This window comes from Bacillus sp. PK6-026 (assembly GCF_054161455.1).
The window spans coordinates 1,063,992-1,121,250 of record NZ_CP096418.1 but is presented as its reverse complement, the minus strand read 5'-3'; the positions used below and the strand labels follow the sequence as shown (position 1 = coordinate 1,121,250).

58 protein-coding genes are annotated in these 57,259 nt (G+C 47.0%); 27 read left to right on the top strand and 31 right to left on the bottom strand.

Annotated features, from left to right (window positions below; translation table 11 throughout):
- Positions 1-59: 59 nt before the first annotated feature.
- The 5 genes from M1D59_RS05665 to M1D59_RS05645 form a co-directional block, all read right to left on the bottom strand.
- Positions 60-632 (bottom strand): TetR/AcrR family transcriptional regulator, encoded by a 573-nt coding sequence (locus M1D59_RS05665; protein ID WP_195536141.1) that lies wholly within the window; start codon positions 630-632, stop codon positions 60-62.
- 196 nt (positions 633-828) lie between these two features.
- Entirely contained in the window at positions 829-2,241 is a 1,413-nt protein-coding gene (gene hemY / locus M1D59_RS05660; RefSeq protein ID WP_023856566.1) for a protoporphyrinogen oxidase, read from the bottom strand.
- 15 nt (positions 2,242-2,256) lie between these two features.
- Positions 2,257-3,195 (bottom strand): ferrochelatase, encoded by a 939-nt coding sequence (gene hemH, locus M1D59_RS05655; RefSeq protein ID WP_458117868.1) that lies wholly within the window; start codon positions 3,193-3,195, stop codon positions 2,257-2,259.
- A gap of 73 nt (positions 3,196-3,268) precedes the next feature.
- Positions 3,269-4,330 carry a uroporphyrinogen decarboxylase gene (gene hemE, locus M1D59_RS05650; RefSeq protein ID WP_023856564.1) on the bottom strand — a complete coding sequence of 354 codons (1,062 nt, stop codon included), beginning with the start codon at positions 4,328-4,330 and terminating at the stop codon, positions 3,269-3,271.
- 125 nt (positions 4,331-4,455) lie between these two features.
- Entirely contained in the window at positions 4,456-6,594 is a 2,139-nt protein-coding gene (locus M1D59_RS05645) for a transglycosylase domain-containing protein (RefSeq protein ID WP_103749061.1), read from the bottom strand.
- Between the two features lie 131 nt (positions 6,595-6,725).
- Between M1D59_RS05645 and M1D59_RS05640 the strand changes: the two genes are divergently transcribed.
- The 3 genes from M1D59_RS05640 to M1D59_RS05630 all read left to right on the top strand — a co-directional run bounded on the left by M1D59_RS05640 (position 6,726) and on the right by M1D59_RS05630 (position 10,014).
- A complete protein-coding gene (locus M1D59_RS05640; RefSeq protein ID WP_023856562.1) occupies positions 6,726-7,229 on the top strand; it encodes an antibiotic biosynthesis monooxygenase family protein in 504 nt (167 codons plus the stop codon).
- Positions 7,230-7,336: 107 nt separating this feature from the next.
- Positions 7,337-8,713, top strand: coding sequence for a membrane protein (locus M1D59_RS05635; RefSeq protein WP_023856561.1), 1,377 nt, complete (start codon positions 7,337-7,339; stop codon positions 8,711-8,713).
- 140 nt (positions 8,714-8,853) lie between these two features.
- Positions 8,854-10,014 (top strand): M20 family metallopeptidase, encoded by a 1,161-nt coding sequence (locus tag M1D59_RS05630; protein ID WP_458118040.1) that lies wholly within the window; start codon positions 8,854-8,856, stop codon positions 10,012-10,014.
- 30 nt (positions 10,015-10,044) lie between these two features.
- Here the strand turns inward: M1D59_RS05630 and M1D59_RS05625 are convergent, their stop codons facing one another.
- Genes M1D59_RS05625 through M1D59_RS05615 form a run of 3 tightly spaced genes read right to left on the bottom strand, consistent with a single transcriptional unit; the run spans position 10,045 to position 12,763 of the window.
- Positions 10,045-10,755, bottom strand: a complete 711-nt coding sequence (locus tag M1D59_RS05625) for an EcsC family protein (RefSeq protein WP_003180270.1) — start codon at positions 10,753-10,755, stop codon at positions 10,045-10,047.
- A 48-nt stretch (positions 10,756-10,803) separates the two neighbouring features.
- Entirely contained in the window at positions 10,804-12,030 is a 1,227-nt protein-coding gene (locus M1D59_RS05620) for an ABC transporter permease (RefSeq protein WP_020450803.1), read from the bottom strand.
- Positions 12,023-12,763 (bottom strand): ABC transporter ATP-binding protein, encoded by a 741-nt coding sequence (locus M1D59_RS05615; RefSeq protein ID WP_020450802.1) that lies wholly within the window; start codon positions 12,761-12,763, stop codon positions 12,023-12,025. Before M1D59_RS05615 ends, M1D59_RS05620 begins: the two co-directional genes overlap by 8 nt.
- A gap of 524 nt (positions 12,764-13,287) precedes the next feature.
- On the opposite strand from M1D59_RS05615, the gene M1D59_RS05610 reads away from it, so the two are divergent.
- The 3 genes from M1D59_RS05610 to M1D59_RS05600 all read left to right on the top strand — a co-directional run bounded on the left by M1D59_RS05610 (position 13,288) and on the right by M1D59_RS05600 (position 15,649).
- Entirely contained in the window at positions 13,288-13,707 is a 420-nt protein-coding gene (locus M1D59_RS05610) for an HIT family protein (RefSeq protein ID WP_020450801.1), read from the top strand.
- A 198-nt stretch (positions 13,708-13,905) separates the two neighbouring features.
- Positions 13,906-14,979, top strand: a complete 1,074-nt coding sequence (gene serC, locus M1D59_RS05605; RefSeq protein ID WP_458117867.1) for a 3-phosphoserine/phosphohydroxythreonine transaminase — start codon at positions 13,906-13,908, stop codon at positions 14,977-14,979.
- 142 nt (positions 14,980-15,121) lie between these two features.
- Positions 15,122-15,649 (top strand): tryptophan transporter, encoded by a 528-nt coding sequence (locus tag M1D59_RS05600; protein WP_023856557.1) that lies wholly within the window; start codon positions 15,122-15,124, stop codon positions 15,647-15,649.
- 92 nt (positions 15,650-15,741) lie between these two features.
- Here M1D59_RS05600 and M1D59_RS05595 read toward each other — a convergent pair whose 3' ends face one another.
- Positions 15,742-15,933: a hypothetical protein gene (locus M1D59_RS05595; protein ID WP_020450798.1), complete on the bottom strand. Its 192-nt coding sequence runs from the start codon at positions 15,931-15,933 to the stop codon at positions 15,742-15,744.
- Between the two features lie 161 nt (positions 15,934-16,094).
- On the opposite strand from M1D59_RS05595, the gene M1D59_RS05590 reads away from it, so the two are divergent.
- Together M1D59_RS05590 and M1D59_RS05585 are read left to right on the top strand one after the other, a co-directional pair.
- Positions 16,095-16,451: a YtxH domain-containing protein gene (locus tag M1D59_RS05590; protein WP_039072586.1), complete on the top strand. Its 357-nt coding sequence runs from the start codon at positions 16,095-16,097 to the stop codon at positions 16,449-16,451.
- Positions 16,452-16,644: 193 nt separating this feature from the next.
- The gene (locus M1D59_RS05585; protein ID WP_020450797.1) at positions 16,645-17,265 is read left to right on the top strand and encodes an HTH-type transcriptional regulator Hpr; all 621 of its coding nucleotides are present in this window, start codon (positions 16,645-16,647) and stop codon (positions 17,263-17,265) included.
- On the opposite strand, the gene M1D59_RS05580 is transcribed toward M1D59_RS05585, so the two are convergent.
- Positions 17,262-17,609: a YhaI family protein gene (locus M1D59_RS05580; RefSeq protein WP_023856555.1), complete on the bottom strand. Its 348-nt coding sequence runs from the start codon at positions 17,607-17,609 to the stop codon at positions 17,262-17,264. The two genes, M1D59_RS05585 and M1D59_RS05580, sit on opposite strands and share 4 nt — an antisense overlap.
- A 213-nt stretch (positions 17,610-17,822) precedes the next feature.
- On the opposite strand from M1D59_RS05580, the gene M1D59_RS05575 reads away from it, so the two are divergent.
- Together M1D59_RS05575 and M1D59_RS05570 are read left to right on the top strand one after the other, a co-directional pair.
- The gene (locus tag M1D59_RS05575) at positions 17,823-18,338 is read left to right on the top strand and encodes a DUF3267 domain-containing protein (protein ID WP_023856554.1); all 516 of its coding nucleotides are present in this window, start codon (positions 17,823-17,825) and stop codon (positions 18,336-18,338) included.
- A gap of 78 nt (positions 18,339-18,416) precedes the next feature.
- Entirely contained in the window at positions 18,417-18,632 is a 216-nt protein-coding gene (locus M1D59_RS05570; RefSeq protein WP_003180249.1) for a hypothetical protein, read from the top strand.
- A 54-nt stretch (positions 18,633-18,686) separates the two neighbouring features.
- Here the strand turns inward: M1D59_RS05570 and M1D59_RS05565 are convergent, their stop codons facing one another.
- Together M1D59_RS05565 and M1D59_RS05560 are read right to left on the bottom strand one after the other, a co-directional pair.
- Entirely contained in the window at positions 18,687-18,785 is a 99-nt protein-coding gene (locus M1D59_RS05565; RefSeq protein WP_020450794.1) for a YjcZ family sporulation protein, read from the bottom strand.
- 127 nt (positions 18,786-18,912) lie between these two features.
- Positions 18,913-18,999, bottom strand: a complete 87-nt coding sequence (locus M1D59_RS05560; RefSeq protein ID WP_003180245.1) for a YjcZ family sporulation protein — start codon at positions 18,997-18,999, stop codon at positions 18,913-18,915.
- A 163-nt stretch (positions 19,000-19,162) separates the two neighbouring features.
- Between M1D59_RS05560 and M1D59_RS05555 the strand changes: the two genes are divergently transcribed.
- On the top strand, positions 19,163-20,023 hold the full coding sequence (locus M1D59_RS05555; protein WP_020450793.1) for a peptidylprolyl isomerase: 861 nt from the start codon (positions 19,163-19,165) through the stop codon (positions 20,021-20,023).
- A 44-nt stretch (positions 20,024-20,067) separates the two neighbouring features.
- On the opposite strand, the gene M1D59_RS05550 is transcribed toward M1D59_RS05555, so the two are convergent.
- The 6 genes from M1D59_RS05550 to M1D59_RS05525 form a co-directional block, all read right to left on the bottom strand.
- Positions 20,068-20,301, bottom strand: a complete 234-nt coding sequence (locus M1D59_RS05550) for a sporulation YhaL family protein (RefSeq protein ID WP_020450792.1) — start codon at positions 20,299-20,301, stop codon at positions 20,068-20,070.
- A 68-nt stretch (positions 20,302-20,369) separates the two neighbouring features.
- A complete protein-coding gene (yhaM, locus tag M1D59_RS05545; protein WP_020450791.1) occupies positions 20,370-21,314 on the bottom strand; it encodes a 3'-5' exoribonuclease YhaM in 945 nt (314 codons plus the stop codon).
- Positions 21,315-21,363: 49 nt separating this feature from the next.
- Positions 21,364-24,324 carry an AAA family ATPase gene (locus tag M1D59_RS05540; protein ID WP_458117866.1) on the bottom strand — a complete coding sequence of 987 codons (2,961 nt, stop codon included), beginning with the start codon at positions 24,322-24,324 and terminating at the stop codon, positions 21,364-21,366.
- Between the two features lie 13 nt (positions 24,325-24,337).
- Positions 24,338-25,582 (bottom strand): metallophosphoesterase family protein, encoded by a 1,245-nt coding sequence (locus M1D59_RS05535; protein WP_458117865.1) that lies wholly within the window; start codon positions 25,580-25,582, stop codon positions 24,338-24,340.
- A 101-nt stretch (positions 25,583-25,683) separates the two neighbouring features.
- The gene (locus M1D59_RS05530; RefSeq protein WP_039072583.1) at positions 25,684-26,952 is read right to left on the bottom strand and encodes an ABC transporter permease; all 1,269 of its coding nucleotides are present in this window, start codon (positions 26,950-26,952) and stop codon (positions 25,684-25,686) included.
- Positions 26,945-27,841 carry an ABC transporter ATP-binding protein gene (locus M1D59_RS05525; RefSeq protein ID WP_020450787.1) on the bottom strand — a complete coding sequence of 299 codons (897 nt, stop codon included), beginning with the start codon at positions 27,839-27,841 and terminating at the stop codon, positions 26,945-26,947. Before M1D59_RS05525 ends, M1D59_RS05530 begins: the two co-directional genes overlap by 8 nt.
- 117 nt (positions 27,842-27,958) lie before the next feature.
- Between M1D59_RS05525 and M1D59_RS05520 the strand changes: the two genes are divergently transcribed.
- Positions 27,959-28,144, top strand: a complete 186-nt coding sequence (locus M1D59_RS05520) for a YhzD family protein (protein WP_458117864.1) — start codon at positions 27,959-27,961, stop codon at positions 28,142-28,144.
- A gap of 72 nt (positions 28,145-28,216) precedes the next feature.
- Here M1D59_RS05520 and M1D59_RS05515 read toward each other — a convergent pair whose 3' ends face one another.
- From M1D59_RS05515 to M1D59_RS05480, 8 genes are all read right to left on the bottom strand, one after another.
- On the bottom strand, positions 28,217-28,495 hold the full coding sequence (locus M1D59_RS05515; protein ID WP_105979107.1) for a hypothetical protein: 279 nt from the start codon (positions 28,493-28,495) through the stop codon (positions 28,217-28,219).
- A 4-nt stretch (positions 28,496-28,499) separates the two neighbouring features.
- A complete protein-coding gene (locus M1D59_RS05510; RefSeq protein ID WP_023856549.1) occupies positions 28,500-28,637 on the bottom strand; it encodes a hypothetical protein in 138 nt (45 codons plus the stop codon).
- On the bottom strand, positions 28,627-29,745 hold the full coding sequence (locus M1D59_RS05505; protein WP_026579963.1) for a Rap family tetratricopeptide repeat protein: 1,119 nt from the start codon (positions 29,743-29,745) through the stop codon (positions 28,627-28,629). Before M1D59_RS05505 ends, M1D59_RS05510 begins: the two co-directional genes overlap by 11 nt.
- Positions 29,746-29,871: 126 nt before the next feature.
- Positions 29,872-30,648: an enoyl-CoA hydratase gene (locus M1D59_RS05500; protein ID WP_020450783.1), complete on the bottom strand. Its 777-nt coding sequence runs from the start codon at positions 30,646-30,648 to the stop codon at positions 29,872-29,874.
- 135 nt (positions 30,649-30,783) lie between these two features.
- Entirely contained in the window at positions 30,784-32,301 is a 1,518-nt protein-coding gene (locus M1D59_RS05495) for a coproporphyrinogen III oxidase (protein WP_103749107.1), read from the bottom strand.
- Positions 32,302-32,444: 143 nt separating this feature from the next.
- On the bottom strand, positions 32,445-33,308 hold the full coding sequence (locus M1D59_RS05490) for a Cof-type HAD-IIB family hydrolase (RefSeq protein WP_458117863.1): 864 nt from the start codon (positions 33,306-33,308) through the stop codon (positions 32,445-32,447).
- Positions 33,309-33,755: 447 nt separating this feature from the next.
- Positions 33,756-34,109: a YlbF family regulator gene (locus tag M1D59_RS05485; RefSeq protein ID WP_016886435.1), complete on the bottom strand. Its 354-nt coding sequence runs from the start codon at positions 34,107-34,109 to the stop codon at positions 33,756-33,758.
- 122 nt (positions 34,110-34,231) lie between these two features.
- Positions 34,232-35,362 (bottom strand): DUF445 domain-containing protein, encoded by a 1,131-nt coding sequence (locus M1D59_RS05480; RefSeq protein WP_458117862.1) that lies wholly within the window; start codon positions 35,360-35,362, stop codon positions 34,232-34,234.
- A 329-nt stretch (positions 35,363-35,691) separates the two neighbouring features.
- On the opposite strand from M1D59_RS05480, the gene M1D59_RS05475 reads away from it, so the two are divergent.
- The 5 genes from M1D59_RS05475 to M1D59_RS05455 all read left to right on the top strand — a co-directional run bounded on the left by M1D59_RS05475 (position 35,692) and on the right by M1D59_RS05455 (position 40,617).
- On the top strand, positions 35,692-36,777 hold the full coding sequence (locus M1D59_RS05475) for a YheC/YheD family endospore coat-associated protein (RefSeq protein WP_020450775.1): 1,086 nt from the start codon (positions 35,692-35,694) through the stop codon (positions 36,775-36,777).
- The gene (locus M1D59_RS05470) at positions 36,774-38,132 is read left to right on the top strand and encodes a YheC/YheD family endospore coat-associated protein (protein ID WP_328031182.1); all 1,359 of its coding nucleotides are present in this window, start codon (positions 36,774-36,776) and stop codon (positions 38,130-38,132) included. Before M1D59_RS05475 ends, M1D59_RS05470 begins: the two co-directional genes overlap by 4 nt.
- A gap of 144 nt (positions 38,133-38,276) precedes the next feature.
- Complete coding sequence (locus M1D59_RS05465) at positions 38,277-38,495, top strand: YheE family protein (RefSeq protein ID WP_171866274.1); 219 nt, start codon at positions 38,277-38,279, stop codon at positions 38,493-38,495.
- An 18-nt stretch (positions 38,496-38,513) separates the two neighbouring features.
- Positions 38,514-39,395: a helix-turn-helix domain-containing protein gene (locus M1D59_RS05460; RefSeq protein WP_020450773.1), complete on the top strand. Its 882-nt coding sequence runs from the start codon at positions 38,514-38,516 to the stop codon at positions 39,393-39,395.
- 115 nt (positions 39,396-39,510) lie between these two features.
- On the top strand, positions 39,511-40,617 hold the full coding sequence (locus tag M1D59_RS05455; protein WP_023856547.1) for an ABC transporter ATP-binding protein: 1,107 nt from the start codon (positions 39,511-39,513) through the stop codon (positions 40,615-40,617).
- A gap of 50 nt (positions 40,618-40,667) precedes the next feature.
- On the opposite strand, the gene M1D59_RS05450 is transcribed toward M1D59_RS05455, so the two are convergent.
- On the bottom strand, positions 40,668-40,892 hold the full coding sequence (locus M1D59_RS05450; RefSeq protein ID WP_020450771.1) for a hypothetical protein: 225 nt from the start codon (positions 40,890-40,892) through the stop codon (positions 40,668-40,670).
- 233 nt (positions 40,893-41,125) lie between these two features.
- On the opposite strand from M1D59_RS05450, the gene M1D59_RS05445 reads away from it, so the two are divergent.
- From M1D59_RS05445 to M1D59_RS05435, 3 genes are all read left to right on the top strand, one after another.
- A complete protein-coding gene (locus M1D59_RS05445) occupies positions 41,126-41,329 on the top strand; it encodes an alpha/beta-type small acid-soluble spore protein (RefSeq protein ID WP_020450770.1) in 204 nt (67 codons plus the stop codon).
- Positions 41,330-41,499: 170 nt separating this feature from the next.
- Positions 41,500-41,643 (top strand): hypothetical protein, encoded by a 144-nt coding sequence (locus M1D59_RS05440; RefSeq protein WP_023856545.1) that lies wholly within the window; start codon positions 41,500-41,502, stop codon positions 41,641-41,643.
- A gap of 23 nt (positions 41,644-41,666) precedes the next feature.
- A complete protein-coding gene (locus M1D59_RS05435) occupies positions 41,667-42,290 on the top strand; it encodes an NAD(P)-dependent oxidoreductase (RefSeq protein ID WP_391509321.1) in 624 nt (207 codons plus the stop codon).
- A gap of 19 nt (positions 42,291-42,309) precedes the next feature.
- Here M1D59_RS05435 and M1D59_RS05430 read toward each other — a convergent pair whose 3' ends face one another.
- Together M1D59_RS05430 and M1D59_RS05425 are read right to left on the bottom strand one after the other, a co-directional pair.
- Entirely contained in the window at positions 42,310-44,328 is a 2,019-nt protein-coding gene (locus M1D59_RS05430; RefSeq protein ID WP_458117861.1) for an ABC transporter ATP-binding protein, read from the bottom strand.
- On the bottom strand, positions 44,325-46,079 hold the full coding sequence (locus M1D59_RS05425; protein ID WP_101560656.1) for an ABC transporter ATP-binding protein: 1,755 nt from the start codon (positions 46,077-46,079) through the stop codon (positions 44,325-44,327). Before M1D59_RS05425 ends, M1D59_RS05430 begins: the two co-directional genes overlap by 4 nt.
- 520 nt (positions 46,080-46,599) lie before the next feature.
- On the opposite strand from M1D59_RS05425, the gene M1D59_RS05420 reads away from it, so the two are divergent.
- The 5 genes from M1D59_RS05420 to M1D59_RS05400 all read left to right on the top strand — a co-directional run bounded on the left by M1D59_RS05420 (position 46,600) and on the right by M1D59_RS05400 (position 52,548).
- Positions 46,600-47,100 carry a universal stress protein gene (locus tag M1D59_RS05420; protein ID WP_023856540.1) on the top strand — a complete coding sequence of 167 codons (501 nt, stop codon included), beginning with the start codon at positions 46,600-46,602 and terminating at the stop codon, positions 47,098-47,100.
- 664 nt (positions 47,101-47,764) lie between these two features.
- On the top strand, positions 47,765-48,079 hold the full coding sequence (locus tag M1D59_RS05415) for a heterocycloanthracin/sonorensin family bacteriocin (RefSeq protein ID WP_080131300.1): 315 nt from the start codon (positions 47,765-47,767) through the stop codon (positions 48,077-48,079).
- 124 nt (positions 48,080-48,203) lie between these two features.
- Positions 48,204-50,060 (top strand): putative thiazole-containing bacteriocin maturation protein, encoded by a 1,857-nt coding sequence (locus tag M1D59_RS05410; RefSeq protein ID WP_458117860.1) that lies wholly within the window; start codon positions 48,204-48,206, stop codon positions 50,058-50,060.
- Positions 50,060-51,994 (top strand): TOMM precursor leader peptide-binding protein, encoded by a 1,935-nt coding sequence (locus M1D59_RS05405; protein ID WP_023856537.1) that lies wholly within the window; start codon positions 50,060-50,062, stop codon positions 51,992-51,994. The genes M1D59_RS05410 and M1D59_RS05405 overlap by 1 nt, the downstream gene beginning before the upstream one ends.
- Before the next feature lie 77 nt (positions 51,995-52,071).
- Complete coding sequence (locus M1D59_RS05400; RefSeq protein WP_023856536.1) at positions 52,072-52,548, top strand: DUF4944 domain-containing protein; 477 nt, start codon at positions 52,072-52,074, stop codon at positions 52,546-52,548.
- 15 nt (positions 52,549-52,563) lie between these two features.
- On the opposite strand, the gene M1D59_RS05395 is transcribed toward M1D59_RS05400, so the two are convergent.
- Complete coding sequence (locus M1D59_RS05395; RefSeq protein WP_458117859.1) at positions 52,564-53,544, bottom strand: aldose 1-epimerase; 981 nt, start codon at positions 53,542-53,544, stop codon at positions 52,564-52,566.
- 237 nt (positions 53,545-53,781) lie between these two features.
- Here M1D59_RS05395 and nhaC point away from each other — a divergent pair, with 237 nt between their 5' ends.
- Entirely contained in the window at positions 53,782-55,140 is a 1,359-nt protein-coding gene (nhaC, locus tag M1D59_RS05390) for a Na+/H+ antiporter NhaC (protein WP_458117858.1), read from the top strand.
- Between the two features lie 39 nt (positions 55,141-55,179).
- Here nhaC and dat read toward each other — a convergent pair whose 3' ends face one another.
- Positions 55,180-56,031 carry a D-amino-acid transaminase gene (gene dat, locus M1D59_RS05385; protein WP_161513206.1) on the bottom strand — a complete coding sequence of 284 codons (852 nt, stop codon included), beginning with the start codon at positions 56,029-56,031 and terminating at the stop codon, positions 55,180-55,182.
- Between the two features lie 293 nt (positions 56,032-56,324).
- Here dat and M1D59_RS05380 point away from each other — a divergent pair, with 293 nt between their 5' ends.
- A complete protein-coding gene (locus M1D59_RS05380) occupies positions 56,325-57,236 on the top strand; it encodes a polysaccharide deacetylase family protein (protein WP_023856532.1) in 912 nt (303 codons plus the stop codon).
- The last annotated feature ends 23 nt before the right edge of the window (positions 57,237-57,259 follow it).

Below are 57,259 nucleotides of genomic sequence, written 5' to 3'. Positions count from 1 at the left end.
CCTAGTTAGTAGCCGCTCTCTATGCGGATAAGCACCCCTTTAAACAAAGAAAGGACAATCTAACGAGATAATCCTTTTAAAATATACATTTTCAGCATCTCTGCCAACTCTTCATCTTTCAGCGGTTCATGGTTTTTTTCCCAGTCAAAGATGAGCGCGATGTAAAGCTTGAAGATGACAAACGCGTTCAGCTCGGGGTCACACGGTCTAATATCGTCATTTTTAATCGCTTCTTTAATCTTTCTCTTAATATAGCTGATGACCATGCGTTCCAGCTTTTCAATCACTTCGCGGGCCGCCGGTGTGCCGAGCTCCGCACCTTCCTGAAAGATCTTAATGGTCAGCTGGTGCTTCTTTCTGTACTCCAATATCGCCATCATCGCGCGATGGGCATTTTCGTGAAAAGGCAGCTCAGGATCAATCGCTTGATCAGCCGTTTGCTTCATCTCAATCAGAAGCGAAGAAAAAATGTCGTCGAACAGTTCCTCTTTATTCTTGAAAAAAGTATAAATCGTACCTTTGCCGACATTGGCAAGCTTCGCCACCAGATCCATCGTCGTCGCTTTGTAGCCGAATTGTGTAAACGATTTTGTCGCCGCTTCTAAAATCAGTGCTTTTCGATCTTTGCTCACGGTTTCTCACCCCGAAATTGACTATTTGAACATTTTGGTCAGTAAGTACAAAAAGTAATGTAACACACCTGAATATAAAATGCAATAATTTAAATGTTATCTTTTCCATAAACAAACTTTAAAATGATGAAAGCTGTAAAAAGAGTGAAATAAAAAAAGCCGCCGAATGGATTCGGACAGCTTTATTTGCTCTTCTTTATTCGAAAAGGTGTGAGAGCACATCGGCTACGGCCTGCTTGCCTTGGTCGATGCAATCCGGAATGCCGACCCCTTCAAAAGAGGCCCCCGTCATGAAAACGCCCGGATATGACGCCTGTAACCCTTCCCTGATCTCTTTCATTCTTTTCTTATGGCCGACATGGTATTGCGGCATCGCTTCATGCCATCTTGTGATGCAGGTCATTTCCGGCTCGCCGTCGATCTTCATAATCCGTCTTAAATCGTCGAGGACGATTTTCACCATTTCGTTATCTGACTGTTCGACAACGGACTCATCGCCGGCTTTCCCCACATAAGCTCTTAACAGAACTTTTCCTTCAGGCGTTGTGCTCGGCCATTTTTTGTTTGTCCAAGTACACGCCGTAATCGAAAAGTCGCTGTTCCTTGAAATGACAAAGCCTGTTCCTTGATGCTCCATTTGGACGGCTTCTTCCGGAAATCCGAGCGCCACATTGGCGACAGATGTTGACACCATATCTTCTAAACCCTTCAGCCAATCCGCTTTTGGAAACATCGCGGCAGCTGCTTTATGGGGAGCGGTGACCACGGCCGAATCAGCGTGAAGCACCTTGCCGTTGTCAAGCTTCATGCTGTAGCCCGAGCCCGCGCGCTCAATGCTGACGACCTTTGTGCCTTTATAAACCTTTGTGATATCGAGCTGCTTTTCCAGTTCTTCAACAATCGTCTGCAGGCCGGTTTTCACCGTCTGGAACTGGCCTTTCTTTTTGTTCGCAGGCTTTTTGGCGCTCTGGGCGCCGCGCGATTTTTTCATCCCGATGATCAAGCTTCTGTACTTCTGTTCTGTCTGGTAGAATTGCGGGAAAGTTGACATCAGACTGAGGCGGTCAATGTCCCCGGCATAAATGCCTGACAAAAGCGGTTCGATCAGGTTCTCCACCACTTCACCGCCGACGCGCCTTCTGAAAAATTCTCCGAGCGACTGGTCTTCCTGCGGCTTGCTCGCTGGAAGCAGCAAATCCATTCCGGCTCTCAACTTCCCCGGCAAGGAAAACAAGCCGGTTGTCAGAAAAGGTCCGATTTTTGTCGGCACCCCCATCACAGCTCCTTCCGGAATCGGATAGAGCGTTTCGCTGACAAGAACATAAGACTGGCCTGTCGCGTTGTTCACGAGCAAGTGCTCCAGCCCGAGATCCTTCACGAGCTGAGGTGCGCTTTGCTTCCGTTCCAAAAATGAATCCGGCCCCCGTTCAATCACATAGCCGTCTTTGTGTACCGTCTGTATCTTTCCGCCCAGTCTCGGACTTGCTTCAACAAGCGTGACTTCGGCCGGGAGATCGTTCTTTTTGATTTCCTTCTCCAAGTAGAAGGCGGCGGCCAATCCGGTAATACCGCCGCCGATGATGACAATCTGCCTGCGTTCTCCACTCATTTACAATCGCCTTCTTTACTGTTCTTTCTCCAATTGTTTTAATACAACATCTGCTAAAGCATCGATAAACTCATGTTTTGCGTTAGGCATTTCAGGTCTGTAATAGCTTGCTCCGATATCGTCTGTGACGACTTTGCATTCATAATCGTTGTCATAAAGAACTTCCAAATGGTCAGCTACGAAGCCGACGGGAGCATAAACAAAAGCGCTGTACCCTTTTTGCTCTGACAAGTCACGGGTCAAATCCTGAACATCCGGCCCAAGCCACGGATCAGGGGTGTTTCCTTCGCTTTGCCAGCCGACGGCGTAATCTTTTACACCCGCTGCTTCGGCAATCAGTTTCGCTGATTCTTTAAGCTGTTCAGGATATGGATCACCCATTTCGACGATCTTTTCAGGAAGGCTGTGCGCCGATACAATCAAGACGGCGTTATCCCTTTCTTCCGAAGGCATTTCGTCATAGGTTTTTCTCACTTGATCCGCCCAATATGCGATGAATTTCGGCTCATCATACCAGCTGTTGATCGATGTGATCGACAATCCGCCGAGCTTTTCAGCCTCGTCTTTCGCCCGCTTGTTGTACGACTGTACGCTGAAAGTGGAGAAATGGGGCGCAAGCACGATGCTGACGGCTTCTGTAATCCCGTCTTTATGCATCTCCTGAACGGCATCCTCGATGAAAGGTTCGATATGTTTGAGACCGATATATGACTTGAATACCACATCATTCTGAAGCTCGTTTAAGCGTTTTTCCAGCTGCTTCGTCTGCTCTTGCGTGATCTTTGCAAGCGGAGAAATTCCGCCGATCGCCCTATAGCGGTCTTTTAAGTCCTGAAGCATGTCAGGCTCAGGCTTCCTGCCTCTTCTGATGTGTGTATAATAACGTTCAATGTCTTCCTCTTTGTACGGCGTCCCATACGCCATAACAAGAAGCCCCATTTTCTTTTTACCCAACGTGAACACCTCTTTAAAGATCATGATCTATACGTATTTTGACAGTTTATATTGAAAAGACCAACTGAAATGCTCATGTCATCAGGCTCGATTTTTTTGAGGCGGAATACTCATGAACAAATGCCGTCAATTTTTTCAGTGTGTCAGGACTCACTTCGGGAAAAATCCCGTGACCGAGGTTGAAAATAAACCGGTCCGTCTGCATGCCCTGATCGAGAATGGCTTTCGTCCTCTCTTCAATGACTTCCCACGGGGCGAGGAGGATCGAAGGATCCAAATTCCCCTGAAGCGTTTTTGTCAGCCCTTTATCCCTGGCTTCCTGCACGCTCATCCGCCAGTCCAACCCGACGACGTCAAGGTCAAGATCGTGCCATTCAGTCGCGAGGTGGCTTGCGCCGACCCCGAACATAATCAGCGGCACGCCTTCTTTTTTCAGCTCTTTGAAAAGAATGTCCATCGTCGGCTTGATATAGCGGCAGTAATCACCGACATTCAACGCCCCGACCCAGGAATCGAACACTTGAATGGCTTTGGCGCCGGCGCGGATTTGGGCTTTGACGTATACAGCCGCCATCTTCCCGAGCTTTTTCATCAAGAGGTCCCATGCAGCAGGCTGGCTGTACATAAACGCTTTTGTTTTATTGTAGTTTTTGGACGGGCCACCTTCGATCATATAGCTAGCCAGTGTAAACGGCGCCCCAGTAAAACCGATCAGCGGAACGTTCAGCTGTTCTTCTGTCAAGAGCCTGATCGTCTCCAGCACATATGGTATATGCTCCTCCGGCTCGAGTTCGCCGAGTTTTTCAACATCTGTGAGAGATGTGATCGGCTGATCGATAACAGGACCGATGCCGTTTTTAATTTCGACGTCAACGCCAATACCTGGAAGCGGTGTCATTATGTCTTTATAAAGTATTGCCGCATCGACACCGTACTGTTCGACGGGGAGCCTTGTCACGTAAGCGCACAGTTCGGGCTGATGCGTAATTTCGAACAGTCCGTATTTTTCCTTGAGCGCTCTGTACTCAGGCTGTGATCTTCCAGCCTGCCTCATGTACCATACCGGTACATGGGCGGCTTTTTCTCCTCGGCACGCTTTTAAGAATGTGTCATTAAAAGCCTTGTCGTTTTTCATCATGATATCCACCTTTCAAGCTGCAACCATACGTTCGCAAAATTACTCCTTCCAATATACCGTTTTTTTATTGAACGGTATACTCATGAGACTTATTGTTCAAGAAATTGATGAATTTCGGGTACCTAATGACCCGAAGGAAACACTTTCGGTTCGATATAATCAGTCCCTTTCCCCTCTGTTTTCGTCTGCGGATTGTACGGAACAATTTTATAGGAAGCATTGGAAAAGATGTTTGCATAAGGGATTGAATAGCTTCCTTTCCCCTTAACCGTATCAATGAGCGTTTCTTTTCCGTTTTTCCTTTCATATATTCGGTATTCAACCCTTTTATCCTCTTGTTCATGCCATTTTAATGACACCGTAATCAGCCCCATCGGCGTAAAGGAATAGTCTGCTTTAACACTTTCCAAATCTTCGAGGCGGATCGGCCTGTCCAGATCTTTTACACCTTCAGGCGCCTTAAATCGTTCAGGCTTATGGTTGGAGCGTTTTAAAATGTCTTTAAACAGCCTTGTCGGATAAGCGCTGCCGCCTTTTAAATAATGGGATTCATCCGTTTTATCGTAGCCCATCCAGACAGCTCCCGTCACTTCGGGCGTATACCCCGCAAACCAGGCATCTTTTGTTCCGCCCTCTTTTCCGGTATACGTGGTCGAGCCCGTTTTTCCTGCAATCTCTCCGGAAAAATCACCGGCTTTTCCCGTTCCGCTTTTCACGACCTCCTCTAGCATTCGCGTCATGTTCCAAGCGGTTTGTTTGCTGAATACCTTTTCTGATTTTTCCTCGTGGCGGAATATGACATCCCCGTTTTCGTCCGTGATTTTTTTAATAAAGAATGGCTCGGTGTATTGTCCTGAATTTGCAAAGGTCCGGTATGCCCCGGCAATCTCAAGCGGCGACACTCCTTTCTCTAAGCCGCCCAGCCCCAATGCCAGGCCCTCATCCGGCACGTTCATGCCCAAGCGGCTGAGATAAGGCTTCACCGTTTCGATTCCGATCTCATTTAGCGTCCATACGGCAGGCGCGTTTTTGCTGTAGGTCAGCGCATCCACCATAGAGACCTTGCCCTCGTACTGGCCGTCATAGTTTTTCGGCGAGTAGCCGCCGTATGACAGCTGTTTATCTTCAAGCATGGAGTACGGCTTAAACCGCTTTTCTTCAAGAGCGGGGCCGTAAACGGCAAGCGGTTTAAAAGTCGAACCCGGCTGACGCGGGGCTGTTGCCCTGTTGTAGCCTTTCGGAGCGTATTCCCGACCTCCGAGAGCGGCCACTACGCCGCCTGTCCGGTTATCGATAAAAACGGCGCTCCCTTCAGCTTTATTGTCTGTTCCGGGAAAATAGCCGTCCTGCTTCATCAGCGTGTAAGCCGCTTTTTGTATCGAAACGTCGAGCGGAACACTGATTGTGTATCCGCCTTGAAGAAGCTGTTCACTCGAAATCGAATATTTGTCTTCCGCTTCTTTCATGACCAGATCAATATAGCTGTCAAGCCACGGATTTTTTGATTTTTCTTTCACGTGGAGGCCCAATGTGCTGCCTTGGGCTCTGACGGTTTCCTTTGAGCTGATATATCCCTGCTCGTTCATCATGCCGAGAATGACATTGCGTCGCTCACGACTTTTTTCCGGATTGAGAATGGGCGAATACGTGGACGGCGCTTTAGGAATGGAAGCCAACACCGCTCCCTCACTGACCGTCAAGTCTTTCACATCTTTGCTAAAAAAGTAGTTTGCAGCCGCCTGGATTCCATAGACGCCGTGCCCGAAATAAAGCTGGTTCAAATACATTTCCAAAAGCTTGTCTTTGCTGTAGTCCCGCTCCAAGTTGATCGCGATTATGACTTCTTTCGTTTTTCTTAAAAACGTTTTGTCGTGTGTCAAAAAAGTGTTTTTTGCGAGCTGCTGGGTGATCGTACTTCCACCTTCCACTTTTCCTCCCGCTAATATATCTTTATAGACCGCACGGCTCACGGATTTAAAATCGATGCCGTGGTGCTCATAAAAGCGCTTGTCTTCAACCGCGATAAAGGCATTTTTTACGCCGTCCGGCACCTCGGCAATTGAAATAGGTCTTCTGTTTTCAGTATAGAGGCTTGTGACTTCTTCTCCATTTTGGTCGACGATTTTAGAAGAAGCATGGAAAATCAGTTTCTTTTCATCAATCACATAATCCCCCAGAAACAAAATCGTAATATATCCGATTAACGATAAAAGGAATATCGCCGCTGTAATGATGATTGGAATGAAAAATCTCTTTCTCATATGGTCACCTCATTCCTTTCTATAGCTAGTATGGGAATTTTTTCTTCAAATTATGTTGCAGCATTTATAGCGGGTAATAGATAGAATTTTAAATCGTCCTTTTGTTATACTATCAAAAAGGGGTGATAAAATTGAATTTTTACATTACATACGGAACTGTCGAGTTTTTAAAAAAGCTCGCCAAACAGCACGGTCTTGAAAACATGTTATTTATGAAAAGCCACGATTCCGCCATTCTCTTTCACGAAACCGACGGAGAAAGCGTCTTTCATTCTCCTCACCGCTACGAAATCATCGATCAGTCGGGAACTTTGGAACATTCCGGATTCGCCGTCCTCAACAACATCCCTGTCACACCGGAAGGAAGACCGCTTTTCGAAACCCGTTTTAAAAACAGAGCCGGAAAAATCGAAAATCAGCCTGGCTTTAAAGCCCTCAGGGTGCTGAGGCCGAAAGACAGCGATACGTATATCGTACTGACGCTGTGGGACACAGAACAGTCGTTTCAGGACTGGAAAAGCTCCAAATCGTTCGGCGAAGCCCATCAAAAGAAGGAATCTTCAGCTGGAATCAACCAAGGCGGAACGATTTTTTCCCGCCCATCCTATATTTCTTCGTATCATTCTGTCGAATAACTGCCTTTTAAGGCAGTTTTTTATTTCCGAGGAAATGAGCCCTTCCTTCACACTCTGACAGCCCAGGAATAAGCTGTATGAGGTTATGTTAACGGGGGGATCGGGAAATGGAAATTGAATTAACGTCCGTTCACTTTATATATTTGGGCTTTATCGCTGCAATTCTCGCATTTATGCTTCTTCGTCTTGATACCACCTTTATATCGCTTGCCGGGGTTTTTTTCATTTCATTAGCGGCGACCCATTCTGCCATTGCCTCTGTGATGGGCCTGTTCAACAGCTTAATCTACGCCGCCGGAGAACTTCTCCCGACCATTTTCATCATCTGCTTTACCGTTTCGATGAGCGAACTGCTGGCAAAGACCGGCGTTAATGAAGCAATGGTCACTCCGATCGCCAAATGGATGAAAGGTCCTGCCTTGGCCTACTGGATCACCGGAGCTTTAATGTTTATCATTTCTTCATTTTTTTGGCCCTCCCCGGCTGTCGCATTGATCGGCGCCGTCCTCCTGCCTGCCGCGCTGAAAGCCGGCCTCTCCCCGATAGCGGTAGCGTGCGCCATGAATTTATTCGGCCACGGTTTCGCTCTATCAGGCGATTACATCATCCAGGCGGCGCCTAAATTGACCGGAGATGCAGCCGGACTGTCCGTTGCAGAAGTGATGTCTGCAAGCGTTCCGCTCGTCCTGATCATGGGCTTTTCGACAACGGCGGCAGCCTTTTTTATGCTCAGGAAAGAGAAAGACAATCAAGCAGCCGCAAACAGTGAGCGGCGGCAAAGCGAGCCTGAATGGCTTCTTCCCCCAGCCCCAAGAAAATGGCTCGCACTGATGATTCCGGTCATTTTTTTAGGGGATATCGCCGCGATGCTGATCCTGGAATTGCAAGGAGACGAAGCGACGGCGCTTGTCGGAGGAACAGCTGTCTTCGTCATGATTCTCATTCATTTTATCGTCCACAAACACCGTCGTCTTGAGAAAATCACCGGTTATTTCATTCGCGGATTTCAGTTCGGCTTTAAAGTGTTTGCCCCCGTCATTCCGATCGCCGCCTTTTTTTACTTGGGCGACGCGGGTTTCGAAAAAGTACTGACAGCCGAGATACCCGGTTTTTCTAATAGGATCGTGCAGGACCTCGGTTCAGCTTTTGCCCACAGCGTCCCGCTCTCTCCAGAACTCGCCGCAGTGGCGCTCACTGTCACGGGAGCGGTGACCGGTCTTGACGGCTCCGGTTTTTCAGGAATATCTCTAGCCGGATCAGCTGCTTCGATGTTTGCTGCGGCTGTTGACGGCAACCCGGCCGTTCTGACCGCACTCGGCCAAATCTCAGCCATTTGGGTCGGCGGCGGTACGCTTGTGCCATGGGCGCTCATTCCGGTAGCAGCGATTTGTAAAGTGGACCCGTTCGATCTTGCCAGAAAAAACTTTATTCCTGTAGCAGCCGGATTAACTGTCACAACGATTGCCGCCATTTTTCTTCTATAAAACGTGACAGCAAGGTTGAACAGCGGCTTCAGTTGTCATAAAATTATAAAAACTTGTCATTCCTAAAAGGAGGAATTTTTTTGAGCGCATCCGCATTCATCCGACAAATTAATGAGCAGCTTGATGCACACTACGATGAAATGGTCAAATTGAGGCGTCATTTTCATCAGCACCCGGAGCTTTCTTTTCAAGAAAAGAAAACAGCCGCATTTATCGCTTCTTACTATGAAGCGCTCGGTATGCCTATCCGCACCAATGTCGGCGGGGGCGGAGTTCTCGCGCACATCGAAGGCGGATCGCCCGGCCCCGTCATTGCGCTTCGAGCCGATTTTGACGCGCTGCCCATTCATGATGAAAAAGATGTGCCTTACCGGTCGACGGTGCCGGGAGTGATGCATGCCTGCGGACACGACGGGCACACGGCCACCCTGCTCGTCCTCGCGAAAATTTTGAACGAACATGCCGACCGTTTAAAAGGAAAGATCGTCCTCATCCATCAGCACGCCGAGGAATATTCCCCGGGTGGAGCCAGGCCGATGATTGAAGACGGCTGTCTTGACGGTGTTGACGTGATTTTCGGAACCCATTTGTGGGCTACTGAGCCGACGGGAACCGTTCAATATCGAACAGGACCGATCATGGCCGCTGCGGACCGTTTTACGATTACGATTAAAGGCAAAGGCGGGCATGGCGCACAGCCTCATAAAACAAAAGACGCCGTGTTGATCGGATCGCAGATCGTCGCTTCACTCCAGCAGATTGTCAGCCGCAGACTCGATCCGACTCAGCCGGCAGTCGTTTCGATAGGTTCATTTGTTGCCGAAAACTCCTTTAATGTAATCGCTGATAAAGCCGTTTTAATCGGGACGGCGCGTTCCTTCAATGATGAAATCCGCACCTTGATTGAAAACGAAATTGAACAGATTGCAAAAGGTATATGCGGCATGCATGGTGCTGACTGTGACTATTCCTTTGAAAGGGGCTATCCGCCTGTCTGCAATCATCCGGAAGAAACAGCTTTTCTCGCAAAAATCGCCAAACAGACAGAAGGCGTCGAAAACGTTGAGGAAAGCGGCATGCAAATGGGCGGGGAAGATTTCGCTTACTACCTAGAGCGCGTCAAAGGGACATTTTTCTTTACAGGCGCCCGTCCTGAAAATCCGGACGCGGTGTTTCCCCACCACCATCCGAAATTCGATCTTGATGAAAAAGCGCTGCTGATCGCAGCCAAGGTGCTGGCAAATGCCGCTGTCTCCTATCAGGAGAAAGAGCAGTCGCTCCGCGAAACGCCTGCAATGTAACAACCGAAAAAGCAAAAAACAGCCGGATCATCAATATCCGGCTGTCTCATGTATCAACCTCATATGGAAAACGTGTCTCGCTGTTTCCCCAAGATGCCCAAGCAGCTTATAGTTAGCCGTTCCGCCTATGACCGCGCCGAAGCCCGGCACAAGCTGAAACAGCTTTACAAGATCGAGATAGTCCCGGTATTCCTGCTGAAATGCCAGCCAATCGATTTCGCGCTTTTCGGTTTCCCAATGTTCAATCATACGGAAAATTTCTTTTCGGTGAGCTTCCCCTGAGAAGGCGAGCTGAAAAATATACAGAAGAAACATCCGCTCTTCTTTTTCCTTGATATCATATCCGTAAATCGACGCCAATTCAAACAGGCATTTCATTTTGATGCCGAGCAAAAGCGGAAAGTCCGCCAGTCCGAGAAAAATCCCGCCTGCACCTGTTCCGATCCCTTCAACGGCAGCCGCCTTTTGATACTGGGCAATCGTCTTCTGAGCCAGCTCATCTTTTTCCCTTAGCGAAAGCGCGCCTGTTTTCTTGTCAAAAGTCGTCAAATTCGAGCCGAGCAAAGTGGCCTCGACCATCTTTTTAATGCTTTCTGTTATCGCTTTATGAACTTTGGCGGGAATGCGGGCGTTGATTTTCGACTGCACGCCTTTCGACATCCGCTCAGCCATCGACGGCTTTCTGAGAAACTTCATTTTCCAGCGGATCGCTTCCTCCAAATAAAGCTGGTTTTCATTCATGCGCCTCTCACCTCTTCTTTCATCATACTTGCTTAAAAAGAAAAGGATTCATGATCTCTTGGCATTTTTCTTCAATCTGCTGTTGAAATAAGGCTTCAAAATTACAAATATAAGCAATGCGGAGCCGGCCAGTCCGGCAAGCATCCCGGTCCACTGCATCATGGCTCCGGCAACGGCAGACAAAACAAGCGCCTGGACGCTCAGAACAATGTGAAGCAGACCGAAAAAGCTCTTCCGCTTTTCTGCAGCTTTGACGGGATAAAGCTCCTGCAAGGACAAATGTGAAAAATGATCAAACAGCGGCGTCAGCTGAATTCCTGTAATGAATACGGTAAAGACGATGAGCGCCGCAGAAACCCACTCATATGTCGAAAAATAAGCGATGATGATACCAAAAATTGCGGTCAGCCTGACGACGATACCGAAATAGTCGTTTGATCTGATAAAGGCCCTTCCGTACATATATGTAAATGTCCGGCGCTGTTCATACGGAATAAACCGGAGCATCCAATCGAGATATGCTCTTCTTTTCGCCTGCTTTCTAAGATGGGGAACGTCTGTGAATAGGTTCGCAATTCTGTAGAACCGCTGCTTTCTTCTGATTTCGTCTTCAATATGCAGCTCCCATTTAAACGATTTTTTCTTATCGATCATTTTAAAATACACATACAGAGCGGCCATGATCAGGTAGACAGCTGCTGCAAATCCGTATGAAGACGCTAAAGCGAAATAGATCGCGATCGTGTTGAGAAGCAGTCTGACAATCCAGTCGGTGACCCTCATGTTTTTTTCGCCGAAAAACGTCATCCGCCATTGCATCGCTGTGTTCCATCCTTTTAAGACGAGCAGCTGAATCAGCAAGATGAAGTACGCGGAAAATGCCTGGCCGCTCGCTTCAAAATAGAGCGGTGCCAAAGCGAGGGCCGCGGCGGCCAGCGGAAAAAGCTGCGTCAACAAACTGAATCGGAAAGCCTGCTGAAAATACGGCTCCATCTTTGCTTCGAGCGGCAGCAAAAAGACGAGATCCGCTTCTTTAATTAGCGTGCGGACGTATGAGCCTGTCAAAATGAACGAAAAGATGACGGCCATCACCCAATAGGCGGGAAAACCTTCGGGCATCTCTTTCAGCCATTTGCTGTACCAGCTCGCAGCTCCTGCAAGGAAAAAAATCATGACGATGACAAGGTGGTCATTCAGCATGTATTTCAAATATGATCTTGTTTCTTTGACATACTCCTCAATTCTTGTCTTCCAAATCCCCAGAATGCTATTCATAGCTCTCTTCCTTCGTCAGTTCAAGATACAGGTCGTCGAGGCTCGCTTCTTCCATCGAAAACTGCTCTCTGAGCTCATCAAGCGTTCCTTTCGCCCGCACTTCGCCGTTATGAAGAATAATGAAGGAGTCACAATACCGCTCTGCCGTTGCCAAAATATGCGTCGACATCAAAACGGCCGCGCCGTTTTTCTTCGCTTCGTTCATCCGCTCGAGAAGGGCATTGATCGCCAGCGGATCAAGACCGAGAAACGGTTCGTCTATAATGTACAGGTCGGGTTCGACAAGGAAAGCGCACATGATCATAACCTTCTGCTTCATACCTTTTGAAAAATGGGCAGGGAACCATTTCAGGCGCTTCTCCATTCTGAATTCTTTCAAAAGCGGCGGAAGCCTTTTCTCGAACGTTTCCTTCGAAAGGCCGTACGCCATCGCCGTCAGCTCCAAATGCTCCTTCAATGTCAGCTCTTCATATAAAATCGGCGTTTCCGGAATAAACGTAAATTGGGAACGATAGCTTTCCGGATCGTCCATGAACGTTTTGCCGTTCAATTCAACCGATCCTTTGTGCGGTTCCATTAAGCCGATGATATGCCGGATCGTCGTGCTTTTCCCCGCTCCGTTCAAACCGATCAGCCCGACGATCTGCTCCCGTTCAATCGCAAATGAAACATCGCGCAGCACCGGGTTTCTTGTATACCCTCCAGTTAACTCATTAACAGTCAGTAGTGACATACGTTCGTTCCTTTCCTGCATTTTTCTTAATAGTACCAAAAACAAGAATGTATTTGAAACGTTTTCCCTCCCGCTTTTCGGCCTTAAAATAAAACGAATAATCGAATGCGCATCAGGACATTCTAATTCTTGAAGAAGGGAAAGCTTATCAACTCTGGCGAATGAGGTGTTTGTCAAAGACAAAATCGGCAAGAGTTCCTGAGTATGAAACATGTCAAGCTTAGAAATTTCTTTCATCCACTGAATTGAGAAAGCACCTGCTTTATTTGACATCTCCGTCATATAAAAAAGGTGTGACGATCAAATGAGGTGTTTGTCGCAGGAAATGTATAGGCGTTACAAGCTTTCATTTTGACGAAAATGGGGTGCTTGCAAAAGGCAGTTAACGTTTCTTCATTAAAGCGTACCTTCTTCAGGCAGGGTGAACGTTGGAGCCGTTCATCCTGTTTTTCGTGTTTTCGCGCAAATTGTGGTAATATGTTGCTTATACATAACCTTTCCCTAATGGAAAAAGGAGGAAAAGTATGAGCGACTGTATTTTCTGCAAAATCATAAACGGAGAAATCCCTTGTGCAAAGGTATTTGAAAATGAACATGTACTGGCTTTTCTCGACATCAGCCAAGTCACAAAAGGGCATACGCTTGTGATTCCAAAAGTTCATAAAACCAATATTTACGAAATGACACCTGATGTTTCAAGGGAATTTTTTGAAGCGGTTCCGAAAATCGCCCAAGCTATCAAAGACGAATACGAGCCGATCGGCTTAAACCTTCTGAATAACAATGGCGAAAAAGCGGGGCAGTCCGTCTTCCACTATCACATGCACATCATCCCCCGCTACGGCAAAGGAGACGGATTCGGAGCCGTCTGGAAAACACATGCGGACGACTATTCACCGGAAGACTTGCAGAACATTGCAGCTTCCATCAACAAGCACCTGTAATCGAGACATTGTCCAAGGGCGCCGGCAGCTGCCGGCGTCTTTTTTTCGTTCAAAAAAACTCCACATTTATCAGATCGCCCGGCACGACTAAATAGACTTTGTTCTATATTTCACACAATTCAAATTTTTTATGTATAACCGGAACCTTTTGTGATAGGATGGTTTTATATTTTTATACATGAACAGGGAGCGATTGTGATGATACGTACAACGAACTTTAACGCAGGACCGGCAGCACTGCCTTTAGAAGTACTGCAAAAGGCGAAAGACGAATTTCTTGATTTCAACGGTGCGGGGATGTCCGTGATGGAGCTGTCCCACCGCAGCAAAGAGTATGACGCCGTTCATCAAAAAGCGAAAGCTCTGTTAAAGGAACTGATGGACATACCTGATGATTATGAAGTCATGTTTCTGCAAGGCGGAGCAAGCCTTCAGTTCTCAATGATTCCGATGAACTTCCTCTCCAAAGACAAAACGGCGCACTTCATAATGACAGGCGCCTGGTCTGAAAAAGCGCTCGCCGAAGCGAAGCTCTTCGGAAACACATCGATCATCGCGTCCAGTAAAGAAAATACGTACAGCTATATTCCCGAAGTACCGGAGATTCCGGCAGACGGTGCTTACCTCCACCTGACTTCCAACAACACGATCTTCGGAACGCAGTGGCAAAAGTTCCCTGACGCTCCGATTCCGGTTGTCGCTGATATGTCCAGCGATATTTTAAGCAGAAAAATCGATGTTTCCCAATTTGACATCATCTATGCCGGCGCTCAGAAAAACCTCGGACCGTCAGGGGTGACCGTTGTCATCATGAAAAAAGACTGGCTCGGCAAAGAAAACGAGCAAGTTGCCAAAATCCTGAAGTACTCAACACATGCCAAAGCGGATTCTCTCTACAATACCCCGCCGACTTTTGCGATTTATATGCTGTCTCTCGTGCTGGAGTGGCTCAAGGAAAAAGGCGGCCTCGATGCCATTGAGAAACGCAATCGCGAAAAGGCCGGTATTTTATACAACGCGATCGACGAAAGCGGCGGATTCTACCGCGGCCATGCGAGAGAAGACAGCCGCTCAAACATGAACGTTACCTTTACGCTCAAAAATGATGAGCTGACAGCATCATTCATCGCAAAGGCAAAGGAAGAAAAAATGTCAGGGCTTGGCGGACACCGTTCGGTCGGAGGCTGCCGCGCTTCGATTTACAATGCCGTATCTGTTGAAGACTGCGAAAAGCTGGCGGCCTTTATGAAGAACTTCCGCGAAGAAAACTGATGGTTATCCTGATGATGGAAGATGGCGAAAAAGGCTTCCCCATTCCTTCGAAAGTTTGATATACTACTAGAAAGCTTTCGCAATAAATGACGAGCATATTATTGGAAAGCGTAAAAAGAGCCTAGATGAGGAGAGAATAGACATGAAAACAAAAGAATTAGTGGCTATGGCCCTGTTTGTCGCCATTGGAGCGGCGCTTCACGCTGTGATTCCGCCTTTTTTCTACGGAATGAAGCCGGATATGATGCTGATCATGATGTTTATGGGAATCCTTTTGTTCCCTAGATTGCAAAATGTTCTTGTCATCGGAATCGTGACAGGCGTCATTTCCGCGTTGACGACGGCTTTTCCGGGAGGACAGCTGCCCAACATCATCGACAAACCGCTAACAGCCTTGATGTTTTTCGGCGTATTTCTGCTTGTGAAAAAGCTGAACAGCAAAACGCTTGCCGCCGCCGGATTAACTGCTGCAGGAACGGTTCTTTCCGGAACCATTTTCCTTACGGCTGCGCTGTTCATCGTCGGCCTGCCTGGAAACCAGGGGTTCATTACCCTGTTTTCTGTTGTCGTTTTACCTGCTGCCTTGATCAACACGATCTCCATGGCGGTCATCTTCCCGATCGTGCAGTCGATCATGAAGCGCTCAAGGCTGATTGAACAAGTCAAATAAAACCAGAACCTCTTCTTGAAAAGGGTTATCCTTTTTTTGAAGAGGTTTTTTTTCATTTTGATGGTCAAAAAAAGGGGAATCCGCCCGATATTTTATATAAGAAGCTGAATAAAAAAAAGGAGCAGGAGCGCCAATCCTGCGCTTCCCGTGCAAAAAAGCGCTTTTTGTTTAAGAATGCGTTTCGGCGGGTAAGATGCAGAATATCCGAGAAGCCTTAAATAATAAAAGGAGCCGGCGGTAAACACAGCGCTTAAAATTGTCAAAACAATGATAATGACAGACAACCCTCTCCCTCCTTTTTTTAAAAGTATGCTAAAATAAAGCAAGCTATGCAGAAGTTTCTAAGAAGAGAAACGGATGGCCCGGCTCGAACGCCAGTATCTAATCATGAGAAGACGGGCGCCTGCCAAGCCTGATCTTTAAAAATATAACCGGGGTGATGTACATGTCAAAAGGCCGATCTTTAGCAGCTGGACTGATTGTAGGCGGTGTTATTGGCGGTGTTGCAGCATTGCTGACCGCGCCGACTTCAGGAAAAAACTTGAGAGGACAGCTAAAAGCCAACTGCGGTAAATGGGAAGACACCGTCAAAAGGCTGAAAAACGACGGAATCGCATTAAAAGAGCAATTCGTCAAAACCGCCATAGAAGGCGCGGAAATCATCAAAGACGTCGGCAGCGAACTGCAAACGTCCATCCAGGAATGGCGCGATGAAATCAAACCTCACCAGCAGGACTTAAAAAAGGAAATCGCTGAGATTGAAGAAAAGATAAAACAGCTGGAGAAAACCTTACAAAACTAATATACTCAGCGAAAAAAATGAACCTTAAAAAAGGGGTGTGAATGGAAAATTTTCACGCTCTTTTTTTGGGTAAAATCCTGATTTCACACCGTAAAGCTGGATTTTTTAAAAATTTCGTAAATTTACATCTTTATTAATCTTTATTTTATTGGCATAATAGAAATTATAAGATAAAGAGAAGCAGGTGAAGTGAATGAATCGAGCGGAAGAGCCCTATACGGTGAAAGAAGCCCTTTTATTCAGTCAAAGAATGGCACAGCTTAGCAAGGCGCTTTGGAAGTCAATAGAAAAGGATTGGCAGCAGTGGATTAAACCTTATGATCTGAACATTAACGAGCATCATATTTTGTGGATCGCCTACCAGCTGAACGGTGCATCCATTTCGGAAATCGCCAAGTTCGGCGTCATGCACGTATCCACAGCGTTTAATTTTTCAAAAAAACTTGAGGAAAGAGGTTACCTGGAGTTTTCCAAAAAGTTGAATGACAAACGAAACACTTACATTCAGCTGACTCCGAAAGGTGAAGACGTTTTCCTTAAAATCCTCGAGTCTTACGATCCGACCCGGAATGCCGTCTTAAAAGGCGCTCAGCCCCTTCATCAGCTGTACGGGAAGTTTCCAGAAATCGTCGAGATGATGTCGATCATCCGCCATATTTACGGCGATGACTTCATGGAAATTTTCGAAAAATCGTTTTCAAACATCGAAAGTGAATTTACGAGCGAAGAGGGCAAAATGAAGAAAAAACAAGAAGCAAAAGAAGCCGGGGAATCGATAGAGATGGACAAACCGCTTGAGCCTCTTAAAAACTAAGCCAGATCGTATTGCCTGATAATGCTGATGAATTCGCTCATCAGCGGTTTGTACAGACCCTGTCTGTGAAGGGCGAAAATCGTTTCGTGCACTTCAAGTTTTTCATTTAACTGTCCCGCAAAAAGCGTGAGGAGATGATCGAACATCACATATCCTTGCGCTTTTTGTGCTTCAAGCTCCTTTGAGAGCTCTTCGCACAGCTTTTCCGTTTCCTTTGCTTCTTCCTCTGATAAGCCCTTTTCGATCAACATTTTATAATACGGATACTCTTCCATATCCGCATTGTTCAATAACAGTTTGATGTAATATTCCAGCCGCTCAAGGCGTTGCTCCATAGAGTTCATATTTGTCCCTTCTCTCCCTTTCTCTTATTTTAGCCGATATTCCCTTCTGATGAAAGTTCAACACGGGAGATTTCTGTTCCTTTTACACCCTTCTAAATTCTTTGGAAAATGACGAAATTTTTTTCGAAAAAGGGATTGATTTTTCTCATCCAGAGGAGTAAATTATTCTGAGGATTTCATATAACAGTTTGTTGAAACGGAAGGATGTCATTTATGAGTTGCTGGAAAACCATCAATCTCGTTAAAGATTATGGAGGCATGCGCATCGTGCTTACTGCCGTCAGTTTAATGATTTTATTTTTTATTCCCGAATATTTAGCGATGCAACTGATTCATCCGCAAACTGTTCAGAGAGGCGATCACGCCCTTTTGTTTGCAGGACTATTGGTTGCGGCTATAATTGCCCATAAAATTCTTCATATCTTGCCGTTGATCAGCAAGAAAAAATTAGAAAAAAAGATTTATTGGTTGAAAATGAGAACATGGAGAGAAGTTCCAAAAAACACGATGCTTGTCTCTCTTCTCTGCCCTTTTTTCGTCATCACGCCTGCTTTATTTTACGCGGGGGCTGTGATGCCGAGCTTTGCTCATTATTTCTGCATCATTTCAAGCATTCATTTCGGCTATTGTCTGCCTGATTTTCTGTTTGCCTGGAAACTGATCAAAGCGCCTAAAAACTGCTATGTCGATCAGGAAGCCGACGATTTTGATATTTTAATACAAAAATAATCCAGCCGCTCGGCACTTGGAAAATCCTTTTTTTCAGTCTATTTTCTATCTTTTTTAATAAATATTTGGTAATGTAGTATGGAGCAGAAACAGAGAGGGGGATCTCCTATCATCCTTTTTTATTTCATCTTGTTTGCGGTTTTTACTGTCTTCAACATAAACAAGCTTACAAACTCTTTATGCCTTGTCAGAGAGATTCCTGAAGAACGGCAGGATAAGGTGTTTAGAATGATTAATGTGCTGATCTTAATTTTATTGATCTCATCATTCATTGAGATTTCCTTTACGGTGTAAAGAAAAAAAGGATAGCTGCCGATCGTATTGATCCGGCAGCTATCCTTTTGTTGATTAGCATATCCAAGAAGCACCAATAATAATTAATAAGATGAACAGTACCACAAGCAGCGCAAAGCCGCCAGCGAAACCTCCTGTATAACCGTCGCCCATATTGACACCTCCTCTGCCCCAGTCGTTACATTAGTGTATGCACGAATGTCATGAAACGATTAGGCTATCGTCCAAAAGAAAAGAACCGCCTGAAAAAATGACGGTTCTTTTCTCATTTTCTAAGGTTTTAGTACAGATAAGCTGCACCAACGATGATTAATAAAATGAACAACACGACCAATAAAGCAAAACCGCTTGAGTATCCTCCGCTCATGTTATTGACCTCCTTTTCTTGATCAATATATTTGTATGAGCGGAAAGAAAATTTGACTAGACGGATGCCCCTCTGTTGAAAATCTTTTTACAGCATGTCAGAATATGATATGATACAATTCAAAGGAAAGTTTAAACTGTTATGATTAGGAGTGTTTGCATTTATGAAGAAGATTGCAATTGCGGCGATTACAGCGACAAGTGTGCTGGCTCTCAGCGCATGCAGCGGAGGAGACTCTGAGGTTGTTGCAGAAACAAAAGCTGGAAATATTACAAAAGAAGACCTTTATCAAACATTAAAAGACAATGCCGGAGCGGACGCACTGAACATGCTCGTTCAGCAAAAAGTACTCGATGATAAATACAATGTCTCCGACAAAGAAATCGACAAAAAGCTGAACGAGTACAAAAAGTCGATGGGTGACCAGCTCAACCAGCTCATTGAGCAGAAAGGCGAAGACTTCGTCAAAGAACAGATCAAATACGAACTTCTCATGAAAAAAGCCGCAAAGGATAACATAAAAGTAACCGATGATGACGTAAAAGAATATTATGACGGCCTAAAAGGCAAAATCCACTTAAGCCACATTCTTGTGAAGGAAAAGAAAACGGCTGAAGAAGTTGAGAAAAAGCTGAAAAAAGGCGAAAAATTCGAAGACCTTGCAAAAGAGTATTCAACTGACGGAACAGCCGAAAAAGGCGGCGACCTCGGATGGGTCGGCAAGGAAGATAACATGGACAAGGATTTCGTCAAAGCTGCGTTTGCTTTGAAAACCGGCGAAATCAGCGGCCCTGTGAAATCGCAATTCGGCTATCACATCATTAAGAAAGACGAAGAGCGCGGCAAATATGAAGACATGAAAAAAGATCTCAAAAAAGAGGTCCAAGAACAAAAGCAAAACGATCAAACTGAACTGCAATCTGTTATCGACAAACTTGTCAAAGATGCTGATCTAAAAGTAAAAGACAAAGAGTTGAAAAAACAAGTCGACCAGCGCCAAGCTCAGACAAGCAGCAGCAGCTGACGCCAAAAAAGCTGTCCTCCCCTCGCGGGGCCGGACAGCTTTTTTTATGCGATGGAATGACTGTCAGCCGATTTTTCATGCTGTTCTTGATCTTCATCCAATGAACGCTTCATGCGCTGTGCTTTTTCTTTTTCCATCCGTTCGATATAAATGCGGCCTTCTTTTTCGATAAAAGCCTGATCGATCTTTTCCTCTTCCTTTGCCGTCGTCATCAGCTTATAGGCGCTGAAAATAATGCCGACGATGCAAAGGTACACCCACCACGGAAACAGCAGCACGGCTTTTCCCCCTTTTTTGAATAAACTGTATATCAGACATTATGCAAAAGGGAGACAAGTTATGACACTTATTTGTGAAAAACAGGCTTGTAAAAGGAACGATTATCCAATGCAAAGACGCGTTCGGTATACTCTCCCGGCTTGACCCGTTCGAGCGCTCTGTCCATCATATTGATCTTCGCGTCAAGGTTGTCGATATAGTGAAGAATTTCCGCTTCCTTGACCATCGGCGGCTTTGGACTGCCCCATTCGGGTTTGCCGTGATGGCTTAAAATCAAATGCTGGAGAATCAGCACTTCTTCTGAATCAATTTGAAGCTCTTCGGCTGCTTTTGCAATTTCTGTCACCATAATCGAAATGTGCCCCAGCAGATTCCCTTCGACAGTATAGGTCGTGGACACCGGTCCGGATAGTTCTTTTACTTTTCCAAGGTCATGCAAAATAACACCTGCGTACAATAGGTCGCGATCGAGCGACGGATACAGGTCTGCGACCGATTTGGCCAGGTTCAGCATGGAGACAACATGGTATGCGAGACCTGATACGAACTCGTGGTGATTTTTCGTCGCAGCTGGATAATCAATGAATTCCTTGCCGTATTTTTTGACGAGGTGCCTCGTGATTCGCTGAATACTCGGGTTTTTCATTTCAAAAATATATTGAGTGACCGCATCCATCATTTCGTTTTTGGGAATCGGTGCAGTCTCAAGAAAGTCATCGATTTTGACATTGTCATTGTCGCCCGCAGGTCTGATGTTTCTCAGCTTCAGCTGATTCCGCCCGCGGTAATGATGAATGTCGCCGACCACTTTCACGATCGTCTGCGGGCCGTAGGTCACTTCGTCCTGCTGTTTGGCGTCCCAAAGCTTCGCTTCTATATCTCCGGACTGATCCTGGAGCATCAGCGTTAAAAACGGTTTCCCATTGCTCGCGATTCCTTTCGTTGACGATTTAATGAGCAAATACAAATCAACCTGCTCGCCAACTTCGTGCAGCATGATACCTTTTGCCATGATAAAGCTCCCTCCGTTTTCCTACATAAAATCATTATAGCACACACTTTTATTTGTTAGTTATACCCTTTACTTCCACGTTTTTCATGACGGGAGGCAGCAGGATCACATCTTCGTCGTGAAAAGCTTCTCTTACATGTTCATGACACGTAAAATACAAGATTTGCTGTTCTTCGCCTGAAAGCTTTTTTAAGATGTTCAGCACTTGTTTAAACCTCTCCTCGTCAAAGTGGACAAAGCTGTCATCCAGCTGGAACGGCAATTTGACTTCCTTTTGATGGGAGAGGGCCAGAGCGAATCGGATCGCTAAATAGAGCTGTTCACAAGTTGCCTGGGACAGTTCGTGGGCGTAAAAAACAGCCCCGTCTTTCCGCATGACCATCATGGATTCATCTGTTTCAGAAAAATAAATTTTTTCGTATTGCCCGGCAGTCAATGGGTTCAGTAATGTTTCAGCCGTTTGTAACAGCTTCGGAAGCCGAACCTTCTTATGTTCATCGATCTTGTTTTTGACCGCCTGCCGGATCAGCTTGACGGCTGCCCACTTTTTGGCCAGTTCGGCGACCCGCTCTTTTTGCATTCCGGTCTGATAGGCGAGCTCGGATACCGCTCCCGATTCCTCAAGTCTGACCAGTTCCGCATGGACATTCGCCGCCTTTTGTCTTTCTTCTGCAAGCTTATTTTCTATACGGGCTCTTTTTTCCTGCGCCTCGGCCAGCTTTCCTTTCAGTTCTGCAAGAGAGTGTTCTGATGCAAGCATGACGGCCTTCTCGTCCTGCCTGCCGAGCTCTCTTTTGAGCTGCCCGAGCCTTGCCGTTAATTCTTTTTTGGCTTGGTCGCGCTTCGCCAGACCGATGAACATCTCACGGCCGTCCGCCCCTGCTTTTTGAAAGAGTTCGCCAATTTGGGATTGGAAGTATTCCGTCTCTTTTGTCAGCTCTTTGATTTGTTCGGCGGTATGCTTTAAAGACACGTCCGCTTCCTGTTTTTGCTGAAGTTTTTCTTTTTGGGAATCAAGCGCGCTTTTCAACTGAAACACCTGCTCTTGGACGCTTTCGCCAGCGCGGCCGAGAGATGAGACAAGCTTTCTCAATTCCGCTTCAAAGGATGCTTTTTTAGCTTGAAGGCGGCTCAGCTCTTGCTCGATATCCCGCTTTTTCAACATTTCCTCTCGGAGTTCCTTGATCAAAGCGTACGCATCGGCTAAAAATGACGGGTCGATTGACAGGTTCAGCTCTCTCAAATAGCGTTCGGTCTTCTCCTGATACGGACGGATATCCTTTTCCCACGCTTCGAACTTCTGAATCGCTCTTTCATATTCCGCTTCTCTCTGTCTGAGCTCTGCTTGTTTTGCGATAAGGAGCTGCCGGGTTTGGTCGTCCTTCCACAGCTCTTCCCTCAAAGCGTTGTCACTCACTCCGCTTTTTGTACCGCTGCGATCAATGTCGTCCAGCTGTTTTTGAATAAAAGCCGCTGCCGCGGAAGGCTCGGGCTTTTTTAGAACAACAGCGGCAAATATGAGCAAGATCGGCACGAGTAAAGCGCCCGGGAACCACTCCTTGAAAAAGAGCGCCGCAAAAGCGGCCGCGAAAGCAGCACAAAGCGCTGCTGCAAAAGCGGTCTTTCTTCTTTTCATCCGAACCTTTTGTTCTTGCTTCAGATAGGACAGCTGAAGGAGCAGCTCTTCCCGTCTTCCGGCATGGCCGCCGGCTGACGCAAGGTGGCTGAGGGTTTCCTCCTTTTGCTTGCGGACATCTTCCGGCATCACTTCATTGCTGAGAGCGGCGTGGGCCTGTTCAGCTTCCTCCAGATCAGCTCTCGCCTGCTCAAAGCGTTCGTCAAGCGACCGTTTCAGTTCACGCAGCTCGATGTATGCCTGAGCGGTTTCCTGCAGCTTCCACTCATATTCATACGCGGTGTCCGCATTGAGGATATCGCATTCCTCGATTTTCAGGCGCCCAAGCCCCGCTTGAACCCGTCCGTTAATCTGGTGAAGCTGATCAGTCAAAGACGCGATTTTTTCGGAATACGACTGGTAAAACGGATATGCTTTTAAAAGCTCTTCCGCTTCGTGCTCGAGAAAGTCTTCAGCCGGTGCAAAAGCGGCGGCCCGCTGTTCCAAACGGCGCTTTTTCTCTTCCAGCGCCTTCAGCTGAGCCGCTTTTGGATGCAGGTGGGATTCGAGCTTTTCAAGCTCAAAAAGTCCGCCTTCGGGAAAACGGCTTTCCCCTGAGCCGCCGAAAGATGCGAGCTGCTCTTCCAGCTGGCGTTTTTCCGCGGCCGCCGGCAGAATCTCAATCGCCTGCTCGATTTGTGAGACGAGATGCTCAAGATCTTTCAGCAGTTGTCCGCTGTCCTTTATTGAGGCCTCAGCGCCTTTTTTTTCGTTTAACAGGCGGTGGTAGTCGCCTTCCCGCGCTTTCGCTTTTTTCAAATCTTCGGAAAGCTTTTTTAACCGGTCGAGCTCCTGATTCAGTTCAGGTTTCCGGCCGTTCGGTTTAAACAGCTCTTCCTGCTTTTTCACGAGGCCGGCATCCATCTTTGAAATCGCATCAGAGCCGAACAGACTCGAAAACAGCAGAAAACGGCCGATTTTGTCGCGGTTGAATTTATGAATTTCCTGAAGGCCGAACACGTCAAATGAATAGATCGCTTTATACAGCTGTCTGTCGACGCCTGACAGCAGCTCATTTAAAAAACCTTCCGGCTTCGTGCTGCCGTCTTCCAGATAAACGGTGACCCGCTCAGGCTTTCCGGCCGTTCGTTCGATCCGGATCTGCCCCAAATCAGGGTGCCCGACCTCAAGCATCCCCCCGTAAATGACGCCCGTTTTCGGCTCATACCGTTTCGTCTTCGGAAAACCGAACAGCACGCTTTCAATAAACGACATGAGCGTCGTTTTCCCGGCTTCATTGAGCCCGTAGACCAAATGCAGATTTGAAGGAGACAGGCGAAATGTCTGATTGGCAAATTTACCGTATCCGTATATATGTATCGCATGTATATTCACCCTGCACCCTCCCTTATCTTTTCAATGTCTTCAGTTCATGAAGCAGCAGTTTTTCCGCCTGCGCGCGAATGTCCCGGAAGTCTTCTTCATGAAACCGCTCTCCGTGCCTTCTAAAGACCGGATGCCGCTCCAAATCGTCAAAAATCAGGCTGAAATCCTGAAATTCCTGCATTTCTTGCAATAGCTCCTGAAAAAAAGCGTCCCGTTCAATTCCAGACAAGGCGGCATCTGTTTGATCTTCGATCGCGGTAAGCCAGATGAACGCGTCTTCCTCCCGCTCTTCTTCATGGAAGATGTCAAGGATCTCGTCCACGATGCCGGCCTGTCCTTCCGCCAAATAAGAGGGTGTTTCTCCTGTCAATACCATCTTGACGCATGCCGGCTTGCCTCTGTTTCTGAAAGATTGAAGGGCATCCTGCATCAGGCTGATCAGCTCTGTCATCTTCTTTGTCCCGGAGATATCGATGCTGGCCGTTTCCCACAGAACATCCGATAAGGCTTTAAATTCGAAGGACAGTTCTCCGCCGCAAACATTGACGAGATAGCAGCCTTTCTCTCCCGTTTCCTTCATGTGCCGCGATTGTGTGTTTCCCGGATAAATCACCGCCGGTTCGGAGGCTGAAATGACCTGTCTTTTATGTATATGGCCAAGCGCCCAGTAATCCATCCGGCCGTTTTTTAAATCTTGAAGGGAAAAAGGACAGTACGGATCATGGCCGCTCTCCCCGGAAAGCGTCCCATGAATCATGCCGATATGCAAGGGCGCGTCGGTCGTTTTTTTGATTTCAGCAGCCTTATTGGCAAAAACAGAGCGCTCGGGATAGCTGTAGCCGTAGATGCTTGCGGCGAGCCGGCCGTCTTTGTAAAACGATTTTTCTTCAATGTCTTCCGACGAGAAAATGTGGACGTTGTCCGACCAATCAATCGGCGTCCAATCGCCGCCCAGATGATCGTGATTGCCAAAAATCACATAGACTTGGATGTTGTTCTCTTTCAACTTTAAAAATTGCTTTCTCAAAAACATCTGTGCTTTTAAACTGCGGTTTGCTTCGTCGAAAAGATCGCCGGCAAGCAAAATGAAGTCGGCCTCTTCATCAATCGCAAGCTTAAACACATTTTCAGCGCTTTTAAATGTGCTGTTTTTGATCCGCCGGTAAACCTCTTCAGGTAGCCGGCTGATGCCGTGAAACGGACTGTCCAGGTGCAGATCGGCCGCATGAATGAAAGTGATGTTTGTCAATCTTCTGCTCCTTTTCATAAAATATTCTGCTCCCATTCTATCACGGGTTGAAAGCGAATGCACGTTCTACTCTTTGCACGAAAAAAGCAGCTTTTCTTTCAAGCTGCTTTTCTCTTTCATTATCGATCTTTTGACAGACGAAGCGCCTGTTTGATATTTTTCAATCCGCCGCCGCTCGTGTACATGAGCACGCCGCCTTTATACACCCTCGCCCCGATGACGGCGAGAATCACAATGGTGAGAGCGGTAATGCCGATGCCGAGTGCCGCTTCCCAAAACGGAATATCAAGCACGCCGACTCTGAGAAACATGATCATCGGCGCAAAGAACGGAATGAATGAAGTAACGGTAATGAACGTTGAATCCGGTGTGCTTAGCCCGACCATGGCAATTACGAATCCTGCGACGACCAGCAGAATCATCGGCGAAATCATCTGCTGAACATCTTCAATCCGGCTGACGACGCTTCCGAGAAATGCCGCAAGAGTTGCGTAGAGGAAGTAGCCGAGCATCAAGAAAATGGCCGCGTACACAAGCGTTGCAGTAGGTACGCCGGAAATGTCAAGAAATCCTTTAATCATATCGGCTGCATCCCCTCCCTTTTCCTGGCTGGACTGGAGCGAAAGATAGCCGACAAGAAACAGCGCGGCAATCTGTGTCAATCCCAACAGAGCGACGCCGAACAGTTTGGCGAACATTTGCTGGACAGGCGGCACGCTGGAAATTAAAATTTCCATCACGCGGGAAGACTTTTCCGTCGCAACTTCTGTCGCGATCATTGACGCGTACGTCAAAACCGAAAAATAGATGACAAACAGCACAACATATACAAGCCCTGTCGCCTTTTGAAGCTCTTCCTCGGTTTTCGCGCCTTCTTTCAAGGCGACACTGTTGACTTTTACCGGTGTAAACAGTTCACTCAGCTTTTCCTGTGGTACGTTCAATTCAGCCGTTCCAACGGCAATCTTTGCTTGTGAGAGCGCCTGTTCAATCGTGGAGACAGCTGTGGAATCAGCGATTTCGAGCGCTTTATACGTTCCCTTCAGCACGCCTTTTTTATCTCTGTCCAGGATTAAAATGCCTTCGAGATTTTCGTCTCTGACGTCTTTTTCAAGCTCTTTTTCCGGTTTATCCGCTTTTTCGACTTCCAGCGCTTCATCAGTGTCGAGTGCTTTCACTTGCTGGGCAAACGTGTCGTACAGCTGATTTGAACGGTCAATGACGGCGATTTTATCACCCTCTCCGCCGTCATCAAACATGGAAATAATCGATCCCAGATTTGTGACGAGCACGACAAGCGCAAGCGTGATCACCGTTGAAATAATGAACGACTTTGTTTTCAGCTTGCTGAAATATGTATGAAAAAGAACAATCCAAAACTTATTCATAACGGGCACCTACCTTTTCGACGAAAATATCATGCAAAGAAGGCTCTTCAAGTTCAAATTTTCTGATAAACCCGCGTCCTTGAAGCATTGTAAACAGCTCTTGAGAGACTTCTTCATTTTCGACCTGCAGGCGGACTCCTTCGGAATGATCGCGCCATTTGACGATACCGTCCGCCTCTTTCAAGAAGCTCAAGTCGCCGTCTGCGTGAATCGTGACATTCTTTCTGCCAAAAGAACGTTTGATTTCTTTTAATTTCCCTTGAACGACAGGCGTCCCGCGCTGCAAAATGCAGACGTGTTCGCACAGCTCTTCAACATGCTCCATTCTGTGGCTTGAAAATACAATCGAAGTGCCGTCGTCTTTCAAAGAAATGACCGCGTCTTTTAATAGCTCGACATTCACCGGATCGAGACCGCTGAACGGCTCGTCAAGAATCAAAAGCTCCGGCTTGTGCAGCACAGCCGTGATGAATTGAATTTTTTGCTGGTTCCCTTTGGAGAGCTCCTCAACCTTTTTGTCGGCGTATTCCGTAATATGGAACCGTTCGAGCCACTTCTCCATTTCCTTGAGCGCATTTTGCTTTGTCATGCCTTTCAGGCGGCCAAGGTATACGAGCTGATCTTTCACCTTCAGCTTCGGATACAGTCCGCGCTCTTCGGGCAAGTAGCCGATGCTGTTTGTGATACCGTAGTTAATCGGCTGTCCTTTCCATGTGACAGTACCCTCTGTCGCATTCAAAAGGCCTAATATCATTCGGAATGTCGTCGTTTTCCCTGCTCCGTTGGCGCCGAGCAGACCGAACATTTGCTTGTCTGGAATCTCCAGCGTCAGATCGTTTACAGCTGTAAATGAACCGAACTTTTTCGTGACGTGATCGATTTTGAGCATAATAACTCCTCCTTCCAATTTACAATCATACGTTAGTCATACCATTTTAAAAAGGATTTTTTTGATTTTTATATAATTTTAAACAAATAGATCATATTTTGAGAAAGGGGAAGAGAAATGGAAAGTTATTATGTAACCGTTTTCGATACTGATGGAGAAACGCTTTTGAATGAGCGATTTGAAGCGGCCGATGATGAAGAAGCGAAAGAGAAAGGAAGAGGAATGCTGAAGGAAAAGCAATTTTTGGAGCATACACACCGGGTAGTACATTCGTCCGGTAAAATCATTGTTTTCCGGAGCTGACTAAAATACGGGGCAAGGCGGCTCTTTTGGGGAAGGTCTCCCGCTGCCGCCTGCCCTTTAATCCGCCAAACACTAGTGGATCATCATAACAATGAGCAGTCCCATGTTGATGAAACAGAGTAAAAACGATAAGCAAGCGACGCCTTTATTTTTTCGCAGAAAATAAAGGCCATTGACCGCCAGCACACAGATGATGACGGCATCAAACAGTCGAAACAGCAGATCCTGCAAGCTGTAGGCCGGAGCGAATAAACAAATCACAGAGACGATCAGGATGAAAAGGCAAGAAACTGTAATATACATCGTCCATTCTTTCGCTGCGTCAGCCCGCTCATTCTCAGATGAAATCATGTTCTTAAACTCGGGCCTCCTTGTCAGTCGTGATCATTTTGTCCGCGTACAAGGAAGGAGCTTTTCCCACATCTGCCAAAAAGCCTGAAGACGTTAACACAACAGCCAGCGACACCGCGACGAACAACAGTTTAGCTTTCATACAACGCATCTCCCCTTTTGATTTTTCGTCTTGCCTGAGCGCACTTCTCATAGTAAAAAATGGCATCTTCAAGCCGCTCCATTTGATTATAGTACTGGGCTGCGTCTAAAGCCAGCTCTTCAACAGCGGCATATAAATGGTTTGACTCCAAATAATCAAATCCGATTTCCACGGCTTTCCGATCCCCGCCGTCCAAATACAGCCCGGATAGAATGTTAAGCTTTGCCGCGTGTTCTTCATCTCCGAGCGATGCCGCACTTCGGATGCCTTTTTCATAACAGTCGGCCGCTCCGACATGATTTCCCTGTTTTAGACGGACGTACATTAAGTTGTACAGCACTTTTGGAATATATGATGAACTTTCCTGTTCAAAAATGGAAAGGGCGCTCTCCATATGATCTGAGGCTTCCCGGTACGATTCTTGATGGAAATAGCAATTTCCCAAATTAAAATGAGCGGCTGCCGTCAAATGGCTGTTTTTGATTTTCGCGGCGTCTTCAAGCGCGTTGGCCAGGCTTTTCAGCGCTGGTCCGTATGTCATCGATTCAACCCAATTGCCGGCAATGATAAAATCGCAGAAAATCTTTTTTTCTTTTAGCGTCTCATACCGGTTAAAAATGTCGGAAGCGAGCGTCGCATAGTTGATCGATAAATATCTCTGGCTGATATAATAGTAGATTTCCGCCAGCTTATAATAAAATTCCGCTTTTTCAACTTCGTCTTCCAAGGCGCTGACTTTTTGTTCAGCCGTTTTATAGCAGCCGATTGCTTTGACAAACCGCTTTTGTTTGAACTCATACATCCCTTTAAAAAACCAGTAATAATAGTTTAGTAAACCTGTCATTTGGTCCTTTTTCTCTTCTAAGTCGCGGAGGTTTTTTTCAATATTTTCAGTCTTTTGTGGTTTCAAATAGCTGAGCATCAGCTTATGCCTGAATTCGAGCAGCGAATAGTAGAGCAGGACGTCCTGATTTTCTTCCATGTCTTGAAAATCATTTAAAATTTCCGCTTTCAATGATTCACTGGCGGCGATCTGATTTTTCCGAATGGCGTTGTACCAATCATTCAGCTTACTAGCAACGTATTCAGATGGAATCTTCTGTTTCAATTTCCCCGCCTCCCAAGACTTCGTACAGACCTGTGTCCTTATGAATCATTTTATAGAAACTTAAATTTTTTTACAATTGCTTCTGCACATCATTTCCCAAGGTCAATTTCCTGTCGGGCCCTCTTGTTATACTTGCTGACGGTTAAATTGCGGCTGGCGCTTTTCTAAAAATGCGCGGATTCCTTCCTGATGGTCGCTTGTCAGCCTCATTTTCATTTGGGCCGCTTTCTCGAGTTCAAGCGTTTTCTGCAGCCTACCGCCATTCAGCGCCTGATAGATCTTTTTTGTCTCAATCATCGCTGCCAGCGGAGCGTGCAGAAGCTTTTCAAGATAGATGCGCGCAAAACGGCCGGAGTCCCCGCTGAATACAGCGTCTGCGATCCGAAGTTCGTGCGCTTCGGCCCCCGTCAATTGTTTCCCGCTCCAAATCAATTCTTTGGCCGCAGCTTCACCGATTCTCCGCTCTAAAAAGAAGTGTCCGCCTCCGTCGGGAACAAGCCCGATGCCGATAAAATTCATCGCCAGCTTCGCCTCTTTTTCGACCAGCACATGGTCGCAGCTGAGCGCGAGGCTCAATCCCAGACCTGCGGCCGCCCCGTGGACAGCCGCTGTCGTCATCTTCGGCATGCTGTAAAGCTTCACCGCAATTTCAGAAATTGTGTCAATGACGCGGGCAGAGCTGTCTTGATCTCCGGAAGACAGCATCATCTTAATGTCTCCGCCTGCCGAAAATCCTTTGCCGCTGCCTCTCACAAGGAGAAGCAGCGATTCGCTTTCCTCTGCAATACGCAAAGCTTCATTCAGTTCTTCAAGCATTTTTTCATTCAAGGCATTGTACGCCTCAGAGCGATTTAGTACAATTTCAAAAATCCCGTCTTCGTCTTTCCATTTGATATACTCCATCTTGCACCTCCGTGAATACGTTTACAATTGATACTGTTTAAACTATTCCACCTTCGCCCTTTAAAACCTTTTTTTGTTGCCGATTCCGGTTTGATTCCGCAATAAAAAAGCTGCCGGCGATACCGGCAGCAGCTTCTATTCCTGTTGAGAACCGCTTTTTGCCTCCTTCTGAAAAAGCTCAGACAAGTAGCGGATTTTTTCGTTTGTATAGTGTTCAAATCTGTCATTGTACGTTTTCGGGTCTTTCGGGTTGGAGAAGTGTGTGATCTTTCCCGTTTCCGGATCGACGAATTTGCTCGCAGCTCCGCAGCCGATCCCGATAATCGTCTGTTTTTCCTCCATGATCATGATGTTATAGATGCTTTCCTGGCCGGGAAGGGAATAGCCTATATTCTCCAGGTTGCCGAGAATGTTTTTCTGCCTGTACAAATAGTAGGGATGGTAGCCGTGCTGTTTCGTCCACGAGACAGCGTCATCCATCATCGCAACAATCTCCTCGCGGTCAGCCACCTTATACTTATGTTTGTTTTTCGTCATTTCAGACGCGCGCTTAAATGACAGCGTATGGACGGTCAATGATTCGGGCATTAATTTTTCGGTTTCGGAAAGAGAGTTTCTGAATTCTTTTACCCCTTCGCCCGGAAGGCCGATGATTAAATCCATATTGATGTTCGACATGCCGGCATTTCGCGACAGATGATACTTTTCGATCGTTTCTTCGACCGTATGGTGGCGTCCGATCGCTTTCAGCGTTTCATTCTCGTAAGACTGGGGATTAATGCTGATTCGGTCGATGTTCCATTTTTTTAAGACTGCGAGCTTTTCCTCTGTGATCGTATCGGGCCGTCCAGCCTCAACTGTGACCTCGCGGATGTTTTTTACATCGGGAAATGAACGGTACATTTCTTCATACAATAGATCCATTTCTTCAGCGGTAATGCTTGTCGGCGTTCCGCCGCCGAAATACACGGTCGTTATTCTGACATCGTTCTCCTTGAGCCATTCGCCGATTTTTTGCATCTCATAGTGAAGCCCCCACAAAAATGAGCCGACCCGTCCGGCTTGTCCTCTGATCGCATACGCCGGAAACGTACAGTAGGCGCACTTCGTCGGACAAAACGGGATGCCGATGTAAATGCTGACCTCTTGACTCAGTTCATACAAATCGGGTACCGCTTTCAGCTGACGGTCAATGATGTTTTGCATCAGTTCGATTTTTTCGTCGTGAATTAAATAATCCCGTTTCAGCTCGGCATGTGCCTCTTCCTTTGGCATGCCGCTCTCCAGCTTTTTATGAAGCAGCTTTGTCGGACGAACACCGGTGAGAATCCCCCATTTCTGAATGATTCCGGTATGCTCCTGAAGCATGCTCAAAAAAACGTAGGAAACGGTATTTTTCACCTGCTTAAACGCTTCCTTTTCCGTCAGTTTGGGGTCAATGTTTTTTGCATATTCCGCTCTAATGTCCGTATCTTTTATCATACCCGAAGCCTTGACGCCGTTCTCTTCCCGGTCGTAGCCGAGAACGATCGCAAGGTCTGCCGGCGCTTCTTCGCCAAAAGCGACTTCGCTTTCTTCAAAGAATAAGTTGGCTATATGCTCAAGCGGTCTCTGGAACCTTTCATCTTGGAGCCCTTCTATATAAATGCGCAATGTCATCACCTTTTTCGTTTCAAAACTTTCTTTAGTGTACAAAAATAAATGGCCAAAATCAATCCGGGAAACAAACATTCCTACGTGGCAGCGATGAATGAATAATCCCCGCATTCGAGTTGAAAGCGGGGATTCTATCAGAATCAGACTTTTTTAATATGGAATTTTTTAAGAAACCCTTTGCTTTGCTGCATTCTGAAGTATTCTTTAATCATATAAGCGACGCCCTGTTCATCATTGGAGCGCGTCACCCAATCCGCTTTTTGTTTGACTTTCTGAGGAGCATTGCCCATTGCGACTCCGAGTCCGGCAAGCTCGATCATCGGGAGGTCGTCGATTTCATGGCCGATCGCAACGACATCTTCCATTTTTAGACCGAGGTCGGTGGCGAGCATCGTCAAGCCTGCTTCTTTGGAAACCCCTTTATGGACAATCAGCATTTTTTCCCCCGCTCCAATGATGTCGACGAGAGGAAATGCATTTGTGATCGTCTGCCTGATTTCTTCGGACTGTCCTGTTGAGCAATAAACCTCGATCACCGGTGCGCTGACCGGTTCATCCATCAGCATGTCGCTCAGCGAATCGACAAACTGGACGGGATAAAAAATCGGGTCAGACGGGTGAATCATCGTTTTCCCCAGCAGGTTTGAATTCGTTTTTTTCCGGTTTCCAATCGAATATTTTTCATGGAGGATTCTGATATTGCAATCATAGCTTTCCAGTATTTGAACAAGGTTAAATGTCTGTTCTTCGGAAATCCTTTTTTCTAATAAAGGATCGTCGATTTTGTCCGCTATGATGGCTCCGCTGTGCGTAATCAGCTTCGTATCCAGCTTTAAAGATTTGGCGATTTTTTGAGCGGAGCGAAAATGTCTGTTCGTCACAAGCGTAACATATACACCTTTCTTCTTTGCATATTCGATCGCTTCCTTCGTTGCGGGATGAAGCCGTCCGTTTGTCCGAAGCAGCGTTCCGTCTATATTCAGCGCAAGCATTTGTTTTGACACCAGGAGGTCCCCCTTCTTTGATGACTGAATCTGTTATAGAGGATATGTCCCGATCTCTTTTTTTAGAACAGCCCTCTTGATGCACATACTAAAAAAGCCTGTTTTCACAGACTTTTTACTTCGCATCTTGTGGATACGATCATGATTCTCCCTCATATTCAAAACAGTGAATTCAACGCCCCTTTCGTTCAATTCACCGTATATTGATAACCCCTTTATTTGACCAGCAGACGTGCTTTCAGTCTGTTAATTTCCTCTATACCCCTTATCATTTTGCCGCCAGTCCGTTTTTCATGATCGTATCCCGGCAAAAAAATGAAAGCACTTACATTTAATATTATCGCAACTATTTCATGAATTGACAAGTCTTTTTTTAAATCTTTATGAACGTTATTTGTTCACTTAGTGAAAAAATCCCCTCTTGCCTTGACAAGGGGGGATTTTGTATCAGCTCTCTGGGTTTCCGTAAAGCTCTTCCAAAGGCTTCATGATGATTTTGTTTAATTCAGCAATCAGCATGCTCATCCGCTGTTCCGCTTCCATCAGCTGCGAGATTTTATCATGCTGCTGGACGAGCGCCACGGATTTTTGCGCTTGTTCGACTTCTTCCTGTGTGATGTCTTCGCCGTTCATCTGTTTTTGCTGAAGGTTCATTTGAATATCGCGAAAGTTATCAAACATCTTTTTAGCAGATGGGTCGCCATTCACCTCATCATAAAGATTTTTCAATCGGGAATATTCATCGCTTTGTCGCAAGGCTTGCCCCAAGTCATAAGCCGAGTCATGTAAATTGACCGTCATCCTAATCCGCTCCTTTCCTGCCTGTATTCTTCTTATGGAATCGGCACCACTCCACTATAACAAACTATGGAGCGTTTTTCACAGTTATACGATAATTCCGTTTGAACAGGCCGTCTTCAGCCTCAGATCAAAATTACAAAGATGGCTTGCACGGCTCCGATAATTCCGCCAAGCAGACCGCCTAAATACGTGATCATTTTGAACTCCCGCTTGGAAATGGACAGCACCATTTCTTCAAGACGTTCAACAGGGAAGTTGTCCACCTGTTCCTTGACGATTTGCTCGAGCTCCAGCTGCTTGAGCACTTGATCCAGGCGGCGGCCCGCCTCTTCGAGAAGCCGGTCGGCAATCTGCGGCAGGCGCAAAGCGATCTCCCGCTCAACACTGGCAATAGAGGAGCCAATCGTTTTTTCGAAAAACGGCTGAAACGAGAATCGTTTCAAAAGCTTTTCCTTCAAATCGAAAATGAGAGATTTGAGATTCCATTTGTCATCCGCTTCCTTGAACGTATATTCTTTCAGCTTGTCCCATTCGTTTTCAAGCAGATCCGTTAAAAGACGCGCGGTCTCGCCGTTCTTTAAAAACTTCACAATCTCCGGCTGAACGCGGTCAACCAGACTGCTGTTGCCTAAAAACATCTGCACCATGCTGCCGAGCATGCCCCGTTCTTTCAAAAAATCGTCAATCATATGTCCGAGGCGTTCCTTTCCTTCGCCGCTTTCAAAGTAGGTGACAGTCCGGCTTAAAATATAGCCGGACACCATCGGAATTTTCTCTTTCAGCTTTTTCTGGGCCTCAAGAGGGATAAGCTCTTTGAGCGGTTCATTTTCATGTGCCTCTAACAATGCGGACAGCTTCTCATCCGTCCATCTGGATACCGCCCGATCCGCTTTTTGGGCGGGATTTGAAATTCCGATGCTTTCCAATGCTTCTTCAACGGTGGCCGTTGATTGCGAGAGGTGCGCCAAGATCCGCTCCCCAACCTGCACCGCCTGGCTTTTAACCGCATCGGATGCAAGCCTTTTTTTGATCCCTTCTGTTGTCAGCAGATGGCCTGTGACCATCTGTCCCATCTGTCTCGCCAATTCATCGCGCCTTTTCGGAATTAATCCGGGTGTAAAAGGAACCCTCTTTCCAAATATGTAGACCGCTTTATATGGGCGAAAAAGCATTTTAATCGCAAAATGGTTCGTTACAGCGCCGATAAGTGCACCGACTGCAATCATAACGGCAAAAACCCCAAATACATACATGTTCTTTTCAACTGCCTTCCTTTTTACCTGACATCTTAGCTGCACAGCGTGGGCCTTATGGTCGATCCTCACCGTCTTGCCTAACGTTATTATAGTAGCTGAATAAAAGACGGGCAAATAACGGAATGGAGCAAGCCGCTTCAAAATACAATGGGTCAGATGGCAATTGTATGAAGGGCGCTCTAAAATTTTTAATCATTTCCAATTTACAAAAGCCTATTTCTGCAATCTCAAGCGTATCATGAAACAGAAGTCTATATATTAAAGTTTGCCCGAAGTTTGACAGTCTCAGCCTGTTAAGCCTTGTTTTTCATGAAGGAGGTATAATCATGATGACGCTTGGATTTATGTCGCTGTCGCACGAACATGAAAAAGCCTATGCCGAAGAACTGGCCAAAATGGCTTCGGACTATGGAATCCGGTTTATCCGTTTCACGCCCCTGGATATTTCCCCCGGTTCCCTGCTTGTGAAAGGGCTCTCCTTTCACCCGAAGTCAGGACAGTGGAATGAAATTGAAAGAGAAATCCCGGAATTGATCTATGACCGCTGCTTTTACGGCAGAGATCAGCAATCGAAAAAAGCAAAACCGATTGTCGAATGGCTCAAAAAGTATCCTAAAACAACATTTTTAGGACTCGGACTTCCTGACAAATGGACGGTTTTCAAAGCATTGAATGCCGATCCCGTCATCAAGTCCTACCTTCCTGCCACATCGATTGCAGAAAACGCCCAGGATATCCTGCGCAAGCTTGCAAAAGAAAAAGCGTGCATCTTGAAGCCTGCATCCGGATCAGGAGGCCGCGGCATCATTCACCTCGAGCTTACGGGAAAAACGGTCAAGGCCGCCTACCAAACCGGAAAACACAAACAGCTGAAGTCATTTTCGAAACAGGCTTCATTTGAAACGTGGTGTCAGAAAGTTCTTCAGCACCGCTATTTGCTGCAATCGTTCCTCGATATTCAAGACAAAGACGGTTTTCCGTGCGATATCAGGCTGCTGCTTCAGAAAAACGGCAGTGGAGAATGGGAAACAGCCGGCAAAACGGTAAGGCGGAGCTATCAGCACGGACTGCTTGCAAACCTGGCCGGGGGCTCAGAGGCGGTGAGCTTTGACAGCTGGCTTTTATCAGTGCCGAAAAAGCGCCAGGCCGTCCTTCTCGATGATTTAGAGACAATGGCGCAGGCCGTACCCCTGGTGCTTGAATCAAATCACGGACCATTATTCGAGCTCGGCCTTGATATCTGCCTGACGAAAGACGGAAAAGTCTGGCTTCTGGATGTCAATTCAAAGCCCGGAAAGCACGCTTTTATTAAGCACTCTCCTGAAAAAAGGGAGCTTTTGTATAAAGGTCCTTTGGAGTACTGCTCATTCTTAACGGCTTCAGCCGGCGCGAAAGGGGCTGAGAAAAGATGACCGGTCAACCGCTGACCGTCGGCATCCACCAGACGAGCGAAAACACGATGCTCCTGCCCGCTTCTTTTAAACAGGACGGTTTGCTATTCGCGGCTTTCGGTACAAGTGTTGAACGTTGCCACGTCTCATTTGACAGCCATTTGAAGCGCACCGTTTTATTATCTGAAAATCTGTACAAAAACCTGCGGATTCCGTACCGCGGCAAAGCCTCCCTGATTTTCCGCGACAATACCGTCTATATCGGACCTTTAATCGGGATTTTCACGGCCGGTTTTACAAAATCGCAGCTGGACCCTGTCAGAGGGAGGTCTTTATTTTTTTCGAAGCTTTTGACGATGGATCTCCCGGCAGGAGGCTACAGCTATCTGTTCGGAGCGCACCAGATAGATTGGGAAGAAGGTACAGTGCAGGCTCTCATTTTCAGGGAAAACGGCTGGGAGGAGGCCACAGTCCCCCTTCCCAACGTCGTTTACGACAGACTGCCGAACCGCAAAGCGGAAGAATCCGCCGCTCTGCGGGAAACAAAAACCCGCCTTATGGATGAATACCGGATTCCGTGGTTCAACCCGGGCTTCTTTAACAAATGGGAGATCTATAAATGTCTGCAGCAAGACGAGAGGACAGCGGAATTGCTTCCATTTTCGGCATTCGAGCCCGATGCCGGTAAAATCGAAGACATGATCGGTCAATACGGCTTCATTTATGTAAAGCCCGCCGGCGGCAGTTTGGGCAAAGGCATACTCCAGCTTTCAAAACGGGAAGAAAACGGAATTCTCGCCAGACATGCCGAAGGCGTCACATCTTATTCGTCCGCTGCTGAATGTTTAGATGAATGGCAGAGACTGCACAAACATACTTCTTATCTCGCCCAGCAGGGCATCGAACGGATCGAAGTGGATCATCATCCGGCAGACTTCAGGGTTCATACAAACAAAAACGGAAAAGGCCAATGGACCGTCACAGCCATCGCGGTCAAAATCGCTGGAAAAGACGGAATTACAACCCACATGTCGAGCGGCGGTGCCGTCAAAACGCTTGCAGAGCTATATGATGATCCTCAGGAAAGGCTTCGCACTCTGCAAAAACTGACAAAAGCGGCGCTCCTCCTCAGCCGGGTCCTTGACGAAAAGCTTGACGGTTTCATCGGGGAAATCGGCTTTGACCTCGGATTGGACCGTTCGGGAAAGGTGTGGCTGTTTGAAGCCAATTCCCGGCCCGGCAGGGGGATCTTCTCCCATCCCCGTCTGGCATCTGTCAGCAGCTTAACGAAGAAAAGAAGCTTCGAATATGCTTCTTATTTAACTGAACAGTCCATCCTTAATCCGGAGGACATGTGGCATGACCTCAAGCCGTGAAGAACCTGCTTCTTCACGGTATTTTTTTGAAAAAGCTCCACTTGAAAAGAATCTATGATCTTTTCTGTGAATGAGATACAATGATAACAAATCAACGTGTAGACAGCTCGCTGGATTTGACCCACCTGAAATCAATGAAGGAGCGTGGCGTTTATGATTTCTCATTTTCAATGGAAGCCGCTGTTTAAAAAAGAAAGGCTTCCCGGCTGGAAAATATCGTTTTATCATAAAGGGATTCACTATGAAGGAATCTATCATAAATCAGGGGAAATCGAGTGGGGCAGCACCTATCCCCCGCACGATGACGAGCCTTCCCTGAAAAGCGAAATTCATGAATTAATGCTCTTCCATATTTACGAATAAAGAAAAGGACGTTGTCGTATGCTGGAGAAATTAAAGACGCTTTACGGTGAACGGATGATTGTATCTGAGGCTGTTTCAAAACACGATGCATTATGGTTTCAAACGGACGAAGGCGAGACCTTCGGCGTGCTGAAAAACGCGGTCACCGACCGGGAAAAAGAGCTGCTCCATTGCCTGTTCCGGCCTTTCTCAGAACCGCGTCCCGAACAGCAGCTGACAAAGCGGGAGAAAGAATGGCATCAATATTTTTTTCGCAATGCCCCCCTTCCAAACCCGGGGAACATTCAGCTGATGCAAGGACATTTTTTTAAAATGGAGCATGTACCTGAAGAAAGACAGGCGATCAAAGAAGCGGTCAGCGGCTTTTTTAAAGACCCGCTTGTGGTATGGTACGACCGGCACGAAGCTGTCATCGTCCACGAAAATCCTTCGCCGTTTCTCGCCAAAAAAGAGCTGTCCGAGCTTGCGCATGCACTGACAAGCGATTTCATGGCAAACCCTGTGTTTTTCAGCGGCCAGCTTCATCCAGTCAACGGATCGCTTCAAGGCAAAATCCGCTTTGAAAAACAAATGTTTCATTATATGCTGGAAGCGGGTGACATCGGAAACGTCGCCACGTTTTGCCAGTGTCTCCCGTCTTTTTTGACGGCAAAACCCGAGCGGGTTCATGCTTCTTCGTTTTCGGACGCCGTAAGAGAGGCGCTGTCTGATCCCGAGACATCCCTGACCATCAAAACGTATATGAGATGCAACCTGAATGCCTCTCTTACAGCAAAACGTTTGTTTATCCACCGAAACAGCCTGCAGTACAGAATTGATAAATTCATCGAACGGACCGGGATTGACATCAGACAGTTTGAAGAAGCAGCCGCTGTTTATTTGATGATGTATCTCCTTTAGCGGCTTTAGCAACTTGCACGAAAAGAAATTGTGCACCATGTCCATTTACACCGACCTGCCGTTTTTTATAAACTAAGACCAGATAAAGCGCTTACATAAAAGAGGGGGAGAAAAAATGGCGGAACTCGTGCTCGATCGGATATACAAAGTGTATGACAACAAAGTCACGGCTGTGGATAATTTTAATCTTCATATCGATGATAAGGAATTTATCGTCTTTGTCGGACCGTCAGGCTGCGGCAAGTCGACAACGCTCAGAATGATCGCAGGACTTGAGGAAATTACGGATGGCGAATTCACAATCGACGGGAAACGGATGAATGATGTCGCTCCCAAGGACCGCGACATTGCGATGGTATTCCAAAACTATGCCCTTTATCCGCACATGAACGTCTATGACAATATGGCTTTCGGCTTAAAGCTGAGGAAGTTTCCGAAGGATGAAATCAAACGGCGCGTCCATGAAGCGGCCAAAATTCTGGGCCTTGAACAATATTTGGACAGAAAGCCAAAAGCGCTTTCCGGCGGACAGCGCCAGCGCGTTGCCTTAGGCCGGGCAATCGTTCGGGACGCAAAGGTGTTTCTGATGGATGAACCGTTATCAAACCTTGATGCCAAATTGCGCGTACAAATGCGCGCCGAAATCACAAAGCTTCATCAGCGCCTGCAGACGACGACCATCTATGTCACCCACGATCAGACTGAAGCGATGACGATGGCTACGCGGCTCGTCGTCATGAAAGACGGAATCATCCAGCAGGTCGGCGCGCCGAAGGAAGTCTATGAAAATCCGGAAAACGTGTTTGTCGGCGGCTTTATCGGTTCTCCCGCAATGAACTTTTTCACCGGCACTCTAAAAGAAGACTTGTTTACATTTGACGGCGTTTCGGTTCGCGTGCCGGAAGGAAAAATGAAAGTTCTGCGCAGCCAGGGCTATGCCGGCAAGGAAATCATCATGGGAATCAGACCTGAGGATATCCATGACGAGCCTGTTTTCATTGAAGCGTCAAAAGACTCAAAAATCGATGCGAAAATTGAGGTAGCTGAGCTGATGGGCGCCGAAACGATGCTTTATTCGCAAGCCGGCACGCAGCCGTTCATCGCCAGAGTCGATTCAAGAACCGACGTCCAGGCCGGCGATACGCTCCCTCTTGCGCTTGACATGAATAAAGCCCACTTCTTTGATAAAGAAACGGAGCTTCGCATCCGTTCTGAAGAATAGTGGATTTAAACACTCTCCATGACCGAAGCATGCTGCGGCCCTCCGTGCTGCTATGCTTCGGTCGTTTCAATTTCAACGGTTTCTTCATAAGTACAGTCCTGGCAAGTATATAAATGAACGCATACGGTTTGCGTTTGTTTAAATGAATCAAACTCCATATACGGACTGTACGGACCGAAAAAATCGGTTGCTCTCCCCGCGTCCGCCATTTCCCCGCCGCACTTCGGACAATGCCTTGTCTGGACGAGAATCCCATTGCACACTGGACACATCATCTGCTTCATCCTCCTGCTTTTTTCCTTAGCTTGCCCCATTCCCGGCCTTTTCGCCTTTCAACATTTACCAGATTGAAGCACGCATTTATTTTATCGAATCCACCATAATACGTAGTACAAACCAACATTGGGCTTTAGCCGAGAAGGCAGCGGTTTTCTTTTGGTGAAAGCCGGCAGCTGGTGCAACTCCAGTCAGCCCAACCATACCATTTTTATAAAGGAGTTTGATACAAATGGCTAATCAAAATTCTTCAAATCAACTGGTTGTCCCAGGAGCAGCTCAAGCGATCGAACAAATGAAATTCGAAATTGCTTCTGAATTCGGCGTAAACCTCGGCGCTGACACGACTTCCCGTGCAAACGGTTCTGTCGGCGGAGAAATTACAAAACGTTTAGTTTCCCAAGCTCAAGCATCTATGGGCGGTCAACAATTTTAAACAACTTCATATTCATGGATAACAGAAGGTGCATATCCTGCACCTTCTTTAGCGTGTCGACAAACTTTCACATTCATTGCCGGGGCGGCGGCCCGCACCTCTGGCATATCTTATGAAAGCCCGCACCCGCTTCTCCTTTTTTCATATGCTGATATAAAGGAGGAGTCGGCATGCAGCTGATGTTGAGCATCAATTGGGAATTGATTCAATTTGTCGGGATTTCTCTATTGAATGAGTATGTCTCAAATGTCCACCCTTATCATGGAACTTTTTGCTTTCGCGGGGCTTTTTCTTCCGGACGATCTGACGTATGATAGATCCGATGGGAGTGATTATGTTGAAAATTGCGCTTTTTGGAGGTACAGGCCGTGTCGGACAGGCCTTTCTCAATTTTGTTGAAGAGGATGGGCGTTATTCCGTTTACGCACTTGTTAGGAGGACGGAAGGCGCCCGCATTCCGGATAAATGCTGCCAAGCGCTTACAGGGAACGCCAGGAACCAGCATGACGTCGAGTCTTTAATAAAAGATTCGGATATCGTTGTCAGCTGTTTAAACACAAATGGAGACGATACATTGACCGTCTCCATCGAACATATGATAAATGCCATGAACGCACATCGGATTAAACGGCTGATTACCATCGGAACGGCCGGTATTTTAAACGCGAGGCAGAACCCGGACCTTTACCGCTTTGAAACAAACGAATCAAAACGGCGCTCGGCGCGCGCAGCGCAAGAACATGCCCGTGTGTACGAACGTCTCCGCGAGTCTGAATTGGATTGGACGATCGTCTGCCCGACATATCTCCCCGACGGGCCTGCATTGAAGACATACCGTTTTGAACAGGATGTTCTGCCGGACGGCGGAAAAGAAATATCGACCGGCGACACCGCCCATTTTCTTTTCAAACAGCTTGAATCAGACCAGTTTGTCAAGGCAAGGGTGGGGCTTGCTTATTAAAGCCGGGTGAAGATCCGGCTTACCCTGTCAGGGTTCCTTTTCCCTTTTGCAGTTCATACATTTGATAGTATTGTCCTTTTTGCTTCATCAACTCTTCATGATTTCCCCTTTCGATAATCCGGCCTTTTTCAAGAACGAGAATCTGGTCGGCGTTTTTGATCGTTGACAGCCTGTGGGCGATGATAAAGGTCGTGCGCCCTTGTTTAACAACATCAAGCGCTTTTTGAATGACCGCTTCTGTTTCCGTATCGATATGGGCCGTTGCCTCGTCTAAAATAAGAATAGCCGGATCATATGCCAGCGCACGCGCAAACGAGATCAGCTGTCTTTCCCCTGACGAAAGGGTGCTTCCTTTTTCGATGACCGGCTCGTCAAGACCTTTCGGCAGGCGGGCGAGCATTTCAAGTGCCCCAACCTGTTTCAAGGCGGCTTCTATTTGATCTCTGGTCAAATCAGCATTGTCAAGGCTGACATTTGAAGCAATCGTGCCGGAAAATAAGTAAGGATCCTGGAGAACGATGCCCATCTGCTTTCTGATTTCCTGCCTTGACATATCGTATATGCTTCTGCCGTCGATTTTGACATCGCCCTTTTCAATATCGTAAAAGCGGAAAAGTACATTTAAAATGGAGCTTTTTCCTGAGCCTGTATGGCCGACCAATGCAACGGTCTCCCCTTGCTTCGCTTCAAATGAGATGTTTTTCAGCACATCTTCGCCGTCATGATAGCGAAAAGATACATCTTCAAATACGACTCGCCCCCGCGCTCTTTCGCTGCCCGGATCTTTGACGTCGACGCCTGGCTCATCCAGCAGGCGGAAAACCCGCTCCGATGATACGCGAGCCAATTCAAGCTTGGCAAACTGGTTGACAATGCCCGTAATCGGCTGAAATAAACGATTCAAGTAATCAACGAATGCATAAAGGACGCCGATTGAAATCATTCCTTCCGCGTTCAGGGCAGCTCCCCCGAAATACCAGATTAAAGCGGTGAACATCACATTTCTGAGAATGTTGACCAAGTTGTGGGACATAAGCGAATTCAATTTCAGCATTTTATTTTGGTAATGAAAGTGGCTCTCGTTCAGCTGTTCAAATTCTTCTTTTGTGTCCTGTCCGCGCCGGAATGCCTGAATAATCGGCATGCCTTGAATCGATTCATTCATTTTGGCGTTAATCTCGCTGTTGATTGACCTGAGTTTATGATTGTAGCCAGAAGCGAATTTTCGATAAACGGCCGCCCAAATGACAATCAGGGGCAAAATCAACAGACAGACGCCGGCCAGCCTGACATCAAGGAAAAACAGCGCGGCGAATATTCCGGCCATATAAATGATATTTGTGACAAACGTCGAAAGAACGGTCACATACAGGTCGCGGATCGCTTCGGTATCATTCGTCACCCTTGCAACGATTTTTCCTGCCGGCAAATTATCAAAATAGCGGATAGGTAGCCTTTGAATGTTGGCGAATACATCCTGCCTCATCTTTTGAATGATGCGGTTTGCGCTCATCTGCAAGAGGTAGAATTGCCCGTAATGGAAAAAGATCGAGAAGACGAGAAGGCCGAAATAAATAGAAACGAGTGAAATCAGCCCTCCTATTTCAGGCTCGTAAAAAGCATACACTTCTGACAAAGACAGGCGATCGGCCTTGTAGGTTTCCGTCCGGTCTCCGCTTGTCATTCTCAGCTCTTCTCCGGATACCGTCCGCTCTCCGTCAAAGGAAACCGGTTCCTCCACAAAGTAGTAGTTCATGCCGACTTGAAAGATGTGAACTTCCTGCAGCTTTTCAGCTGAAGAGTCTGTCCTGTCCTCCCTGATATATTCCTTTCCTTTATAGGAAACGGTATATTTCGTCTTCTCTGTCGTTTCATACCACGTTTTTTCAATTCCAAGAATATGATCGTCGATCATCTTTTTGGCGATCATCGGTCCCGTCAGCTCGGCTGTGACGGCAATCGTCAGCATGACGAGCGCCCAGATGAGAATTTTTTTGTAAAGAAGCGCATATTGGAAAAGCCTTTTTCCTGTTGTCATGCTACAGTCCCCCCTTCTTCTCCCGAAGGAAGCTGCTGTGCTTCGTATTGTTCAAAATACCAGCCTTTCCGGCCGATCAGTTCCTGATGCGTCCCTCTTTCAACGATCCTTCCATTTTCCATGACGAGAATGAAATCGGCGTGTTCGACGGCCGACATCCGATGTGATGTAATAAAGGTCGTTTTGCCTTTCCGCCTGCTGCGGATGTTTTCAATAATCGCCGCTTCCGTTTTTGCATCGACGGCGGACAGCGAATCATCCAAGATCAAAATATGGGGCTCCGCAATCATCGCTCTCGCAATTGAAATCCTTTGTTTCTGCCCCCCGGATAAAGCGACGCCCTTCTCTCCGACCATTGTCTCCAAGCCGTCTGAAAGCATCTCAATATCCTTTTTCAGATGTGCTGCAGAGATGACATCGTATAAATCGCGTTCCTCGGCGAGTCGTCCGCCGAACAAAATATTGTCTTTCACCGATTTTGAAAACAACACGTGGTCCTGAGGCACATACCCGATCCAACTGCGAAGCTGATCAAGCGGCAGGCGGTCAATCGGCACGCCCGAAATGGTGATCGTTCCTTTTCCTTTCGGGTACTGCCTCAGCAGCTGCTTGACTAACGTCGTTTTGCCGCTTCCCGTCTTTCCGACGACTCCGACCGTCTGTCCTTCTAATACGGTAAATGAAATATCGGCCAGGTTTTCCGACGCGGAGCTCGGGTACGTAAAAGCGACCCCGTCAAACACAATATCGCCCGGTTCCGCTGCTTCAGGTTCGGCGGGCTCTCTCACATCAGGCTCATATGCCAATGTTTCATTTACTCTGTCAAGCGAAGCATTTCCCCTCTGCATGACATTGATCAGTTCTCCGATCGCAAACATCGGCCAGATCAGCATGCCGAGGTACACGTTGAAAGAGACGAGTTCACCCAATGTCAGCTGGCTGCGGAAAACAAGATAGGCGCCGTAGCCAAGACCGATTAAATAGCTGATCCCGACCAAAAACTTCACCGTCGGTTCGAACAGCGAATCGATCAAAGCGACTTTCATATTTTTCTTGTACACATCAGCCGTCATGCTGTTGAACCGGCTGACATCATTTTTCTCCTGTACATAGGCCCGGATCACCCTTACCCCTGACACGGACTCGAGCACTCGATCATTTAAAGCGCCAAACGCATCCTGCGCTTCCGTGAAACGCTCATGAATTTTTTTCCCGTAGATGCTGATGGCAGCCGCCATCAGCGGAAGGGGAATGATCGAAGCAAGCGTCAGCTTCCAGCTGATCAAAAAACCCATCGTCAAAAGAATCGTCAGCATATACATCGTCGAATCGACCAAGGTCAAAATGCCGAAGCCCGCCGTCATGGAAATCGCTTTTAAATCATTTGTCGCCCTCGCCATCAAATCCCCTGTACGGTTTTTCTCGTAAAAAGACGGGGTCATTTTCAGCAAATGGCCCATCAGCTTGGATCTGAGGATTTTTTCGACCAGGTTCGCTCCCCCAAACAGCTGATACATCCAATAATAGGACAAGATATAAACAACTGCGCCAAGCGCGAGAAATAAACCGATATAGCCGAGCATGCCGGCCTTTGAAAAAGTGCCTGCCTGCATGTCGTCAATCGCGTTGCCAAGCAGCTTCGGCGGAAACATTTCCAATACGTTTACAATAATCAATAGGACGACTGCTATCGTGTAGCGCCGCCAAGAGGCTTTAAAAAACCAGCCCAGCTTCCATAAAACAGAAAACATCTAATATCCTCTCCTTTTTTAGCCGCCTTCAAGTTTTTCCTTACAATCTTTGATTTCGTTTTTTCTGATACTCGGCATAAAAAATTCCTCCTTATGTGCGGTTTATTTATTAGAAAAACATGCTGCTCCGCATCGGGAACAGAATGTTTTTTCTCAGAAAAAAAGGCACACTGTGTACCAGCATGCCTTTTTTCATATAAAAAGGCGCATGTACGCTTGTTCACGCGACATGCGCCTTCCTTTTGAAAATTGTTAAAGTGAAACAGAGCCCTGATCGTAAGGAAGGTATAAAAATGTCACGTTAAGGTGCTTTTGTTGTTGAACTGATGCTTTGATATTTCTAAACATGACGATACCCTCCAATCTTATTAATATTTTCCATCTTATAGTACGGCCCTTTATTTGTCAATTTGTTTTTTTGGCGAATGGCGGGCTTTTGATTCATATTCTCATATTTCGTTAGATTTGTTGGGAAAACGGGTAATATAAAAGTAAATCCATTCTGAAAGGAATGATCAATTTGTTTAAAGCTGACCGGATCATTGTCGCGTTTGACGGAAAAGAGGAAAGCAAAAAAGCGCTGAAAAAAGCGATCGACCTCTCGAAAAGGCTCGGCTCGCAATTGACCGTCGCCCATGTCCATGAACCGAGGCAAGTGAGAACAGAGGCTGCGACTGAAAGACCCGCTGCCGGCGCGCCATACCTTTACAGCGGCTTCCCGGCCGCGCCCCGGGTCCCCCACGATTCAGACTTGGCCGGTGAACCCATGATCTATGAGGACAGCGCGGAAGAAGCGATTGCGGCAGCGAAAATCATATTAAGCGAAAACCAGTACGACGCGGAAATAGAGGTGTTGGAAGGCGACCCGGCCAACGCAGTTCTACAACATGCGGAAAATATCGGCGCTGACCTTGTCATCACGGGTACGCGCGACCAAAACCGCCTGAAAAAGCTCCTGTTTGGCAGTGTCAGTGACAAGATATCGACAAAATCGGAGATCCCTGTGCTAATTGTAAAATAACGATTTTAAAAGAGGCCGGTCAAATGTCCGGCCTCTCATCATGTTACGATCTTCTCCTGTTCATAATATAGATCATGCCCCACACAATGGATAGGAAGACTCCTAATACTAGGACCGCATTTATTATTGAATCAATGCAATCTCTCCTTCTCTATGAAAACATACTTGTAGAAAGACCTGTTTTTGCAGTCATACATAAGCATTTGCATCAGTATAAAACTGCAAGGGCACTGTTCCCGCGAATGATCCTCTACTGCTATATACAACGCCAATTGATTTTTTCCTGCTAAGCCGAATGGTTACCTTTATCCTCTAGACTTTCTTCACTTTAGACGTTTCCCTTGAAATTTGACTTTCACTCCACATGACTTACAATTGATTTCTTTCTCCGCCTTGCCCCGCATTCTTGGTTTTACTTATTGTCCCCCCTCTCTACAGTCCCAACGATCTTTATATCAATAAACTGCCGCAAAATAAATGCCCCTCTCCAGCGAAATCCAATAACAGGAAAAATAGGCGTTCAAATTAGTAACAACCACCTAACAGACCTCATAATTTGATCTTGTGAGTACCCGGGGTATTTGACTTAATCTGACTTTGCTTATGTTTCATTCTTCTTTTATTGTTTTGGTCAAAAAATTTTATCGATGAGGGGGATATTAAAATGCAACCATTCCATGATGAACTGCAGTCGTTGGAGATGGATCAATTCCAGGCAGAAGATATGACGCATTGGGATGCGGACCGTCATCACGCCAATGTTAAACACTGCGCAAGCTGCTGGAGCTGCGGAAGCTGTGCCAGCTGTTGGAGCTGCATGGGTCACAGCTGTTGGAGCTGCGCGGGTCACAGCTGTTGGAGCTGTGCGGGTCACAGCTGCTGGAGCTGTATGGGCCACAGCTGTTGGAGCTGCATGGGCCACAGTTGTTGGAGCTGCGCGGGCCATTGCTGTTGGAGCTGTTGGCGCGGAGGCATGTAGTTTTTTTATAAAAAAGAAGACTTCCCCTGCCTCTTTTGCCGCAGGGGTCTTCTATTGCATAAAGGACAAACAAAATTACATATAATGGTATGTCTTGTTTTTAAAACATAGAAGGAGGAAGAGCATGACACACCTGACTGCTTCCGCTCGCCTAAAAGTAAACCAGGATACATGGTTTCTTCCTGATCCGAACGGCGGCGCATATTTTAGAAATAATTCCGGGTCGTTTCGCATAAAAGGATCTTCGATTGCTCAATGGATCGAAAAACTTCTGCCGATGTTCAACGGGGAACATTCGCTTGAAGACTTGACAAAAGGGCTGCAGGCTCCGTACCGAAAGAGAGTATATGAAATCGGAGAAATGCTTTATAAAAACGGGTTCGTTCGCGACGTAAGCCGGGATCACCCGCACAAACTGGAAAGCTCAGTGCTTCAAACGTTTGAAGCCCAAATCGAATTTATTGAGAGCTTTGCCGATTCCGGCGCTTACCGCTTTCAGCTGTCGCGTCAAACCAAAATATTGGCTATAGGGGCCGGCTCCTTTCTCACAAAATTGGTCCGGTCGCTGATCGATTCCGGTTTTTCAAGAATCCGTGCGATCGTGACGGATGCATCCGGGCACGCTTTAGACGAACTGGCAGAAATATCAGGGCAAACCGAAAGCGGACTGGAGATTGGCTGCGCCGAAACGCAACACTGGCGGGAAGCGGTGCGATCTGCCGATTGGGTTCTGTATGTCTCTGACCGCGGCTTCACAGATGAGCTCCGCGATCTTCAAACGTTTTGCCTCGAAGAGAACAAAGGCTTCATGCCCGGGATCTGCCTGAAACAAGTCGGACTGGCAGGCCCAGTCTTTCATCAACAAGGAGACGGCTGCCTGAAGGATGCCTGGAGGCGCCTCCATCGGTCTGCGCTCCATGAAGAACGGACGCTTCGAACTTTTCCTTCGGCAGGAAAAGACATGCTGGCAAACGTTATTGTGTTCGAATTGATGAAAGCAACTGCTGAGATTGCACCATCATCTAAGAAGAATCAAGTGTATCTGATTGATTTGGCAACGCTCGAAGGCGGCTGGCATATGTTTCTTCCGCATCCGGACTTCGCTTGCGGCAAGGATTCGCCTAAACTCATCTGCGACCTTGAAGCGAAACTTTCGGAGCGCCCCGGAAGAGAAGCAGAAAGCAGGTTATTTCAATGTTTCAGTGAACTGACCTCACCTGTAACGGGCATTTTTCATCTGTGGGAAGAGAAACATTTGCGGCAGCTTCCTTTAGCACAATGCTTTGTTCAGACAGCAGACCCGCTCTCTTCCGGACCTGCGGAGCTTTTGCCCAAGACGGTGTCGGTCGGTTTGACCCATCAAGAGGCGCGGCGGGAAGCCGGGCTGACGGGTATTGAAATGTATGCATCAAGGTTGAACCGTTCTTATCCGAGTAACGGGGAGTTGTTCGCGATCGCCGCCGGGGAAACGCTGGCTGAAGGCGTATTAAGGGGATTGGAGAAATGCTTGGAACACCGGTTGCGAGAACGGATCAAAAGCGGAAAAGAAACGATTTCCCTCGTTCAGCTAGGCGGAATGGAAGACCGGCATACCGCATTTTATTTAAAAGCGCTGACAGTCTTGTACGGCAAACCGGAAATCGGTTTAGGAAAAAACATACAAGGCTTCCCTGTCGCATGGGCGGGAATTCGCGGCCGCTGGTACGGAAGTTCTGGACTCAACATCACATTCGCTCTCAGAAAAGCGCTCGAACGGGCGCTGACAGACAAAGACCCTGTGAAAGGCGCGGATGTTTTGCTGGAGTCTAGTGACCTGAAGCTTGCTACCCCCGTTTCCGCTGATTTGCAGCAAACACTGCTTTCCGCCTTGAAAAACAACTGCGACTTGCAGCTTTATGTCTATGAGCTGCCTGCTGAACCATTTTTCAAAGAAAAACTGGCAGGCATTTACTGCGTGCAGTTGCGAAAGGAGGAATCTTGATGAACCGCTGCATTTTGGTCATTGGCGAAGGATTGATGGCAGAAGACGCATCACAACAATTATCTGCTGAATATAACATTATCCGAAGGTCTGATTTTGAGAACAGCATACCGGAGGAGACTGCGTTCGCTCTTGTGCTGCACGATGCTTGGCGGCCTTTATTATACCGCGAGGCGGAAAAGGTGCTAAGGGCAGCAGAGATTCCGTGGCTTCGCGGGTTTGCATCTTTTGGCGAAGGGGTCATCGGACCGCTCGTTATTCCGTCAGCGTCAGGATGTTCCAAATGCGCCGATATGAGGCGGTATATCTCCGGCCCCGACAGCAGAGAGACCCTTGAACTGGAACAAAAAAGCAATGGCATAAGCCGCGATCCGTGGATTTCAAAGACCGGCTGCCGCCAAATGGTCAGCCTGATCTGCACAGAAGTCGACAACATCATGAACGGCGGGTGCGGCCGGTTGAAAAAAAACCTTTACATCGTCAATTTGAAAACGTTAGAAAGTTCGCTCCACGCTTTCATCCCGGAACCGACATGCCCTATATGCGGCAGTCTGCCTGAAGACGGAGCGGAATCCGCACGGATATCGCTTCGGCCCAGTTTGAAAACGAACCCGGACAGCTTTCGCGTGCGAAACACGGACGATTTAAAACAAACGCTCGCCAAAGACTATCTGGATCATAGAACGGGGATATTCAACGCCAAAATTTATGACGCGATTCTGCCGTTCGCCGATATGATCGTCAATATGCCTTTATGGACGGGAAATGAAGGTGTCGGAGGGCGGAGCCATTCGTATGAAGACAGCGAATTGACCGCCATTTTAGAGGGTTTGGAACGCTATTCCGGAATTGAACCGCGCGGCAAACGGACGGTCGTACATGACACCTACGAAAATGTAAAGGATCGTGCGCTCAACCCGGCAAAAGTCGGGCTCCATCAAGCGGAACAATACATGCATCCCGATTTTCCTTTTCAGCCATTTCACCCGGCCCGCCCTCTCCGCTGGGTATGGGGCTATTCATTTTTGCAGAAACGGCCGATTCTCATTCCTGAATCGCTCGCCTATTACAGCCTGGGGCGCGAAGACAGCTTCGTCTATGAAACATCGAACGGCTGTGCACTTGGAGGGAGTTTGGAGGAAGCGATTTTCCATGCCATACTAGAAGCCGCTGAGCGCGATTCATTTTTGCTTGCCTGGTACGCCAGGCTCCCACTTCGGCAGCTGGATCTCGGCTCTTCAGAAGATCCGGAATTACGCCTCATGACAGAGAGGGTGCGAAGTGTGGCGGGATATGATCTGCATGTCTTTAATTCAACGATGGAATACGGCATTCCAAGCGTTTGGGCGATCGCCAAAAACAGAAAACGGGAAGGATTAAATCTGATTTGTTCCGCAGGGGCCCACCCCGATCCCGTAAAAGCGGTGAAAAGCGCCCTTCATGAGCTGGCAGGCATGATGTTGAAGCACGACCGCAAATTTGAATCTGAAAGGAGCAAATATCACCAGATGCTCCGCAATCCTGCTTTAGTGCAGGAAATGGAGGATCACAGCTTCATGTACGGACTGCCTGAAGCTGAAGAGCGACTCCGGTTTTTGCTGAATCAAAGCCGGCCTCTACAAACATTCGACGATGCCTTTAAAAAAAGAAAGAAACACCTTGATTTAACCGAAGATCTCTGCGACCTGCTTGAAGCTTTCCGGAGTCTCAATCTTGAAGTGATTGTCGTTGACCAGACTTCCCCTGTTATCAAACGGAACGGACTTTACTGTGTGAAAGTGCTTATCCCGGGCCTGATTCCGATGACATTCGGACAGCGCTTCATCCGCCTGGAAGGACTTGAGAGAATTTTCACGGTGCCGAAGGAGCTCGGCTTTGCAGAAGAGCCGTTAACACCAGAACAGCTGAACCTGCACCCGCACCCGTTCCCTTAAAATTTAAGAGAATGACTTTTTTTCCCGATTGTTCTGCTTTATGATCATAAAGCAGAACTTTTTAGGCGGTGGATAATATGAAACAGGAATACAAGCGGCCGCTTCTTTTCATTGCTTCCCTTTTCACGGCCTTTTGCACCGTTTATTTCGGCGGCAGACTGATCGGTTTCTATATGACGGAATACCCGAAATGGAACGGACAAAGCGCCGATGGAAATTGGGAGGCCGTGATCAAAAAGATAGAAGGCCGCACGCTATTTGGCGGAGACCTCTATTGGACAGGCGACCGCGGGGAGCTGGACGATATATATTTGGAAAAGTTGGTCGTAAAGTTTGGTGATGAAATCGTTTTGAACTCCCAAGTCGAGACGCCGATGAAAGATTACGCGGGAGGCGAATTCCCCGGCGGAGGGTCAAAAGAACAATCCGTTTCTTTTTTGGAAGAGCTTGAAGAAGCCGAATTCGCTGGCCGCAAGATCACGGTTCAATTGGATTGGAGAGAGGGCAAACAAGCGTCCCATACAGCATTTACCCTTGATAAAAGCTCATGGTAAAAGGCGGAATATCGATTATATTCCGCCCACCTCAATTTTGCTTCGCATCGTCAGCTCTTCCTGCGGCCCCAAATCCCGAAATCCGGTCACATCCTTCGGAAGGTTGAGGTTCGGTGCATTCGTCATCCAAGTATATGGCTCTATACAAAGCAGGTCATCCTGATCAGATGTACCGTTAAACACAACCCAGTGCTTAAAATGACCGTCGCATTGGTAGCAGACGCGAATGCCGGCGAGGCTGTCCGCAATGACGGCCGCGCTGTTTCCTTCCTGGTCTTGTTCAGCTGCCAATATATCGTCAAGCCTTTCTCCCGCTGCCATTTTTCCCGCTTTGAACTCCTCTGTCACCCGATACTCGCCTGTCGGCAGCATGCGGTCTGTCAGCGTCCATCGCTTTGAGGCAGGAAGAGTAAACAGACACCTTTCTTTATCTCCTGCTTCGTTTAAAGGATAGCGGAAAGATGTGTGGTACCCCAATCCGATCGGCATCGGGTCTTGACCGCGATTGACAGCCGATGCATCGATTTTCAGATGCTGTCCTTCTAACGTGTAAGTGATGGTGATGGAAAACGAGTGCGGAAAGATCGCTTTAATATCGGGATGATCATCAGAGTCCAGCTTCGTCTGCACGATGATCCTCTCTTCTGTTGCCTCCACTTTTTCGACCGTCCATTTTTTATCGTAAAGAAATCCGTGCAGGTGGTTTTCGAGCGGCTTTTCATTGATCGGCAGCTCGTACGTTCTTCCCGTATATGTAAATCTTCCGTGATCGATCCGGTTGGGAGGAAAAAGAACAGGAATTCCAAATAAAAACGGATTCGCGTTATATTCTTCCTTTGTTTCAGGCGTTTTCAACAATTTCAAACCGCTCGGCTTCCACTTCAGTGAAATTAAATTGCTTCCCCACCCGGGCACAAGTACAGCCTCTAAATCATCATTTTCCAACCAGATCGCTTCCTCATCTAAAAACCGGCTTTTCTGAACAGTGTAAGACATTCGCATTTCCCCCTATTTTGGCTAAAGGATCAGTGAAACGTGTATCAAGTACATGCCTATCTCCAATCTATTATATCTTAAAAAAGTCAGCGCTTTCAAAAGAGAATGGGCGAACCTTTGAAAAATGTTTGAAATATTTTAATTTAAGTATATAATCTATTTTTCTGTTATAATACGTTTATGCACAAAAGCATCAAAGTATTAAAGAGAGATATTTCTTCTAATGAGGTGTGTGACTTGTCAAACGAAAAACGTCTATCGTTTTCCATATCGGCTCTATTGTTTTTAGCCATATTGTTCATTATTTTCACCAGCTTATTCATATTTAAAGCAGAAGCGCACATACCGCTGTTGATTTGCGTTGGTTTTTTAGCTGCGGTCGGCGCGGTGAAAGGCCATTCCTGGAAAGACCTTGAAAGCGGCATTGTCTCAGGCATCCGGAATGGCGTTCAGCCGATTATCGTCCTTTGTTTAATCGGCATCTTAATCGGAGTCTGGGAGTACAGCGGCGCGATTCCGACGGTAACGGTTTACGCGTTGAATCTCATTGAACCGCAGCACCTGCTGCTCACCGCACTTTTCAGCTGTCTTGTGATCAGTTCATTGGTCGGCTCCAGCTTTACGACGGTCAGCACGATCGGCGTCGCCCTCATCGGCGTGGCCGCAGCGGCCGGCGTTCCACTGACATGGGCGGCGGGAGCTGTGATTTGCGGCGCCTGTTTCGGCGACAAAATGTCTCCGATGTCTGACACGACCAATTTTGCCGCAGGAGTCGGAGAGCTTCCCATTTTCAAGCATATTAGACATATGGCGGGAACGACGATCCCCGCTCTTTTGATCACGATTTTGCTTTTCTTTTTCATGGGCCGTTCTTTAACGGCGGCACCGGCTTCTACCGAAAACATTCAAGCGATCATAAACGGAATAGAAAGTACAGTCAACATCAGCGTCTGGGCGCTTCTGTCGCCTCTTCTTGTGATTGTACTTGCTGTCAGACGAACGCCCGTCATTCCGTCGCTTGCAGCGGGGATCGTTTCCGCCGGAATTCTTGCCGCGTTGATACAGCCTGACGCCAGCATTTCATCGTTTTTGTCAGCGATGCAGAATGGTCCTGTTTTCTCAGCCGACACTGAAGCCGTTGAGAAAATTTTAAACCGCGGCGGCCTTCAATCGATGATGGGCTCTGTTTCCCTGATTATCATCGCATTCGCGCTCGGCGGTCTCATGGAAAAGATCGGCCTGATTACAAGCCTGCTTGAAGGTGTGATCAAGGGCATTCATACGAAAGGCCGGCTTGTGTTCTCAACCGTTTCATCAAGCATCGGCATGAACCTGGCGACAGGCGAACAGTATTTATCGATCTTGATTCCCGGACAGTCCTTTAAAAAGCTGTATGACAAGCTCGGAATCGACCGGAAACATTTGTCGAGATCGCTTGAAGACGGAGGGACATTAATCAATCCGATGATTCCTTGGGGAGTCAGCGGCGCGTTCATGTCCAGCGCGCTCGGCGTTCCCGTTATTGAATATTTGCCGTTTGTGTTTTTCCTATATTTATCGCCGCTCTTTTCAATTTTGTTCGGTTTCCGCAAGTAAAAAAACGCCGTTTCCCCATGGAAGCGGCGTTTTTCTTTGTTAAACCGGTTTGGCTGTCTCTGACAAAATGCTGTTTTGCAATGCGGTCTGCACATTTTTGGTGAGCGGTCCGGGCGCTCCGGAGCCGATAGTTTGCCCATCAATCGATGTGACCGGAATGACTTCGGCTGTCGTTGACGTGATGAACACCTCATCTGCATTCAGCAATTCATCCTTTGTCACCGCTTTTTCTTCATAGTTCAAGCCGTGTTGCTCACACAGCTGAAGCACTTTCATCCGCGTGATGCCGTTTAAGATGAGCGTTGTCACAGGATGGGTGTAGATAACGTTTTGCTTGACGACGTAAACATTTGAGGACGTCCCTTCCGTCACCAACCCGTCGCGAATTAAGATCGCTTCGAATGAAGAAGCTTCATACGCTTTTTGCTTGATCATTACATTGTACAACAGATTTAAACTCTTAATGTCGCATCTCAGCCAGCGCATGTCGTCCGCAGTAATAGCTGAAACGCCGTTTTGCTGTTCTTTTTCAGGCTTTTGAATAGGAAATGTATAAGCCGTCACCTGAGGCGTAAGCCCTGCTCCGTATTGGTGCTTTCTCGGGGCTTTTCCCCTTGTCACTTGAAGATACAGCCCGCCGTCCCGCATTTGATTGATGTCGACGAGCTCTTTCAGCTGGCTTTTCAGCTCGGCTTCTGAAAAAGACAAGTCGATTCCGATTTCGGCTGCGCTTTTATATAAGCGGGCAATGTGTTCATCAAGCGTGAACAAGATTCCATTGTAAATGCGGATGACTTCATAGACGCCGTCTCCAAATTGGTAGCCTCTGTCTTCAATATCAACCGCACACTCGCTCCGTTCCATCAGCCGGCCGTTAAAAAGAACTTTCATTTCTCCATCCCCTTGTTTTTTGTTGACTTCTGAATTTTCTCCATTCCATTCTAACACGACCCTGCCCTTCAAAATAGTGCAATATTTCCAAAAACTTTTCTCCGCCTTCATGATCAAAAAAACAGCATTCCCCATCGTTCAGCATTTTCTATTAAAATTTGATATATTTTTCCCTTCATCCTGTATTCATCTTCTTTCCAATCCTGTATACTTAAACATTGTGATCCATTATTTTATGAGACTAGCATTCTATAATGGCATTGGAACGAGAAAAATGATACGGAGAGAGTGACATGCGCCAAGTATCAAAAAAAACTGCCCCATCTGTAGCTTATCTGTTGACGAAAGCAGCGTGCTTTTTTGTTTTGTGTCTGATTCTCCTGTACGTGTGGGACCTTTCACAGTCCTCTGCCGCCGCTGAGAAAAAAGAGCTTACGGTGTCGGAAAACAGCCAAATGAGGCATGAAGGAGACAGCGTTCCGCTCAAAAAAGCAACGCAAGGCGAACTTCTCGATCACTTGAGCACAAAACAGCAGATCGAAAAGCGCAAGCAGGAAAAAGAGAAGCAAAAAGCTGCCGCCGAAAAAAAGCAAGAAAAATTGAAGGAAAAAACGGTTTATTTGACGTTTGACGATGGGCCTTCAGCCGTAAGCCAAAGGCTGCTGCAAATTTTATCCGAACATGACGCTAAAGCGACGTTCTTCATGCTCGAACCGAACATGAAGCTTCACAAAAAAGCCGTTCTCAATATGAAGCAGCAGGGCCATGCACTTGGACTTCACGGAGTGACCCATGACCAAAAGCAATTTTATAAAGGCGCCAATTCTCCTCAGCTGGAAATGAAGCAGGCTCAAAAAACGCTGAAGTCTATCACCGGGGTTGAAACCCATTTAATCAGAACGCCTTACGGGAGCAAACCTTCGCTGACCGAAGCGCAGAAAAAAGTGCTGAAAAAGAACGGATTTGTTTATTGGGACTGGAATATTGACAGCATGGACTGGAAATACAGAAGCCAAAAATTCGTTCCGGAAGTCATGAACCAGCTGAATACGCTGGAAAAGCGGCAGACAAAACAGCCGATCGTGATCCTGATGCACGATATTCCTTCAACGGTTCAATCGTTGCCGTTATTGCTGACAAATTTAAAAAACATGGGGTATTCATTTGCAACGCTTGATGAATCGATGACACCCGTTCATGAATAACACCCCATACCTGATCCCCTGCT

Bases quoted from the DNA above. Each gene is read 5' to 3' on its own strand.
- M1D59_RS05580 (WP_023856555.1), bottom strand. From the start codon at position 17,609: ATGAACTCTATGGAGCAACGCCTTGAGCGGCTGGAATATTACATCAAA.
- M1D59_RS05645 (WP_103749061.1), bottom strand. From the start codon at position 6,594: ATGAGAAAGAGATTTTTCATTCCAATCATCATTACAGCGGCGATATTC.
- M1D59_RS05535 (WP_458117865.1), bottom strand. From the start codon at position 25,582: ATGAAAAGGAGCAGAAGATTGACAAACATCACTTTCATTCATGCGGCC.
- hemE (WP_023856564.1), bottom strand. From the start codon at position 4,330: ATGAAAAACGACAAGGCTTTTAATGACACATTCTTAAAAGCGTGCCGA.
- M1D59_RS05500 (WP_020450783.1), bottom strand. From the start codon at position 30,648: ATGGAGTATATCAAATGGAAAGACGAAGACGGGATTTTTGAAATTGTA.
- serC (WP_458117867.1), top strand. From the start codon at position 13,906: ATGATACGTACAACGAACTTTAACGCAGGACCGGCAGCACTGCCTTTA.
- M1D59_RS05480 (WP_458117862.1), bottom strand. From the start codon at position 35,362: ATGTATGTATTTGGGGTTTTTGCCGTTATGATTGCAGTCGGTGCACTT.
- M1D59_RS05520 (WP_458117864.1), top strand. From the start codon at position 27,959: ATGGAAAGTTATTATGTAACCGTTTTCGATACTGATGGAGAAACGCTT.
- M1D59_RS05460 (WP_020450773.1), top strand. From the start codon at position 38,514: ATGCTGGAGAAATTAAAGACGCTTTACGGTGAACGGATGATTGTATCT.
- M1D59_RS05415 (WP_080131300.1), top strand. From the start codon at position 47,765: ATGCAACCATTCCATGATGAACTGCAGTCGTTGGAGATGGATCAATTC.
- M1D59_RS05590 (WP_039072586.1), top strand. From the start codon at position 16,095: ATGTCAAAAGGCCGATCTTTAGCAGCTGGACTGATTGTAGGCGGTGTT.
- M1D59_RS05585 (WP_020450797.1), top strand. From the start codon at position 16,645: ATGAATCGAGCGGAAGAGCCCTATACGGTGAAAGAAGCCCTTTTATTC.
- M1D59_RS05635 (WP_023856561.1), top strand. From the start codon at position 7,337: ATGGAAATTGAATTAACGTCCGTTCACTTTATATATTTGGGCTTTATC.
- M1D59_RS05475 (WP_020450775.1), top strand. From the start codon at position 35,692: ATGATGACGCTTGGATTTATGTCGCTGTCGCACGAACATGAAAAAGCC.
- M1D59_RS05400 (WP_023856536.1), top strand. From the start codon at position 52,072: ATGAAACAGGAATACAAGCGGCCGCTTCTTTTCATTGCTTCCCTTTTC.
- M1D59_RS05625 (WP_003180270.1), bottom strand. From the start codon at position 10,755: ATGAATGAAAACCAGCTTTATTTGGAGGAAGCGATCCGCTGGAAAATG.
- M1D59_RS05565 (WP_020450794.1), bottom strand. From the start codon at position 18,785: ATGGGCGACGGTTATACAGGAGGTTTCGCTGGCGGCTTTGCGCTGCTT.
- M1D59_RS05525 (WP_020450787.1), bottom strand. From the start codon at position 27,841: ATGCTCAAAATCGATCACGTCACGAAAAAGTTCGGTTCATTTACAGCT.
- M1D59_RS05410 (WP_458117860.1), top strand. From the start codon at position 48,204: ATGACACACCTGACTGCTTCCGCTCGCCTAAAAGTAAACCAGGATACA.
- M1D59_RS05405 (WP_023856537.1), top strand. From the start codon at position 50,060: ATGAACCGCTGCATTTTGGTCATTGGCGAAGGATTGATGGCAGAAGAC.
- hemY (WP_023856566.1), bottom strand. From the start codon at position 2,241: ATGAGTGGAGAACGCAGGCAGATTGTCATCATCGGCGGCGGTATTACC.
- M1D59_RS05610 (WP_020450801.1), top strand. From the start codon at position 13,288: ATGAGCGACTGTATTTTCTGCAAAATCATAAACGGAGAAATCCCTTGT.
- M1D59_RS05430 (WP_458117861.1), bottom strand. From the start codon at position 44,328: ATGACAACAGGAAAAAGGCTTTTCCAATATGCGCTTCTTTACAAAAAA.
- M1D59_RS05440 (WP_023856545.1), top strand. From the start codon at position 41,500: ATGCAGCTGATGTTGAGCATCAATTGGGAATTGATTCAATTTGTCGGG.
- M1D59_RS05560 (WP_003180245.1), bottom strand. From the start codon at position 18,999: ATGAGCGGAGGATACTCAAGCGGTTTTGCTTTATTGGTCGTGTTGTTC.
- dat (WP_161513206.1), bottom strand. From the start codon at position 56,031: ATGAAAGTTCTTTTTAACGGCCGGCTGATGGAACGGAGCGAGTGTGCG.
- M1D59_RS05445 (WP_020450770.1), top strand. From the start codon at position 41,126: ATGGCTAATCAAAATTCTTCAAATCAACTGGTTGTCCCAGGAGCAGCT.
- M1D59_RS05395 (WP_458117859.1), bottom strand. From the start codon at position 53,544: ATGTCTTACACTGTTCAGAAAAGCCGGTTTTTAGATGAGGAAGCGATC.
- M1D59_RS05515 (WP_105979107.1), bottom strand. From the start codon at position 28,495: ATGATTTCATCTGAGAATGAGCGGGCTGACGCAGCGAAAGAATGGACG.
- M1D59_RS05530 (WP_039072583.1), bottom strand. From the start codon at position 26,952: ATGAATAAGTTTTGGATTGTTCTTTTTCATACATATTTCAGCAAGCTG.
- M1D59_RS05570 (WP_003180249.1), top strand. From the start codon at position 18,417: ATGGAGCAGAAACAGAGAGGGGGATCTCCTATCATCCTTTTTTATTTC.
- M1D59_RS05485 (WP_016886435.1), bottom strand. From the start codon at position 34,109: ATGACGGTCAATTTACATGACTCGGCTTATGACTTGGGGCAAGCCTTG.
- M1D59_RS05620 (WP_020450803.1), bottom strand. From the start codon at position 12,030: ATGAATAGCATTCTGGGGATTTGGAAGACAAGAATTGAGGAGTATGTC.
- M1D59_RS05380 (WP_023856532.1), top strand. From the start codon at position 56,325: ATGCGCCAAGTATCAAAAAAAACTGCCCCATCTGTAGCTTATCTGTTG.
- M1D59_RS05555 (WP_020450793.1), top strand. From the start codon at position 19,163: ATGAAGAAGATTGCAATTGCGGCGATTACAGCGACAAGTGTGCTGGCT.
- M1D59_RS05425 (WP_101560656.1), bottom strand. From the start codon at position 46,079: ATGTTTTCTGTTTTATGGAAGCTGGGCTGGTTTTTTAAAGCCTCTTGG.
- M1D59_RS05630 (WP_458118040.1), top strand. From the start codon at position 8,854: ATGGTCAAATTGAGGCGTCATTTTCATCAGCACCCGGAGCTTTCTTTT.
- M1D59_RS05450 (WP_020450771.1), bottom strand. From the start codon at position 40,892: ATGATGTGTCCAGTGTGCAATGGGATTCTCGTCCAGACAAGGCATTGT.
- M1D59_RS05575 (WP_023856554.1), top strand. From the start codon at position 17,823: ATGAGTTGCTGGAAAACCATCAATCTCGTTAAAGATTATGGAGGCATG.
- M1D59_RS05615 (WP_020450802.1), bottom strand. From the start codon at position 12,763: ATGTCACTACTGACTGTTAATGAGTTAACTGGAGGGTATACAAGAAAC.
- M1D59_RS05455 (WP_023856547.1), top strand. From the start codon at position 39,511: ATGGCGGAACTCGTGCTCGATCGGATATACAAAGTGTATGACAACAAA.
- yhaM (WP_020450791.1), bottom strand. From the start codon at position 21,314: ATGGCAAAAGGTATCATGCTGCACGAAGTTGGCGAGCAGGTTGATTTG.
- M1D59_RS05600 (WP_023856557.1), top strand. From the start codon at position 15,122: ATGAAAACAAAAGAATTAGTGGCTATGGCCCTGTTTGTCGCCATTGGA.
- M1D59_RS05510 (WP_023856549.1), bottom strand. From the start codon at position 28,637: ATGAAAGCTAAACTGTTGTTCGTCGCGGTGTCGCTGGCTGTTGTGTTA.
- M1D59_RS05470 (WP_328031182.1), top strand. From the start codon at position 36,774: ATGACCGGTCAACCGCTGACCGTCGGCATCCACCAGACGAGCGAAAAC.